The sequence below is a fragment of the Micrococcus sp. PSi08 genome (assembly GCF_054960655.1).
Window position 1 is genome coordinate 1 of record NZ_JBHNYP010000024.1, and the last position, 45048, is coordinate 45048.

The following is a 45048-nucleotide window of genomic DNA, read 5'->3' on the forward strand; positions in this document are numbered from 1 at the left end:
TCTTGTCCACGATCGCGTTGAGCGTCGCGGACGGACGCATCACCGAGGTGACCTTCTCCATATCCGGCGCGTAGTAGCCGCCCAGGTCCACCGGGGAACCCTGCACGCCGTTGAGCTCGGCCAGGATGGTCTCCTCCTGGGCCCCCAGCTCCTCGGCGATCGGCTTCGCCGCGGCCGCCAGCTCGGCGTCCTCGGTCTGCTTCGCCAGCTCGCGGGCCCAGTACAGCGCCAGGTAGAAGTGGCTGCCGCGGTTGTCCAGCTCGCCGACCTTGCGCTTCGGGGACTTGCCCTCGATCAGCAGGGTGCCGGTGGCGGCGTCCAGGGTGTCCGCCAGGACCTGCGCGCGGTGGTTCTCGTTCGCGACCGCCTCGTGCTCGAAGGACACGGCCAGCGCGAGGAACTCGCCGAGGGAGTCCCAGCGAAGGTGGTTCTCCTCCAGCAGCTGCTGCACGTGCTTCGGGGCGGAGCCGCCCGCGCCGGTCTCGAACAGGCCGCCGCCGTTGAGCAGCGGGACGATCGACAGCATCTTCGCGGACGTGCCCAGCTCGAGGATCGGGAACAGGTCCGTGTTGTAGTCACGCAGCACGTTGCCGGTCACGGAGATGGTGTCCTCGCCGCGGCGGATGCGCTCCACCGAGAGCTTGGTGGCCTCCACCGGGGAGAGGATGCGCAGATCCAGGCCCTCGGTGTCGTGCTCCTTGAGGTACTCCTCGACCTTCTTGATGAGCTCGCGGTCGTGGGCGCGGGTCTCGTCCAGCCAGAACACGGCCGGGGTCTGGGACGCGCGGGCGCGGGTCACGGCCAGCTTCACCCAGTCGCGCACCGGGACGTCCTTGGTCTGGCAGGCGCGCCAGATGTCGCCGGCCTCGACGTCGTGGGAGAGCAGGGTCTCCCCGGCGGAGTTCTTCACGGCCACGGTGCCCGCGGCGTCCATGATGAACGTCTTGTCGTGCGAGCCGTACTCCTCGGCCTTCTGCGCCATGAGGCCCACGTTCGGGACGGTGCCCATGGTGGAGGGGTCGTAGGCGCCGTTGGCCTTGCAGTCGTCGATCACGGCCTGGAAGACGCCGGCGTAGGAGGAGTCCGGGATGACGGCCAGGGTGTCCTGGGTCTGGTCGTGCTTGTTCCACATGCGGCCGGAGTTGCGGATCATGGCGGGCATGGAGGCGTCCACGATCACGTCGGAGGGCACGTGGAGGTTGGTGATGCCCTTGGCGGAGTTCACCATGGCCACGTCCGGGCCGTTCTCGTAGGCGGCGGCGATGGCGGCGCGCACACCCTCGGCGGTCTCGGCGTCGAGCTTGTCCAGGCCGCCCTCGATCGCGGCGAGGCCGTTGTTCGCGGACAGGCCGGCGGCGGCCAGCTGCTCGCCGTACTTCTCGAACAGCTCGGAGAAGTAGGCCTTCACGACGTGGCCGAAGATCACCGGGTCGGAGACCTTCATCATGGTGGCCTTCAGGTGCGCGGAGAAGAGGATGCCCTCCTCCTTGGCGCGCTTGACCTGCTCGGCGAGGAACGCGTCCAGGGCCTTGGCGGACATGAACGTGCCGTCCACGACCTCGCCCTTGAGGACCTTCAGGCCCTCCTTGAGCACGGTGGTCTTGCCGTCCTCGCCGGTGAACTCGATCGTCAGCACGTCGGCGGACGGCAGGGTCACGGACTGCTCATTGGCGCGGAAGTCGTCCGCGCCCATGGTGGCGACGGCGGTCTTGGAGTCCGGGGTCCACTCGCCCATCGAGTGGGGGAAGCGCTTGGCGTACGCCTTCACGGCCTTCGGGGCGCGGCGGTCCGAGTTGCCCTCGCGCAGCACCGGATTCACGGCGGAGCCCTTGACCGAGTCGTAGCGCGCCTTCGCGTCCTTCTCCGCGTCCGTCTTCGGCTCGTCCGGGTACTCCGGCAGCGCGTAGCCGTGCGCCTGCAGCTCCTTGATCGCGGCGCGCAGCTGCGGCACGGACGCGGAGATGTTCGGCAGCTTGATGACGTTGGCCTCGGGGGTCTTCACGAGCTCGCCGAGCTCGGCGAGGGCGTCCGCGGTGCGCTGCTCCTCGGGCAGGACGTCCTTGAACGCGGCGAGGATGCGGCCGGCCAGCGAGATGTCACGGGTCTCCAGCTCCACGCCGGCGGTGCCCGCGTAGGCGCGCACGATCGGCAGCAGCGACGCGGTGGCCAGCATGGGCGCCTCGTCCGTGAGCGTGTAGATGATCTTCGACATGCGGATGATCTCTCCTTCTGGCCGCACTCGAGACGCGGCCCTCGTCGGCAGGGAACGGGTGACTCGCCGCCAATCTACCCGGCGTCTCGGACGCGCCACACCGTGTGTGGCTCGGCGTCAGCGCCCCCGGCCGTCGCCGGCGCCCTCGCCGGGCCGGGCGGGGTCGCCCGGGTACCAGGGGGGCGCCGCCGTCGTCGGGGGCGCCCCCCTGACGACGGCGGCGCGGCCGGTCCGGCGGGCCCGCCCCGGAACGCCTCGCCGAGGCAGGCCGCGTGCCGCACCTGCTCGGCCTCCCGCCGGCGTCGCCGCTCCCCCTCGGTGAACGACTGCCCGGCGCCGAGGGCGGTGACCGCGGCGAAGGCGACCCCCAGGAACCCGAAGAACGTGCCCCACGCGGCCCCTGGAGGCACGGCGGTGTGGATCGTGGCCGGCTCAGATGCCGAGCACGGCCTGGGCGATGAAGAAGTAGACGACCAGGCCGAGGGCGTCCACGAGCGTCGAGATGAACGGGTTCGAGAACACGGCGGGGTCGGCGCCGATCGTGCGCGCCGCCAACGGCATGAGGCCGCCGACGGTGGCGGCGAAGGCGCACACGGTGAACAGCGTCGCCCCGATCACGAGACCGACGGGCCACGAGAACACGAGCCCGGCGAGCACGAGGCCCAGCAGGCCGATGCACCCGCCCAGGGCCATGCCGACGCGCAGCTCGCGGAACATCACGCGCGGCGCGTCGCGGGGCCGGACGTCGTCGAGGGCGAGCGCCCGGGTGACCGTGGTGGCCGCCTGGTTGCCCGTGTTGCCGCCGGTGCCGATGATCAGCGGGATGAACAGGGAGAGGACGACCATCTCCTCGAGCGTGTCCTCGAAGACGCCGAGCACCTGCACGGTGAGGGTGGCCCCGATCGCGAGCACGAGCAGCCACGTGATCCGCGAGCGCATCAGGCTCAGGACGGAGGTCGCCAGGTAGGGACGACCCAGCGGCTCCACGCCGCCGGCGCGGGCGGAGTCCTCGGTCGACCCCTCGTCGAGGACCTCGAGGGCGTCGGCCACCGTGAACACCCCGATCAGGCGACCCTCCGAGTCCGTCACCGGCACGGTCCACAGACGGCGGTCCGCGCAGAGCCGGGCCACCTCCTCGGCGTCCTCGGTGGCGACGGCGGACACCGGTTCCCGCATGATCTCCGAGACTCGCGCATCGAGCGGCTGTGTGACCAGCACGGAGACGTCGACGACGCCCGTCAGACGCGCCTGGGGACTGACCACCGGCACGGAGACGATGGCGGCCTGCTCCTGCCCCCCGTGCTCCCGGAGGTTCTCGAGCGCGGTGGACACGGTCCAGTCCTCGCGCAGGCGCACGGGCGCCATGCGCAGCCGCCGTCCCACCGAGTCCGCCGGGTAGCCCAGGAGCCGGCCGGCCTTGCCGCTCGCCTCCGCGTCGAGCCCGGCGAGCATCTTGCGGGCCACGTTGGCCGGCATCTCGTCGAGCAGCCGGGCCTGGCCCGAGACCCGCAGCTCGGCGAAGAGGTCCTGGACCTGACCGTCCTGGAGCTTGCGCACCAGGTCGGACTGCTGGCCCGTCTCCATGGCCGCGAAGACCTGGACCGCCGTCGTCTTGTCCAGGAGGCGGAACAGCATCGGGGCCATGCGCGGCTCGGAGCGGTCGAGGAGTTCGAGCGCGTCGCCCGGGGACAGCGCGCGCAGCAGCTCGACCGCGCTGTCGAGGTCGTCCCTGCGCAGGTGCTCGCGGATGCGGCCCTCGACGCTCTCGACCTCGCGGCGGATCATCGCCTCGTCACCTCCTGGGGGTCGCGGGGGCCCGGTCCGGGCCCCCGTCCGGCGGCGGCGCGCCGCGCTCAGCCGTGGAAGAAGTGGCGCGCCCCGGTCAGGTACAGGGTCACGCCGGCGGCCTCGGCCGCGGCCACGACCTCCTCGTCCCGGACGGAGCCGCCCGGCTGGACGACGGCCTTCACGCCGGCGTCGATGAGGATCTGCAGCCCGTCCGCGAACGGGAAGAACGCGTCCGAGGCGGCCACGGACCCGCGGGCCCGCTCGGGGGCCCCCTCCCCGGAGACGTTCTCGGCGCCGCCGGCGCTGCTCACGTCCTGCCCGCCGGTCTGCGCGGCGCCCAGGGTGTTGGCGCGCTCGACGGCCAGGCGGCAGGAGTCGAGGCGGTTGACCTGGCCCATGCCCACGCCGACCGTGGCGCCGTCGTGGGCCAGCAGCACGGCGTTGGACTTGGCCGCGCGCACGGCGCGCCACGCGAAGGCCAGGTCGGCCAGGACGGCCTCGTCGGCGGCCGGGCCGGCGGCGAGGGTCCAGGTGGCCGGGTCGTCGCCGTCCGCGTCCACCGCGTCCGCGATCTGCAGCAGCATGCCGCCGGAGACCTGCTTGGCCTCCACGGCGTCCCGCAGGAAGCCCTCGGGCAGGCTCAGCAGGCGCAGGTTCTTCTTGGCGGAGAGGATCTCCAGGGCCTCAGGCTCGAACGCCGGGGCCACGACGACCTCCGTGAACACGTCCTTCACCTGGGCGGCCATGGCGGCGGTGACGGGGCGGTTGGCCGCGATCACGCCGCCGAACGCGGAGACCGGATCGCACGCGTGGGCCTTGGCGTGCGCCTGCGCGATGTCCGTGCCCTCGTCCGTGACGGCCACGCCGCACGGGTTGGCGTGCTTGACGATCGCCACGGCCGGGACCGGGTGGTCGAAGGCGGCGCGCACCGCGGCGTCGGCGTCCACGTAGTTGTTGTAGCTCATCGGCTTGCCGTGCAGCAGCTCGGCCTGCGCGATGCCGGGGGCCGCCGAGGAGTCCAGGTACAGCGCCGCGGGCTGGTGCGGGTTCTCGCCGTAGCGCAGGATCTGCGCGCGCTCGAGGGAGAAGCCGGCGTAGGGCGGGAACACGGGGATCTCGTCGGCGTGCGTGTCCTCGCCGAAGTGGGCGGCGGTCCAGGCGGCCACGGCGTTGTCGTACGCCGCGGTGTGGGCGAAGGCCAGGGCGGCCAGGCGCCGGCGGGCACGCAGGTCGAAGCCGCCGGACTGGGCAGCCTGGACGACCTCGCCGTAGCGGGCCGGGTCCACGACGATCGCCACGGACGCGTGGTTCTTCGCCGCCGCGCGCACCATGGACGGCCCGCCGATGTCGATCTGCTCGACGACGGCGTCCTCCGCGGCGCCCGAGTTCACGGTGTCCACGAACGGGTAGAGGTTCACGACGACGAGGTCGAACGGCTCCACCTCGAGCTCGCGCAGCTGGGTCACGTGGTCCTCACGACGACGGTCGGCCAGAATGCCCGCGTGCACGCGCGGGTGCAGCGTCTTCACGCGGCCGTCCAGGCACTCCTGGAACCCGGTGACCTCGGCGACCTCGGTGACGGGCACACCGGCGGCGGCGATGCGCTGGGCGGTGGAGCCGGTCGAGACGATCTGCACGCCCGCGGCGTGGAGCCCGGTGGCGAGCTCCTCGAGGCCGGTCTTGTCGTACACGGAGATCAGGGCCCGCTTCAGGGGCACCGTGTCCAGGACGGTGGGGATGGGCTGGGCAGAGGTCACGAGGGGGCGCTCCTTCGAGGGGGTCCGGGTGCATCCCCAGCATAGGCCGGGCCGCATAATGGCCCAGGCGTCCACGTGACGGACCGCCCCACTCCACCCGACGAACGGGAGCCGACCATGTCCTCCGCCACCCCACCCCGCCCCAGCGCCGACGGCGCGCACCCCGGGCCCACGCCCGACGTCGTCTCCCCCGACGCCGCCCTGCCCACCGGCGAGGCGGTCGTCCAGGAGCTGCCGTGGCGCTGGTCCGTCCAGGGCCGCATCTTCCTGATCGGCGGCCTGGGCTTCATGTTCGACGCGTGGGACGTCACGCTCAACGGCGTGATGATCCCCTTGCTGCGCGAGGAGTGGGCCCTGGACAAGGCCGACGCCGCGTGGATCGGCACCGCCAACCTCATCGGCATGGCCGTGGGCGCGTTCCTGTGGGGCACCATCGCGGACCGCATCGGCCGCAAGGCGGCGTTCGCGTGGACGCTCGCGATCTTCTCCGTGTTCACGATCGCGGGCGCGCTGACGGACTCGCTGCTGTGGTTCGCGCTGTTCCGCTTCGTGGCCGGTGTGGGCCTGGGCGGCACGATCCCCGTGGACTACGCACTCGTGGGCGAGTTCACCCCGCGCCGGCTGCGCGGCCGCGTCCTGGCCGCGATGGACGGCTGGTGGCCCGTCGGCGCCGCGCTGTGCGGCCTCGTCTCCGCCTGGCTCGTGGGCACGTGGGGCGACTGGCGCCTGCCCCTGCTGGCCATGGTCCTGCCGGCCCTGCTCGTGTTCGTCGTGCGCCTGGGCATCCCCGAGTCCCCGCTGTTCCTGATGAGCCGGGGCCGCGAGGCACAGGCCCGCGCCGTCATCGACCGCATGGTGGCGGCCACCGGCGCGCCTCGCCGGCCCTACACGATGCCCCCGGCCGAGCCGGCCCGCTCCGGCGGCGTCGGCGCGCAGCTCGCCGCGGTCTGGCGGTTCTCCCCGCGCATCACCGCGGTCGCCTGGGCCCTGTTCGTGGCCATCATGCTCGTCTACTACATCGCGCTGCAGTGGCTGCCGACGTTCCTCATCGACGCCGGCTACGCGGAGGGCCGCGCCTTCATCATGACCTCCGGCATGGCCGCGGCCGGCCTGCTCGGCGTGGTCGTGGCCACCGCGCTGATCGAGGTCACCGGCCGCCGCTGGCTGCTGGCCGTCAGCGCCGTCGTCGCGAGCGCCCTGACCGTCTGGCTGGCGAGCGTGCTGGACGTGCCCGCTGCGGTGCTGCCGCTCGTGCTGGCGTTCGGCTTCGTGGTGCAGGTCGCGATCCCGGTGCTCTACACGTACGTCTCCGAGCTGTACCCGACGACGCTGCGCGCCTCCGGCTTCGGCTGGGCGTCGGCGGCCTCGCGGGTGGGCGCGGGCCTGGGTCCGCTGCTCTTCGTGGGCACGCTGGTCCCCGCCCTCGGGCTGCCGGGGGCGTTCGCCGTCACCGGCGGGCTCGTGGTCCTGGCCTGCGCGGCGATGCTGGCGCTGGCCCCGGAGACCCGCGGCCGCGCCCTCGAGGTCAGCGCCGACTGAGCTCGCCGAGCACGCGCAGCAGCAGGGCCCGCTCCTGGACCTTGATGCGCTCGTGCAGCTCGGCCTCGGTGTCCGTGTCCAGCACGGGCACCGCGGCCTGCGCGAGGATCGGGCCGGTGTCCACGCCCGCGTCCACCACGTGCACGGTGCAGCCGGTGACCTTCACCCCGTGCGCCAGCGCGTCCCGGACGCCGTGGGCCCCCGGGAAGGACGGCAGCAGGGCCGGGTGGGTGTTGAGGATGCGGCCGTCGAACCGCTCGAGCAGCGGGGCGCCCAGGATCCGCATGAATCCGGAGCACACCACCCAGTCCGGCGCGTAGGCGGCGACGGCGTCCGCGAGCGCCTCGTCCCACGCGCGCCGGTCCGCGTGGTCCTTCGGGGACACCACGAACGTCTCGATCCCGTGGGCGCGGGCACGCTCCAGGCCGCCGGCGTCGGCGACGTCGGCGCCCACCGCGGCGATCTCCATGTCCAGGGCGCCGGAGGCCACGGCGTCGAGGACGGCCTGCAGGTTGGTGCCGGAACCGGAGACGAGGGCAACGATGCGCATGCGCCCATCGTAGGGTGAGGGGGTGTCCGCCCCCGTTCCCTCCTCCCCGCCCCGCCCGCCGCAGGGCGCCCCGGACCCCGGCCGCGTCCGCACCGGTCGTGCCCTGCTGTGGCAGTCCGTGGCGCTGCTGGGGATGGTGCTCTCCTTCTCCCTCGTGCTGCCGTGGAAGCTGATCGCCCTCGCGCTGGGGCTGGTCGCCCTCGTGCTCGGCGTGCGCGTGTGGGTCACGAGCCGCGGCGCCGAGCGCTCGGGGCTGCCCCGCGCGGTGGCGTCCGCCGGCATGGCGATGGCGCTGATGGGCATGACGACGGCGGCGCTGCCGCTGCTCGCGTGGGACGCGACGGTCCAGCTCGAGCAGTGCGGCGCCTCCGCGCTCACCGTGCGGGCGCAGCAGGCGTGCGCGGACGAGTTCACCCGTCAGGTGGAGGAGCGCACGGGGGTGCCCCAGCTGCGGCCCTGAGCCGCGGGCGTCAGTCCCGCGCCCGGCGCGGGGACGGCCGGTCGCGCAGGCCCGAGGCGCGGTCGCCGGACCGCGGCACCGTCGTCGTCCCGTCCCGGTGCCCGGCCACGGCCAGGGCGGTGAGGTAGCCGGCCGCGCAGCCCAGCGCGACCCACCCGGCGACGGCGGCGCACACCGCCCAGACGTGGGGGCCGATGTCCGTCAGCGTGCCGAGCCCGAGCGTCCCGGAGGTGAGGGCCAGCGGCACGAGCAGCAGCAGCCCGGCGAGCAGTCCGGTGAGCACGGCCAGGGCCAGCGTGGACAGCGTCAGGGACACCGCGCGGCTGCCGTGGCGGGTGTGCAGCCAGTCGTCGAGGTGGTTCTCCCCCTCCCGCAGCAGCCACACGCCGGCCACGACGCCGGCGCTGATCGGCACGGCCAGCAGGAGCAGCTGCCACGGCGACCACGTCCCGGGCAGCGCACCCAGCGCCGGGAGGGCGGGCGCGGTGGCCGGCGTCGCGCCGAACACGGAGTAGAGGCTGTCCGCACCCACGGAGAACCCCGGGCCCGCCGTCCACGCGATCGACCACGCGGTGAACGTGGGCAGCCAGCCGATCTGCAGCAGCGCCAGCAGCAGGCCGCCCAGCGGACCGCCCCCGATCGCCTCGGCCACGGTGACGACGGCGGTCCACTCGACGGCCAGCCGCCCCGCCACGAGCAGCGCGTTCAGGCCCGTCAGGGCGAGCACGGCGAGGACCGCGGCGCGCACCACGGACCAGGCGTACGAACCGGCCCAGCGTTCGTACTGCGAGCGCCGCGAGATCCGCTCCGTGAGATCCAGGCCGATCAGGTGCGCCCAGGTGCCCGCCTCGCGCCGCGCCCCCGCGAGGGCGGCGACGCCGAAGAGCAGGGCGGGCAGCAGCGCCGCCGGGGCGGGGTGCGCCGTCAGCTCGTCCGTGCCGGGCAGGAACGCCACGGCCAGCCCCACCAGGGCGTAGGCCCCCACCGCGCCCACGAAGGCCTGCCACGCCTGGTCCCGGTAGGACGCGCGGGCCAGGCGCCGGCCGGCCCGCCACGACAGCGCGAGCGGGACCAGGGTCAGGCCCCACGGCACGAGCCACGCCGTGCCGGTGATGAGGTGATCCGGCGCGGTGGGCATGGCCGTGGCCACGGTGACGGGCACCGCGTGCAGGGCCAGCCACAGGACGCCGCCCACCTGGACGGCGCCCTCGATGGTCGGCCGCTCGAACCCGCCCGTGGCCCACACCGCGAGGGTGGGGACCATGACCGTCAGCAGGCTGATCATCGCCGTGACGAGCGCCTCGACCACCCCCTGCAGCCACAGCGGCAGGGGGACGGGGCGCAGCAGACGGGGCGCAGCGGGGCGGGAACTCACCCGTCCATGGTGCCACCCGACTCCGGGCGGCGCCTGGACGGGGGCGGGCCGCGCGGGCCGGTGCGACGACCGTCACGCGCCCCGAGAGTTCACCGCGGGGTCACCGGGCCGTCGTCGGCGGGTGTCCCGGCCGTGGTCCGGGGTCCTTAGCGTCGGCCACGTGCGTGTCGTCGTGGTCGCCGAATCGTTCCTGCCCCATATGAACGGGGTCACCAACTCCATCCTCCAGGTGCTGCGGCACCTGCGGGAACGGGGCGACGAGGCGATGGTGGTCGCCCCGGCCGCCTCGTGGTCCGCCGGGTGGACCCAACGCGCGGGCGCCGGTGAGGCCCCCCGCGAGGTCGAGGGCTTCCCCGTGCGCACCCTGCCCTCCGTGCCCCTGACCGGGTACACCTCCGTGCGGGTGGCCGCCGGCACGGTGGGCCGGCTGCGCGGCATGCTCGCCGACTTCGCCCCGGACGTGGTGCACATCGCCTCCCCCTTCGTGCTGGGCTGGCGCGCGGTGCAGGCGGCCGAGGAGCTCGGCATCCCCTCCGTGGCCGTCTACCAGACCGAGGTCCCCGGCTACGCGGCCCGGTACGGCGCCCCGTGGCTGGAGGACGTGCTGTGGAGCCACGTGGCGCGCCTGCACAACATGGCCACGCTGACGCTCGCGCCGTCGTCGTTCACCGTCCGGCAGCTGCACCGCCAGGGGGTGCGACGCGTGCACCTGTGGGGCCGCGGCGTCGACTCCCGCCGATTCCATCCCGCCAAGCGGGACGAGGCGCTGCGCGCCGAGCTCGCCCCGAACGGCGAGAAGCTCGTGGGCTTCGTGGGGCGGCTGGCGCACGAGAAGCAGGTCGGGGACCTGCGGGTGCTCTCGGACCTGCCGGGCACCCGCCTCGTGGTCATCGGCTCCGGGCCGCTGCGCGAACAGCTCGAGCGGGAGCTGCCCGGCGCGCACTTCGCCGGCTTCCAGGGGGGCGAGGACCTCGCGCGCCACGTGGCCAGCCTGGACCTGTTCGTGCACCCCGGCGAGTCCGACACCTTCGGCCAGACGCTGCAGGAGGCGATGGCCTCGGGCGTGCCCGTCGTCGCCGTCGGCCGCGGCGGCCCCCTCGACATCGTGGACGCCTCCCGCACCGGCTGGCTCTACCCGCCCGGCGAGCTGGACGAGCTGCGCCGCCACGTCGCGGACCTCGTGTACGACGACGTCAAGCGGGCCGCGTTCGCCGACGCGGCGTGGGCGTCGGTGCAGGGCCGGACCTGGCCGGTGCTGTGCGATCAGCTCGTGGGCTACTACGAGAAGGCGATCGCGGTGCAGGAGCGCCGCCGCGTGGAGCTGGCCCGCCGGCTGCTGACGGCGCCGGCGCTGCTGGCCGCGCGCGTGTTCGGCTGAGCCCCGGGCCGGACGCCGGGCGGGCGCCCGGCGGTCCGGGTCTCGCGTCCGGAGCCGTGGCTAGGGTGGCGGGCATGGACGCCACCCCGCACCCCCGACCCGCCGAGCCCGGCCCCCTGCCCGATCCCGCCGCGCCCCGCCGCCTCGCCGGCAAGGACGTGCACCCCGTCGGCCTCGGGTGCATGAACATCGTGCACGGCTACTCCGGATTCCTCGACGACGACGCCGCCGTCGACCTGCTCACCCGCGTGCTGGAGGACGGCACCGACCACCTGGACACCGCCACCCTCTACGGCGGCGGCCGCAGCGAGGAGCTCGTGGGGCGCGCGCTCGCCCGGGCGGGGTCGGACGTCCGCGAGCGCGTGCTGCTCGCCTCCAAGGGCGGGCTCGTGCGGGACGGGCAGCGGCGGATCGACGGCCGCCCGGAGACGCTGCGCGCGCACGTGGACGCCTCCCTGAGCCGGCTCGGCCAGGACCGGATCGACCTGTACTACCTGCACCGGCTGGACCCGGAGGTCCCCGTCGAGGAGTCCGTGGGGGCGCTCGCAGAGGCCGTCACGGAGGGCAAGATCGGGGCGATCGGCCTGTCCGAGGTCTCGGCCGTCACCCTGACCCGGGCCGTGGCCGTCCACCCGATCGCGGCCGTGCAGTCCGAGTACTCCCTCGCCACCCGCAACCCCGAGTGGGGCGTGCTCGAGGCGTGCCGCCGCCATGGGACCGCCTTCGTGGCCTTCTCCCCCGTCAGCCGCGGCCTCCTCACGGACGCGCCGCCGCGGCTGGACCGGCTGGACGCGGGAGATCTGCGGCACCGGCTGCCCCGCTTCGCCGAGGGCCACTACGAGGCCAACCTGACGCTGCGCGAGGCGCTCTCGGCCGAGGCCGTCCGGCTCGGGACGAGCACGGCGGGGCTCGCCGTCGCCTGGGTCCTGGCCCAGGGCGAGGACGTCCTGGCGATCCCGGGCACCACCTCGTGGGAGCACTGGCTCGAGGACCGGGGCGCGCACGCGGTGCGGCTGACCCCGGCCGACGTCGCCCGGCTGGACGGCCTCGTCAATGACGCGACCGTGGCGGGCCCGCGCTACAGCGAGAGCCAGCAGGCCAGCATCGACACCGAGGCGGCGCCGCCGCGCTGAGCCGAACGCGGGGCCCGGGGTGGCCCGCGTCTCATTTCGGCAACAGAGCGCGCTCCCTGTCAGGATGGGCGTCAGGCACCGCGGCCTCCTCCGACCGCGGCGCGCCACGGCGGGGGCACCGCGGGGCGTCTTTATCCCGACGTCCGAGGAGGACACCATGAATGAGTCTCTGGAGACCCTGCGCGACGAAGTGTTCGCGCGCAACCCCGGCGAGGCCGAGTTCCACCAGGCGGTGTCCGAGGTGTTCGAGGCGCTGGGGCCGGTGGTGCAGCGCCACCCCCAGTACGTCGAGGCCGGGGTCATGCACCGCCTCTGCGAGCCGGAGCGCCAGATCATCTTCCGCGTCCCGTGGATCGACGATGCCGGCGTCGTGCAGGTCAACCGCGGGTTCCGCGTGGAGTTCAACTCGGCGCTCGGCCCGTACAAGGGCGGGCTGCGTTTCCACCCCTCCGTGTACCTCGGGATCGTCAAGTTCCTGGGCTTCGAGCAGATCTTCAAGAACTCGCTCACCGGCATGCCGATCGGCGGCGGCAAGGGTGGCTCGGACTTCGACCCCGCCGGCAAGTCCGACCGCGAGATCATGCGGTTCTGCCAGTCCTTCATGACGGAGCTGCATCGCCACATCGGTGAGCACACGGACGTGCCGGCCGGTGACATCGGCGTGGGCGCCCGCGAGATCGGCTACATGTTCGGCCAGTACAAGCGACTGACCAACCGCTTCGAGGCCGGCGCCCTCACCGGCAAGGGCCTGACGTGGGGCGGCTCGCTGGTCCGCACCGAGGCCACCGGCTACGGCGCCGTGATGTTCGTCGACTCCATGCTCCGCACGCGCGGCGAATCCATGGACGGCCAGCAGGTGCTGATCTCCGGCTCCGGCAACGTGGCCATCTACGCCGCGGAGAAGGCCGCCGCGCTCGGGGCCACCGTGCTCACCGCGTCCGACTCCTCGGGCTACATCGTGGACCCGGACGGCCTCGACCTGGACCTGCTCAAGCAGATCAAGGAGGTCGAGCGTGCCCGTATCTCCGAGTACGCCGAGCGCCGCGGCGGGCGGTCCCGCTACGTGACCGGCGGCAGCGTCTGGGACGTCGAGGGCACCGTGGCCCTGCCGTGTGCCACCCAGAACGAGCTCGACGAGTCCGCCGCGCGGACCCTGCTGAAGAACGGGGTGAAGGCCGTGGCCGAGGGCGCGAACATGCCCTGCACCGAGGCGGCCGCCCACCTGTTCGTCGACTCCGGGACGCTGTTCGGCCCGGGCAAGGCCGCCAACGCGGGCGGCGTGGCGACGTCGGCGCTGGAGATGCAGCAGAACGCCTCGCGGGACTCGTGGAGCTTCGACTACACCCACGACCGGCTCGAGCAGATCATGCGTGACATCCACGACCGCTGCGTGGAGACCGCCGAGGAGTACGGCACGCCCGGCAACTACGTGGCGGGGGCCAACATCGCCGGGTTCATCAAGGTCGCCGACGCGATGATCGCCCAGGGCGTGGTCTGAGGCCTGGCCCTGCCCCTTCCGTGATCCTCCGCCGCCCTGCGACATCACCGCCGTTCTGACGCGCGGTGATGTCGCAGGGCGGCGGTCTCTCGAGGGCACCCGACTCCTGCACAACAGGCTCCCCGACGTCGGGTGCCCTCCACCGCCGACGCGGCCGACCCCTCACGCCCCGGACGGGCCCACGACACTGGGCCGCATGACCCCGCTCTCCGACCACTCGCGTGCGCTGCTCCCGGGACGCGGGCCCCTGCTCAGCGCGGCAGACCCCCACGACGGGGCGGCGCGGCGCCGTCTCGAACGCGCCTGGACCCGCGGGGTCCTCGTGCGGCTCAGCCCGCGCGTCTACATCAGCGTCAGCGACTGGGCCGCGCTGCGTCCGTGGGACAGGGCGGTCGTGTCCGCCGTCGCCCTCTCGATCGCCCGCCCCGCGACGGTGTTCACGGGCCTGACCGCGGCCCGGTTGCACGGTCTGGGGCCAGCCGTCGAGCCGCCCGCGCTCGAGCTGCGCGCCCCCTCGCCCGGGCATCACGGCTGCGGTCCGCTGACCCGCCGTCCCCTCGCCCCCTCCCTGGTGGCCCACGACCGCCGGCTTCCCGTCCCGCCACGCCGCCGACCCCGGTGGGGGCTGCCGGAGGCGGCCCACGCCGCGCCTCAGCCGGTCGAGGCCGTCCTGTCGGACGGGCAGAGCCTCGGGACCGTCCTGGCGGATCCGCTGCCCACGGTGCTGCTGGTCCTCGGCGCGGCCACCCCGTTCCGCGACGCCGTGGCCCCGCTGGACGCGCTCGTCCGAGCCTGGCCCGAGGAGGCCGCACGCTGGGCGAGGCAGGCGGAGAGCCGACTCGGATCAGCGGCCGCCCTCCGCCGATTCGAGCGGGCCTGGCACTTCGCGGACGCGCGGGCGGAATCCGCCGGCGAGTCCTACAGCCGGGCCATCATCCACGAGCTCGGCTTCGTCCCGCCCACGGCGCTGCAGCATCGCCACCGGGATGCGAACGGACGCGGGGTGGCCCGCACGGACTTCTGGTGGGAGCAGGTGCGGGTGTACGGGGAGTTCGACGGGCTGGGCAAGTACGACCTGTCGTTCTTCGACGGTGACGACACGGCCCGCCGCGCCAGCATCCGCCGGGAGAAGGAACGGGAGGTGGCCCTGCAGCTGGTCACCCGGGCGGGTGCGCATTGGACGTGGGGAGACCTCCTGCGGCCGGACCGGCTGGCGCGGATCCTCACCGCCGCGGGCGTCCCCCGCTCGGTCTGATCCACGGCCGTCCCACGGGCCCGGTCCCGACTCGGCGAGCCCGAGCGGTCGACCTCCGCTCTGCGACATCACAGCCGTGCTGCACGGCGGTGATGTCGCTGGGCGGCTGCCGGGCAGTCAGCAGCCCACATCAGCCCACCTCAGCCGGCCAGCGCCGCCCGCTGCTCGGGGCTGATGCGCACGGGGCGGCCCGTCTGCCCGTCGACGAACACCATGACGGACGTCGCGGTGGCGCAGAGGGTGTCGTCGACGCCGTCGTGCAGGGCGTAGCCCACGTGCACCGAGGCGGCCTTCACGGCGTCCACGCTCACCACCACGCGCAGCGGCACGGGGCGGTAGGGCATCTGGGCCCGGTACTTCACAGTGTGCTCGGAGATGAACGTCCGCACACCGGGGGCCACCCCCTCGAGGAGGTCGATCGGCGGGGCCTGCCCGCCACCGGCGCCGGTGTTCGCGGGCACGCCGAAGGCCGCCACGCGGGCCTCCTCCAGCAGCTGCACCACGGCGATGTTGTTCACGTGGCCGTAGGCGTCCATGTCCGCCCAGCGCAGCGGGATGCGGACCTCGACGGAGCGCGAGGCGGTCATCGGGCGGCCTCCTCGTCCGCGGGCCGGCCGTCGCGCTGCCCCGGGGCGTCGAGGGTCGCCGGCGCCTCGTCATCACCGAGGATGTCCTCGCGCCAGGCCTCGGGCTGCACGTCCACGAACTCGACGGGCAGGATGCCCAGGTCCTCGAGCTGATTGGACAGCGTGGCCCCGTCCGGGCCGTAGCACCACGGGATGCCCGGGGTGGAATGGCGGGTGTCCTCCGCCCGGCCGCCCGCGAGCAGCGCCTGCGAGGGGGTCAGCTGCCGGATGACGATCGCCTTGACCCGGTCGGGGTGGCGCTGCGCGAACTCGGCGTAGATCTCGGGGTCGTGCTGGCCGTCGTCGCCCACCAGGATCCACTGGATGTCCGGGAACTGCTCGGCGAGGCGCTCGAGCTGGACCCTCTTGTGCTCCTGACCGGAGCGGAACCAGCGGTCCCTCGTGGGCCCCCAGCTGGTCAGCAGCAGAGCGCCGAGCGGGTAGAGGTTGCGGCCCAGGAAGCGGGTGAGGGTCTGCGCCACGTTCCACGCGCCCGTGGACAGGTACAGCACGGGGGCCTTCGGCTCGAGCTCGGCGATCCGGCGCAGCAGCACGGCGATCCCCGGAGTGGGCGTGCGGGCGTGCTCGTCGATCACGAACGAGTTCCAGGCCGCCAGCAGGGGGCGGGGCAGCGAGGTGACCACCACGGTGTCGTCGATGTCCGAGACCAGGCCGATCCGCGCGCCCGGCTCGCAGATGTACAGGTCCATGACGGCGTGCTCCTCTTGGCCGCCGACGTGGAGGGTGGCGGTCTGCCAGCCGGGCTCCAGCTCGACGTCCAGCACGACGTCGACGACGCCCATCCGGTCCGTGCGCACCGTGGTGCGCAGGTCCCCCACCTGCACCTCCACCTCGGCGTAGGCCATGGGCGGGGCCACGAAGTTGCGCCAGCCGCGCACGCCGTCCGCCACCACCTTCGACAGCCGACGGCCGTTCATGAACTCCTCGTCGGAGGCGATCACCACACGGGAGAGGATCCGCACCCAGCTGGTGCTGCCGTAGCCCGTGAACGCCATGACCGTCGGCACGTTGCCGGCACGCAGCGCGCGGGCGCGGTGCCAACGGTTCCACCCCTCCTGCAGGTGCGTGGCGACGTTCTCCACGGGAGTGGGGTCACCGGAAGGGGCCAGGCGGCCGCGCCGGGGCGCGGGCGTGGGGGCGTCGGAGGCTGCGGGCATGCGCCCAGTATTCCGCACCGTGCGCTCTCAGCGGATCTCGGGGACCAGCGCGGTCAGGCGGTCCAGCATGCGGCCGACCTTGCCGTTCTCGATCGCGGCGGCCACGTGCCCGTCCGCGAACCGCTCGCCGCGCACCAGGTAGGTGAACAGCGTGCCGAGGTCGGCCAGGGACGCCTCGGCGATGCCGGCCTCGCTCACCCGGTCCACGTTCCGCAGGTAGTCGACGTCGATGCCCGCCAGCTCCTGCGCGGCCACGAGGCCGGGGAACACGCGGTCGTCGTAGTCCGGGTAGACGCCGCCGAGGGTGCCGGGCGCGGGGGCGCCGTAGGAGGCGATCGGCCGGGCCTCGGTGCCGTAGCCGGCGGCGAGCAGCTCGCGCAGCGCACGCACGGCGGCCACGCGCTGGGGCGTGGGGGTCTGCGGGCCGGTGAGGGTGGCGTCGTCGTCGGGGGTCGGGAGGGGGTGCTCGGTCATGGCGGCTCCTCTGCTCGGGGGGGTCGGCCCCATTGTCTCGCGTGCGGTCCGGCGTGTCCGGACCCCCGCCTAGGCTCGGGGCATGAGCCCAGCCCTGCCCCGCCCCGCCGAGCTCCGCGCGATCGCCCTCGACGCCGCCCGCGCGGTCGTCGGCGACCTCGCCGCCGCCTTCCGCTCCCCCACCGCCATCGGGCCCGAGGCCAAGACCACGCACCACGACCTCGTCACCGTGCACGACCGACACACCGAGGCCCGGCTCGTCGCCGCGCTCACGACGGCGGTCCCCGGCTCCGGCGTGCTCGGCGAGGAGCTCGGGGCGCAGGCCGGCACCGGTGAGGCCGCCCGGCTGACCTGGATCGTCGACCCCATCGACGGCACCTCCAACTTCACACACGGCTTCGCGATGTTCTCGGTGTCCCTGGCCGCCGAGGTCGACGGCGAGGTGGTGGCCGGCGTCGTGCTGGACCCCGTGGGCCGGCTGGCGTTCTCCGCCGACGCGGACGGCGCCTACCTCACCCGCGGCGACGGGCCGGAGCGCCCGCTGGCCGAGGTCGGCCGGCCGGCGCCGGCCGGCGGCGAGCGCGCCCAGAACCTCGTGACCTCCTATCCGGCGGGCGAGGCGCTCGCGCGCGAGGGCGAGGACGCGCTGCGCCGCTTCGGGCGGCTCGTGACCGCCCACGCGACCGTGCGCCGCACCGTCTCCGGCGCCCTCGAGCTCGCCCACACGGCGGCGGGCTGGGCCGACGCCGCGCTGTACGTGGACACCAAGCCCTGGGACGTCGCGGCGGGGCAGCTGATCCTGCGCCGCGCCGGGGGCAGGTGGCTCACGCCGGACCCGGCCGCGCCGTCGTCGGGCCGGCTCGTCGACGACGGCCCGCGCGCCCACACGTGCCCGTTCGCGCTCGCCGTCGCCCCGGGCCGCGAGGCGCCGACGACGGCGGCGGTGCTGGGTGACATCGTCGCCTCGCGGGCGACCGACCATGTATAGAGTGGATGTGAGCCCGATCTCAGCGCCGCGCCCGACGGCGCCCGTCCCGGCATGCCAGGAGGCCCCGATGACCCAGCAGCACCATGACACCGACGACGCCCCGTCGATGCAGCGCCCCGATCCGGTCGCGGAGCCCGGGGACCACCTGATGTTCGAGCACCCGGACGGCGAGGCCGTCCTGGTGCTGGACGAGGACCAGGTCTGGCGACTGCTGGGCCGCGTGGGCCACGCGCGCCTCGGGCTGGCCGTGGACGGGCGGCCGGACATCGTGCCGGTGAACGTGCGGGCCCACGACGGCGCCATCTACTTCCGCACCGCGCCCGGCTCGAAGCTCGCCGAGCTCACGGTGAACCCGCGCGTCGTGGTGCAGGCCGACGGGATCCTGGCCGACCAGGCCTGGTCCGTGCTCGTGCACGGCACCGCGCGCCGCCTGGACACGGAGGCGGAGATCGCGGAGGCCGAGTCCCTCGGCATCGAACCGTGGGTGCCGACGCTCAAGGACTTCTACGTCCGCGTGGACGTCCAGCGCGTGTCCGGCCGCCACTTCGTGTTCGGCCCGCACCCCGAGCGCAACGAGTCCCAGACCGACTGACCCGGTGACCGGGCCGGGAAGGCTCAGGGACGCGCCGGGGGCTGGCCGCCCTCGCCGCCCGCCGGGGGCTGGCCACCGCCGGGCCCGCCCATCCCGCCCTGCTCCTGCTCGGTGGTGGTGTCGATCGGGACGTCGATGGTGATGGCGAAGCCCTTCTCCACGGAGCCCGTGATCTGCGGCAGCTGCGTCTCGTAGCCGTCCGAGAAGACGTTGTCCGTCTCGAGGCTGACGTCGGCGAAGTTCTCCGTGGACCCGTCGTAGGCCGAGGTGGCGTAGACCTGCGCGGACTGCTCCTCGGGCATGGCGATCTGGGAGGTGAGGACGTTGTTCGTCGCGTCCGTGATGGACGCCTTGTCCGGGAACACCTCGAAGTGCAGGTGGGGCCACCGGCCGTCGTAGCAGCCGGGCCACACCGTGGTGAAGGTGACCGTGCCGTCGTCGCCCACCACCTGGACGCCGCGCAGGGAGGTCTCCTCCGTGATGCCGTCCGAGTACATCGAGTAGCGGCCCTGCGCGTCGGCGTGCCAGAGGTACACGGCGGCGCCGGTCATCGCGGCGTCGCCGTTGGCCATGTCGATCACGTTCATCGTCACCGTGAGCGGGACGCCCTCGGCGGCGGTGCCCGTGTCGATGCTCGTGGTCAGGTCGGAACGTTCGATGCCGGACGCGTCGAGCACGTCCGGGCCGTTGGAGCCGTCGCCCGGGTACGGGCCTGCGGTCTCGGTGACCATCTCGGTCAGGGTGGCGGACGGCGAGGCGCTCGCCGCCGACGAGGAGGCCGCGGGTGACGAGGAGCCGGCGCTCGCCGACGTCGAGCCGGAGGAGGACGAGGCGCCCTCCTGGACACCGCACGCGGCGAGGACGAGGGCTCCCGCCCCCGCGCCGAAGATGCCCAGCGCGTTGCGGCGGGAGACGAGCGTGCCGACGTCGAAGGCGCCGCCCTGGTCCTCGACGTCCTCGGCGGGGCGGTGGAAGGCCCGGCCCTCGAAGGTGGGCGTGACGGCGGGGGCCCCGCCTCCCTCGGTGACCTGGGGGAAGGGACGGCGGGAGCGGGTCGGGAGCCAGGGGCCCTGGAGTTCCTCTCGTGGGGCGCCCGCCGGGTGGCGGGCCGCGTCGAGAGGCCAGCATGGCAACGGATGCCGGACGTTTTCGTGAGATCGGCGGGATGGTTCCAGGACATCTCCTGGGCGGTTTCTGACACGGGCGGGACCGCCGGCGCCTCGGTCGACGTCTCAACTACCTGCCGGTCCAGCTCCGTTGCTGAAACATGCACCTGGAAAGGTGGCGCACACTCTCAGGGTCGAGTCAGCGATTCCGGCGCCGGGCCGCGTCAGACCTCCGGAGCCTCCCCCAGGTGGCTCGGCGCCCACATCGCCAGGCGGGTCTGCACCACGACGACGTTCGGCCCGTCCGCCTGGAACGCGCGCTCGAGCGCGCCGCGCACGTCCTCCACTCCCACCGTCTCGGCGGGCACGCCGAAGGAGGCGGCGAGGGCCTGGAAGTCCGGCCGGTCGAGCTCGGTGGCCGTGGCCTTGCCGAACGCGCCCTCCATGTACTCCCGCAGGATGCCGTACCCGCCGTCGTCGATGATCAGCCACGTCACCGCCGCACCGTGCTGCCGGGCGGCCGCGAGCTCGGCGAGGGAGTACATCGCCGAGCCATCGCCGGCGACGGCGAGCACGCGCCCGTCGATCCCGGTGCGTCCCTGGTGGGCCAGGCCCACCGCGCCGCCGAACGCGGCCGGGAACCCGTAGCCGAGCCCTCCGGCACCCTGCGCCGAGTGGAACTCGCCGTCCTGCGCGTCCCAGCAGTTCCACGCCCAGTAGGCGGCGATGGTCATGTCCCAGTACGTCTGCATGGTCGACGGAACGGCGGCGCGGATGTCCGCCAGGAGCCGGCGCTCCACGCCGAGGTCCTGGGCATCGAGGCGGGCGGTGATGCGCGCGTTGACGTCGGCGACCACCTCGGCCGGGGTGCGGCCGTGCCAGACGGCGGCGTCCTGCGCCACCGAGCCCGACTCGCGCAGCGCCGCGGCGAGCGCCTCGAGCGCCTGGCCTGCGTCGGCGCGCACACCCAGCGTGGGGTGGTTGGTCTCCAGCACGCGCGGCTCCGCGTCCACCTGGATGAGGCGGCCGCGCGGCTCGAGCGTGAAGTAGTTCGAGGTGACCTCGCCGAGCGAGGAGCCGACCACGAGCAGCACCTCCGCGTCCTCGAGCAGGTCTGTGACGAGGCGGTCCTCCACCCAGCCGCCGAGGCTGAGCGGGTGCTCCCACGGGAAGGCGGTGTTGCCGCCCGGCGAGCAGACCACGGGTGCCTGGAGCAGCTCCGCGACCTCCCGCAGGCTCTCCATCGCGGCCCGGCCGGAGCGGCGCACACCGCCGCCGGCCACGATCGCCACCCGCCCGGCCCCGCGCAGCCAGCGTGCGGACTCGGCCACGAGCTCGGCGCGCGGCGGGTGGTCGTAGGGCACGGCCAGGGCGTCCTCGACCGGGGGCACCATGACCTCGCCGAGCAGCACGTCCTGCGGGATCTCGACCCACACCGGCCCCTGCGGCACGGTGACGGCCTCGGCCCACGCGTCCTGGATCGCGGACGGGATGCCCGAGGCATGGTGCACCGTGAACTGGGCCTTGGTGACGTTGCGGGCCGAGGCCTTCTGGTCGTCCAGCTGGTGCAGCATGCCCTTGCGCCGGGCACCGAGCCCGGACAGCGGGATCTGCGAGGCGATCACGAGCATCGGCACACCCGTGGCGTAGGCCTCCTGCAGGCCGGCCAGCGAGGTGAGCGCGCCGGGGCCGGTGGAGAGGAACAGCACCCCGACCTCGCCGGTGGCCCGGGCGTACCCGTCGGCGGCGAAGGCGGCGTTGTTCTCCACGCGGTTCGAGACGAACTCCAGCGGGGAGCGGGACAGGGCGTCGAAGAGGCCGAGGGCGTGCTGGCCCGGGATGCCGAAGACCGTCCGTGCGCCCAGGGCGTGAAGCGTCTCCACGGCCAGGTCGCCGCCGTTGCGCCGCGGGGCCGCCGTCGTCGTCTGCTCGTCGGTCATCGGCCCGGCTCCTCACCGGCGGCCGCGCGGGTGGCGCGGCGGTCGGCCATCAGGGAGATGAGGTCGTAGGCCACATGGGAGGCGGCGACGCCGGTCAGCTCGGCGTGGTCGTAGGCCGGGGCCACCTCCACCAGGTCTGCGCCCACGATGTCGAGCCCGCGCAGCCCACGCAGGATCTCGAGCAGCTCGCGGCTCGTGATGCCGCCGGCCTCGGGGGTGCCGGTGCCCGGCGCGTGCGCGGGGTCGAGGACGTCGATGTCCACCGAGATGTAGAGCGGCCGACCCCCGATGCGCTGGCGCAGCTGGTCCACGATCTCGTCCACGCCCCGACGGAACACGTCCGAGGAGGTGACGATGCCGAAGCCCATGCGGTGGTCGTCGTCGAGGTCCTTCTTGCCGTAGAGCGGACCGCGCGTGCCCACATGCGAGATGGCCTCGGTGTCCAGGATCCCCTCCTCCACGGCGCGGCGGAACGGCGTGCCGTGGGTGTACTCGGCGCCGAAGTAGGTGTCCCACGTGTCCAGGTGGGCGTCGAAGTGCAGCAGGGCCACGGGCTCACCCGCCCGGGCGGAGGCGGCGCGCAGCAGCGGCAGTGCGATGGTGTGGTCGCCGCCGATGGTCATGAGCGAGGAGCCGTCCTCGGTGAGGTCCATCGCGTCCTGCTGGATCGTCTCGATGGCCTCGCCGATGGCGAACGGGTTCACCGCCATGTCCCCGGCGTCCACCACCTGGGCCTGCGCGAAGGGCGAGGTGTCCGTGGCGGGGTTGTACGGGCGCAGCAGCCGCGAGGACTGCCGGACGTGGCCGGACCCGAAGCGTGCACCGGGGCGGTAGGAGACGCCGGCGTCGAACGGGACACCGACCACCTTGATCTCCGGGGCGACGCCGGCCGCGGCCGCCTCGTCCAGGCGCGGCAGCAGCGCGTAGGTGGGGGCGCCGCCGTAGCGGGGCACGAGGGCGGAGTTCACGGGGCCGAGGCGGCCGTTGTCCTCGACGCGGGGGATCTCGAGCATTTGGATGTCCTCTCTGGGCGGTTCGGTTCGGTTCGGTCTGGTCGGTCTGGTCTGTCCGGTGCGGGCGTGCCGCACGGGGTCACGCGTGGCCCACGAGGGTCCACAGCACGACGGCGGGGCGGTCGTCCGGATTGGCCCACGAGTGAGGCTCGCGGCCGGGGAAGGTGACGGTGTCCCCCTCCTCCAACAGGTGCACGGCCTCGGTGGTCCGCAGCTCGAGGCGGCCGGTGACCACGTGCACCGCCTCCACGCGGCAGTCCACGGTGTACAGCTCCGCCTCCCCGCGGCCGCGCGGTGCGATGTCCGCGCGCAGGATCTGCAGGTCGCGACTGCCGCGCGGGGTGATCAGGCGCTCGCGGATGCCCTCGCCGCCGAGGCTGACCGCGGGGGCGTCGGCGAGGCGCACGACCGTCACCTCGGGCGCGTCCAGGACGTCGCCCGGGCTCGCGCCGAGCACCTGGCACAGGGTCACGAGCGTGCTCACGGACGGGCTCGTCAGGTCCCGCTCGAGGCGGGAGAGGAATCCCTTGCTGACGCCGGCCGCCTCGGCGAGCTGGGCCACGGTGAGCCGCCGCGCCTCGCGCAGCGCGCGCAGCCGGCGGCCGATCAGCGACTGGCCCGGCGCGGTCTCGAGCGGGAGGGCCTTCATCGCGTTCCTCCCGACGTCGGCCAGGCGACATCGCCGATGTCCCCCTGGACGACATGTTGTCTGATAAGCAACATGTGTTTACCGTAGACCCGGTTCGTGTGATCGGCAACACGCCGATCACTCCTGTCCCGCCGCGGCGCCCCCGCATCCGGCGCCCCGGATCCCCTCGCCCCAAGGACCGCCCGTGACCCTCAACCTGACCATCGTCGCCGTTTACCTGGTCGGCATGCTCGCCTTCGGCTGGTGGGGCAAGGCCCGCGCCGCCAGCTCGGAGGACTACCTCGTGGCGGGCCGCCGTCTCGGGCCGGTGCTGTTCACCGGCACCATGGCCGCCGTCGTGCTCGGCGGCGCCGCCACCGTGGGCGGCGTCGGCCTGGGGTACGAGTTCGGGCTCTCCGGCGCGTGGCTCGTGGCCGCCATCGGCGTCGGCGTGCTCATCCTGTCGGTGGCGTTCGCCCCGATCCTGGCCCGCCTGAAGATCTACACCGTCTCGCAGATGCTGCGCCTGCGGTACGGCCGCGGCGGGGCCTCGCACGCCTCCTCCTTCGTGATGCTCGCCTACACGCTCATGCTCGCCGCCACCTCCACGGGCGCCTACGCGTCGATCTTCGTGGTGCTCTTCGGCTGGGACCGCTGGCTGTCCGTCCTGGTGGGCGGCGGCATCGTGCTGGCCTACTCAGTGCTCGGCGGCATGTGGTCCATCACCCTGGCCGACATGGCCCAGTTCCTCATCATGACCATCGGCCTGTTCGCCCTCATGCTCCCCCTCTCCCTGGCCAAGGCCGGCGGCTGGAGCGCCATGCAGGAGCGCCTGGGCGCCGAGTTCTTCAGCTGGGACGGGATCGGCGTGCAGTCGATCGTCACCTACTTCGTGATCTACACCCTCGGCCTGCTGATCGGCCAGGACGTCTGGCAGCGCGTGTTCACGGCCCGCTCCCCCCGCGTGGCGCAGATCGGCGGCGCCACCGCGGGCCTGTACTGCATCGTGTACGGCGTCGCGGGCGCCGTGATCGGCATGGCCGCCCGCACGGTCACCGCGGACATCGCCACCCAGGACGACGTGTTCGCGTGGGTCGCCCAGAACCTGCTGCCCGTCGGCGTCGGCGGCGTGGCCCTGGCGGCCGCCGTTGCGGCCATGATGTCCACCGCCTCGGGCGCGATCATCGCGGCCGCGACCGTGATGCGCACCGACATCCTCCCGATCCTCCGCGGCGAGGCGACCGCCGCCGAGGACGGCGCCGTCGCCGAGGACGCGGCCACGGAGACCGCGGCGGAGCTCGCCTCGAACCGCGGCTGGGTGCTGCTGCTCGGCGCCGTCGTGCTGGGGCTGGCGATCGTCGTCCCGGACGTGGTGGCGGCCCTGACCATCGCGTACGACATCCTCGTGGGCGGCCTGTTCGTCGCGATCGTCGGCGGCCTCGTGTGGAAGCGCGGCACCGGCACGGCGGCCCTGTGGTCCATGGTGGTCGGGACGGTGGGCACCCTCGGCACCATGGGCTGGCTCGAGCTGAACGCGGCCGAGCCCTTCGAGGGCGTCTTCGCGAACGAGCCGATCTACGTCGGCCTGGCCGCCTCCGCCGTCGTGTACGTGCTCCTCAGCCTGATGACCCGGCCCACCGACCCCGCGGTCCTCGAGGCCTGGCGGGTGCGCTCCCGCCACGGCGTCGACCCCGCGGTCCGAGCGCAGGTCTGACCGATGCGCCCGGGGCCTGCGGTCCTCCGATGCCCGCACGATGGTCAGGCCAGACGATGCGGCGGCGGGCGATCCTTCCTCAGGCTCCTCCCGGCCCCTAGTGTTTCCGTATAGCTCGGGACCGGGACTCCCCCTCGGGTTCGTCCCGTCTCCCGCCCTGCCAGGGCCTCGATAGAGACAGAAAGGCAGCAGTTCCCATGACCACCAAGAACCGCGCCGTGGCCTTCCACGGCATCAAGGACGTGCGCGTCGACGAACTGGACTTCCCCAAGCTGGAGATGCCCAACGGCTCCGCCGCCCCGCACGGCGTCATCCTCAAGATCGTCGCCACCAACATCTGCGGCAGCGACCTGCACATCTACCGCGGCTCCTTCCCCGTGCCCGAGGGCATGGTGCTGGGTCACGAGATGACCGGCCAGGTGCTGGAGGTCGGCAGCGACGTCCAGTTCCTGCAGGAGGGCGACCTCGTCTCGGTGCCGTTCAACGTGGCCTGCGGCCGATGCCGCAACTGCCGCGCCGGCCGCACCGAGGTCTGTGAGACCGCCAACCCGGAGCAGGCGTGTGCCGCCTACGGCTTCAATCTGGGCGACTTCCAGGGCGGACAGGCCGAGTACCTGTTCGTGCCGTACGCCGACTTCCAGCTGCTGCGCTTCCCGGACCAGGAGCAGGCGATGGAGAAGATCCTGGATCTGGCCGTGCTCTCGGACATCCTGCCCACGGCGTTCCACGGTCTCATGTCGGCCGGCGCCAAGCCCGGCTCCACCGTCTACATCGCCGGCGCCGGCCCTGTGGGCCGGTGCGCCGCGGCCGCCGCTCGGCTGCTGGGCGCCTCGTGCATCATCGTGGGCGACCAGGACGCCTCGCGGCTGGAGCTGGTGCGCAAGCACGGCTGCGAGACCATCGACCTCTCCGTCACGGAGAACCTGCAGGACGCCGTGAACGACATCCTCGGCGAGCCGATGGTGGACTGCGCGGTGGACTACGTCGGCTCCGAGGCCCACGGCCTGGGCTCCGAGTCCGATGAGATGCAGCCGATCGCCGCCGTGAACCAGGTCCTGGACATCACCCGTCCGGGCGGTGCCACGGGCATCATCGGCATCTACGGGCCGGACCCGATCGCGGAGACGAAGGCCGAGCAGGAGGGCACCTTCCCGGTGGACTTCGGCAAGGCCTGGATCAAGTCGCCCCACATCATCGGCGGGCAGGCGCCCATCATGCGCTACAACCGCCAGCTGATGATGTCGATCCTGTGGGACCGGATGCCGTACCTGACGGAGATGGTCAACCCGCGCGTGATCAGCCTGGATGAGGCACCCCAGGCCTACGCGGAGTTCGACCAGGGCTCCGTGGACAAGTTCGTCATCGACCCCCACGGCATGATCGCCCGCTGAGCGGTCCGCCTCTGCAGGCACGACGGCGCCCCTCACCTGCCCGCGCAGGTGAGGGCGCCGTCGTGCCTGCGGATCATGCCGCGTGCAGCAGCGTGGCGGTGATCCCGAGGGCCGCCAGGCCTACCACCAGCGCGACCATGCAGGCCACCGACGCCAGGGCCGGCCGGGCCTGCTCCCGCGCGATCCCGTCCGCCTGCGCCACGTAACGCCGGCGCTGCGTGGCCAGCACCGCCGCCCCGCCGACGGCCGCCACCACCGCAGGCCCGAACGCCCACGCGCCGACGGCCGGCCACCACCTCAGGAACGTGAGGCTGAGGACGCCCAGCGCCAGAACCGTGCGGCCCCAGCTCATCACGGTGCGCTCGGGCTGCAGCCCCGGGTCGTGATGCAGACGCATCGCCTCAGCCCCGCGGCAGGACGACGGCGAGCATCAGCACCACGACGGCCAGCACGACGCCCCCCGCCAGGACCGGGACGATCAGCGGCAGCGGCAGCGGACGGCCGCGGCGCATCGCCCGCTCTACCCGGAGCCAGCGCACACCCGCGCCCAGGGCGAGCAGCGCCGCCAGGACGAGCAGCACCGTGCTCAGCACCACCCGGACCGGCGGCGCGAAGAGGGCGCCGGTGAACGCCTCCACCGCGACCCCGCCGGCCAGCAGCGCCAGCGCCGTCCGGACCCAGGCCAGGAACGTGCGCTCATTGGCGAGCGTGAACCGGGGGTCCGGCTCCACCCCGCCCGCCAGGAGGCGGTGCTGCCAGGCCGGCCGGCCGCCGTCGTGGGCGGCGGCCTCGGGGCCGTCGGGGGTCTCTGCTGCGTCCATGCGGCCATGGTAGCGACGGCGTAGACTGGCGGGTCGGGCGCGCGCCCGGCCGCCGTGGTCCGCGGCGGCGGCGCCCGTCCCCGCCCGACCATCCGATGGAGCCCCATGAGCCCCGCCCACACCGCCACTCCTGCAGCACGCCCCGAGCCGACCCGCGAGCAGGTCCGACGCTGGCGCCGCTACCTCGCCGACGAGATCGCCGAGGGCCAGATCTACCGCGACATCGCCGCCCGCAAGGACGGTGTGGAGCGCGACATCCTGCTCGGCCTCGCCGAGGCCGAGCGCCGCCATGAGCAGCACTGGCGGATTCTCCTGGGCAAGCACGCCGAGAACCCCCCACGCCCCTCCTTCCGTCGCGTCCTGCTGCGCTGGCTCGCACGGATCTTCGGCTCCGTGTTCGTGCTGGCCCTGGCCCAGCGCGCCGAGTCGGACACTCCCTACGCGGAGGACCAGGACGCCCCCGAGGGCATGGTGGCGGACGAGGCCATCCACGAGGAGGTCGTGCGCGGCCTCGCCGCCCGGGGTCGCGAGCAGCTGGCAGGCAACTTCCGTGCCGCCGTCTTCGGCATGAACGACGGGCTGGTCTCCAACCTGGCGCTCGTGATGGGCATCGGCGCGACGGGCGTGGCGCCGTCCGTCGTGCTGTTCACGGGCGTGGCCGGCCTGCTGGCGGGCGCGCTGTCCATGGCGGCCGGCGAGTACGTCTCGGTGCGGTCCCAGCGGGAGCTGCTCGAGGCATCCTCCCCCACCCAGATCACCCTCGAGGCGGCCCAGCACCTGGACCTGGACCACAACGAGCTCAAGCTCGTCTACCTGGCCCGCGGCATGACGCCCGAGGACGCCGAGCACCGCGCGCTCGAGCGCCTCGGCTATCTCACGTGCGACTGCAACCCGCGGTTCTCCGCCCGTCCCGACGGCTCCCAGGGACCCGTGGACCACTCGAACTCCTTCGCGGAGATCGGCTCGGCGTGGAGCGCCTCCCTGTCCAGCTTCGCGTTCTTCGCCTCCGGCGCGCTCATCCCGATCCTGCCGTACATCTTCGGCATGTCCGGGCCGTGGGCCCTGGGCCTGGCTGCGGCGATGGTGGGCGCGGCCCTGCTCTTCACCGGCGGTGTGGTCGGGCTGCTGTCCGGCTCCTCGCCCCTGGCGCGGGGCCTGCGTCAGCTCGCGATCGGCTACGGCGCCGCCGCCGTGACGTACGTGCTCGGCCTGCTGTTCGGGGCGAACGTGGGCTGAGCGACGTCCGCCGCCTGCTCTGCCCCGCACGGCACACGGCCCCTGCCCCTCACGACGAGGGACAGGGGCCGTGGTGCATCCGCCTGCCGGTGCGGAGCGCCGGCATCGGCGCCCCGCACCGCGGGATCAGGCCTGGGCCTGCAGGATCTCCCGCATGAGCTGGGCGGTCTCGGACGGGGTCTTGCCGACCTTCACGCCCGCAGCCTCGAGGGCCTCCTTCTTGGCCTGCGCGGTGCCGGCGGAGCCGGAGACGATGGCGCCGGCGTGGCCCATGGTCTTGCCCTCCGGGGCGGTGAAGCCGGCCACGTAGCCGACGACCGGCTTGGTGACGTTGGCCTTGATGAACTCGGCCGCACGCTCCTCGGCGTCGCCACCGATCTCACCGATCATCACGATGGCCTGGGTGTCCGGGTCGGCCTCGAACGCCTCGAGGGCGTCGATGTGGGTGGTGCCGATGATCGGGTCGCCGCCGATGCCGATGGCGGTGGAGAAGCCGAAGTCACGCAGCTCGTACATCATCTGGTAGGTCAGCGTGCCGGACTTGGACACGAGGCCGATGGGGCCGGAGCCGGTGATGGTGGCCGGGGTGATGCCCGCCAGGGCCTCGCCCGGGGTGATGACGCCGGGGCAGTTCGGGCCGATGATGCGGGTCTTCGGCTTGCCGTCCTCGCCGGTCTTGGACTGGGACAGGGCGAAGAACTTGGCGGTGTCCTGCACCGGGATGCCCTCGGTGATGACCACGAGCAGCGGGATCTCGGCCTCGATGGCCTCGATGGCGGCGTCCTTGGCGAAGGCCGGCGGCACGAAGGCCACGGACACGTCCGCACCGGTCTTCTCCATGGCCTCCTTGACGGTGCCGAAGACGGGCAGCTCGACGGCGTTGCCGTCCTTGTCCTCGTGGGACACGGTGGTGCCGGCCTTGCGGGCGTTCACGCCGCCCACGATGTTCGTGCCGGCCTTGAGCATGAGGCGGGTGTGCTTGGTGCCCTCACCGCCGGTGATGCCCTGGACGATGACCTTGGAGTCCTTGTTCAGGTAGATCGACATAGCTGTTTCCTCAGTCTTTCCGAACGGTCAGTTCGCGGAGTGGGCGAGCTCGGCGGCCTTGTCGGCGCCCTCGTCCATGGTGGCGGCCAGGGTGACGAGCGGGTGGTTCGCCTCCTGCAGGATGCGGCGGCCCTCCTCCACGGCATTGCCGTCCAGGCGCACGACCAGCGGCTTGGTGGCGGTGTCACCCAGGATCTCGAGGGCCTTGACGATGCCGTTCGCGACCTGGTCGCACGCGGTGATGCCGCCGAAGACGTTCACGAACACGGACTTGACCTGCTCGTCGCCCAGGATGACGTCGAGGCCGTTGGCCATGACCTCGGCGTTGGCGCCGCCGCCGATGTCCAGGAAGTTGGCCGGCTTCACGCCGCCGTGCTGCTCGCCGGCGTACGCGACGACGTCGAGGGTGGACATCACGAGGCCGGCGCCGTTGCCGATCACGCCGACCTGGCCGTCCAGCTTCACGTAGTTGAGGCCGTTGGCCTTGGCCTTGGCCTCCAGCGGGTCCTCGGTGCGCTCGTCGACGAGGGCGGCGTGGCCCTCGTGGCGGAACGCCGCGTTGTCGTCGAGGGAGACCTTGCCGTCCAGGGCGAGGATCGTGCCGTCGCCGGTCTTCACCAGCGGGTTCACCTCGACGAGGGTGGCGTCCTCCTTCTCGAAGACCTCCCAGAGCTTCTGGATGACCTCGGCGACGTCGGCGCGCAGCTCCTCGGGGAAGCCCGCCTCGGTGACGATCTTCTGGGCGGTCTCGGCGTCGATGCCGGTCAGCGGGGAGACGGGCACCTTGGCGAGGGCCTCGGGGCGCTCCTCGGCGAGCTGCTCGATCTCCATGCCGCCCTCGACCGAGCACATGGCCAGGTAGGTGCGGTTGGCGCGGTCCAGCAGCACGGAGAAGTAGTACTCCTCGGCGATGTCGGCGCCCTGGGCGATCATGACCTGGTGCACGGTGTGGCCCTTGATGTCCATCCCCAGGATGGCCTTGGCGTGCTCGTAGGCCTCGTCGGCCGTCTTGGCGACCTTCACGCCGCCGGCCTTGCCGCGGCCGCCGACCTTCACCTGCGCCTTGACGACGGTGACGCCGCCGATCTTCTCCGCGGCCGCCTTGGCCTCGTCCGGGGTCTGCGCAACGATGCCGGCCAGCACGGGGACGCCGTGCGCCTCGAACAGATCGCGCGCCTGGTACTCATACAGGTCCACGGTGGTGTGTCCTTCTTGGTCGAAGACAGGGTCTGCCGGCCTCGCCCGCGGGCGCGGCCGACGTCGACGCCCCCTCCGTGGCCGGGCCGGGCGCGGGGGCACGGCGGGGCGGCGGACGGCGGCGTTCCACGGCTCACTGTAGTCCACGCCCCGGGGCGACCGGGGGGTCGGCGGGCCGGTCCCGTCAGCCCTCGACCTTCGTCAGCGGCGCGTAGCGCAGCAGCAGCCGCTTCTGTGCCCCGGTGGCGTCGAAGGTGACGGTCGCGACGGTCTTGTCCCCCGCGCCCGCGACGGCGTCCACGCGCCCCTCGCCGAAGGTCGCGTGGGAGACGCGGTCGCCCGGGTTGAGCGCCGCGATCTCCTTCTGCGGCTGCACCCGGCTCGGGGCCTTCCCGCGCACCACACCGGAGGGCACCGTGAGGTCCGCCGGCTCGTCCCCGCGGGTGAGGCGCTGGGGTCGCGCGCCGTCGTCGTCCCGGGACCGCCAGGCCGGCCGCCCGCCACCGAACCGCCCCGCGTAGCGCGAGGTGCCGGCGCCGGTCAGGCTCAACGACCCGGCCGAGCGGGTGGTGCCCTCCCGCTCCCAGTCGATGAGCGCCTCCGGGATCTCCCCGAGGAACTGGCTGGGCGGGTTGAACTGGTGCTGGCCCCACAGCGAGCGTGCCTCGGCGCGCGTCAGGAACAGGCGACGGCGGGCGCGCGTCAGGCCCACGTACGCCAGGCGACGCTCCTCCGCGAGCTCCTTCTCGTCCGTCATCGAGCGGGCATGCGGGAACACCCCGTGCTCCATGCCCGTCAGGAACACCACGGGGAACTCGAGGCCCTTGGCGGTGTGCAGCGTCATGAGCGTGACCTGGCCCTGCTGCTCCGCGAGCGCCTCGCCCTCCACGTCCGGGGCCGTAGGCAGCTGGTCAGCGTCCGCCACGAGCGCCACCTGCTCGAGGAAGTCGGACAGGGTGCCGTCCGGATGCGTCGTCTCGAAGGAGCGGACGACGGCGACGAGCTCGCCGAGGTTGTCCGCGCGGGACTCGTCCTGCAGGTCCTCGGACTCGCGGAGGGCGGCCAGCATCCCGGACTGCTCGAGGACGGCCTCCAGGACGGTGGCCGGGCCGGCGGACTCGGCGACCTGGCCGAGGTCGTCCATCATCTGCACGAAGCCGCGGACGGCCTTGAGCGAGCGGGCGGCCATGCCGGGAGCGTTCTCGGCGTCGCGCAGGGCCGCGGAGAACGTAGAGCGGTTCCGCTCGGCCCACGCGGCGACGGCGCCCTCGGCCCGGTCCCCGATGCCCCGCTTGGGCTCGTTGAGGATGCGGCGCACGTTGACGTCGTCGTCGGGGTTGACGATCACCCGCAGGTAGGCGAGCGCGTCCTTGATCTCCTTGCGGTCGTAGAAGCGCGTGCCGCCGATGACGCGGTACGGGATGCCGCGCGTCACCAGCCGCTCCTCGAGCGCACGGGACTGCGCGTTGGTCCGGTAGAACACGGCGACGTCGGCCGGGCGGATCCCGTCCTCGTCCTGCAGCCGGTCGATGGTGGTGGCGATCCACTCCGCCTCGGCGGACTCGTTCTCCGCGGCGTAGCCGACGATCGCCGGGCCCTCCCCCTCGGCCGTCCACAGGCGCTTGGGACGGCGGTCCGGGTTGCGCTCGATCACCGCGTTGGCGGCGTCCAGGATGGTCTGTGTGGAGCGGTAGTTCTGCTCGAGCTTGATGGTGGCGGCGTCCGTGAAGTCCTGCTCGAACTCGACGATGTTGCGGATGTCCGCGCCGCGGAACGCGTAGATGGACTGGTCCGAGTCGCCGACGACGGTCAGCTCGCCGCCGGGGGTCTCCACGCCCTCGGGGTCACCCGCCGGGCCGGAGAGGAGCCGGATCAGGCGGTACTGGGCGTGGTTGGTGTCCTGGTACTCGTCCACGAGGACGTGGCGGAACCGGCGGCGGTAGTTGTCCAGCACGCGCGGGAACGCCTCGAACATGTGGACCGTCATGCCGATCAGGTCGTCGAAGTCCAGGGCGTTGGCCTGGCGCAGGCGGGCCGTGTAGTCCCGGTAGACGGCGGCGACGGCGCGGCCCCACGGGTCCCCCTCGGCCACGGTGGCGGCGTAGTCGTCCGCCTCCACGAGCTCGTTCTTCAGGGAGCTGATGCGGTTCAGCAGGGCCTTGGGCGCGAAGCGCTTCGGGTCCAGCTCGTGCTGCTTGGCGACGGTGGTGACCAGGCGCAGGCTGTCCGCCGAGTCGTAGATGGTAAACGTGGACTTCAGCCCGATGTTGGCGGCCTCGTTGCGCAGCAGCCGCACGGCGGAGGAGTGGAACGTGGAGATCCACATCCGCTGGGCGGTGGGACCGATCAGCCCGGCCACGCGCTCGCGCATCTCCGCGGCGGCCTTGTTCGTGAAGGTGATGGCGAGGATCTCATGCGGCCGCGCCCGTCCGGTGGCGAGCAGCCACGCGATGCGGTGGGTCAGCACCCGGGTCTTGCCCGAGCCGGCGCCCGCCACGATCAACAGGGGCGCCCCCGTGTGGGTCACCGCGGCGGCCTGCTGCGGGTTGAGCCCCGCCACGAGCGACTCGGGAGTGTGCGCCGGAGCGGCCGGGCGGGCGTCCTCGCCCCAGGCCTCGGGGTCCGCGGCCGCGCGCGTGACGGCCGGGGGCACGAGCCCGGGCAGGGCGGTCTCCGGGTCCGCGGGGCGGCGGGTCCGGTCGAGGTTCAGGGGCGTGCGTCCGAGCGCGGAGAAGAGGTCAGCCATGGCGGACCCAGTCTAGGCGGGGCTCCGGACGCGACAGGGGGCGCCGTCGTCGCCATCCCCCACCGCGCCGCCCCGCCCCACCCCACCCGCACTTTCGAACGTGATGGGGGGCCTATCTCGCGTTCGAAAGTCCCCATGACCCCGATTTCACGTTCGAAAGTGGGCGGGAATCGACCGGCCCGCTATGGTCTTCTGGGCGTTCCGCGCGATGTGGCGGCGGAGCCCCCTTCCCCGCCCTGCCACGCCACCCCGGAGCCGCCATGTCCACGACGCCGACCCCGCCCGTGTCCCACGGGTCCGCCCCCAGCCGGATGACCTGGATGGACGCCATGCGCGGATTCGCCGTGCTGCTGGTGATGTTCACCCACACCTACACGATGCCGCAGGGGCTCGACGCGACCTTCAGCTCCGTGGCGTTCGCGAACGTGGTGCAGGTGTTCCAGTCGTGGCGGATGCCGATGCTCGTGTTCCTGTCCGGCGTCCTGCTGCCCCGCTCGGTGTCCAAGCCGCTGGGCACGTACTACCGCGGCAAGGCGGAGCGGATCCTGTGGCCGTTCCTCGTCTGGATGGTCGTCCTGGCGCTGGCCACGGGCAAGCCCGGATCCCTGCTGTCCGTCGAGTTCTGGCGCGGCGGCGCGTGGCACCTGTGGTTCCTGTGGGTGCTCATGCTCTGCTACCTCATCGGCCCGGTGATCCGTCGCGTCCCGGCGCTGGTGGTCGCGGCCGTCCTCTTCGTGCTGCTCCTCGAGTTCGTCAGCGGCCCCCGCGACTGGGTGCGTCCCCTGTACTGGGGCGTGTACTTCTTCCTCGGTGCCGCGTCCGCGCGACTGCTCCCCCGGATCCGCACGGCGCCCGCCGCCCTGGGTGTGATCGCGGTGATCCTCATGGTGCTCACCGTGACGGCCACGCGCACCGGCGCGCTCGTGGTGGCGGAGCGCCAGCCCTGGTCCGTGTTCGCCGCGCTGCCGGGGATCCTCGTGGTGCTGTGGCTCGGCCCGCGCCTGCCCCGTCTGCCGTTCCTCGAGTTCTGCGGCCGCCGCTCGATGGTCCTCTACGTCGCCCACATGCCGGTGCTGATCCTGGCGGTGGCGGCCTTCCGCGACCTCGCCGCGGTCCGCCCGGTCGACTTCTACGTGGCCATCGCGTCGTTCACGTTCCTCGTCCCGCTCGCCCTCGCGCTCGGCTACCGACGGGTTCGCTGGCTCTTCGAATTCCCGACGGCGGGACGCGTCCGGGCGCGTCCTCGCACCCGGGCCACGGTCCCGGGAGCGGCGGACGCCGTGCCGGCACAGACCGCCGAGCCCGCCTCGACGACGGCGCCCCTGCCGGTCGTCGAGCCGGCGTCCCCGCCGCAGCCCGCCGCGGGGCCGACCCCGGCCGCCGAGCCGGCGGCCGGCGCACCCGCCCGGGTCCGGGCCCCCCGCCCGCGGCCTCGCCACGCGGACTGAGCAGCCCCGGCCCCGACCCCGCCACCCCGGCATCCCCGCCACCCCCGCACTTTCGAACGTGACGGAGGGCCTGTCTCGCGTTCGAAAGTCCCCATGACCCCGATCTCACGTTCGAAAGTGGGCTGGACGAAGCGGAGCCTGACCGGGGCCGGGCCGGCTCGGCCGGTCTGGGAGGATGGACCGCGGAGGTGCCCCGTGTCCCAGAAGTCCCGCAAGTCCCGTCCGCGCCCGTCGCGGCCCGCCGCGCGCCCGGTCGCCGAGTCCCCGCGCTCCCGTCCCGCGCTGCGGGACGTCCACGTCCGTGAGGACCTCGCCACGGCCGCTGAGCGCGAGGGCAGCCCGGCGATCCCGGTGAGCGCGCTGATCGTGACCACCCTGCTCGTGGGCGCGTACCTCCATCTGCTGGTGCTGCAGCAGATGACCCAGCTCAGCGGCGGCCTGGCGATGCCGGACTCCCTGCTGTTCTACGGGCAGGACCACATCCGCGCGCTCTCCGCGGTCATGGACGAGGACGCCCGCGGCCAGCTGAACTGGGTGCACAAGACGGCCGGCGTGATCTTCCCGATCGCCGTGGCGCTGACGGTCACCGCGGTCGGCGCGTGGCGCCTGCGTCCCGCCGGGGCCAAGTGGGTCGTCTTCGGGCTGGGGGTCCTGTTCGCGGTCGTGGACATCTGCGAGAACATCGCGATCGAGCAGGCCATCGCCGCCGGCGGCCCGGGCGCCGGCCTGGCCGCCGCCCTGACGCTGACCCGCTGGGTCCTGCTCGCGCTGCTCGCGCTGGCGGTGGCCGTGATGCTGTGGGCCGGGCGGCGCCGTCGTCGTGGTCCCGCCGCGCGGGAGGCCTGAGGGGCTCGGCTAGACTCGATCACCGGACCGACGCGCGGTCCACGCCCCAGTAGCTCAGTTGGATAGAGCGACCCTCTCCTAAAGGGTAGGCCGTCGGTTCGATTCCGGCCTGGGGCACCCGGGCGGCCGATCCGGCCGCCGCCTCACTCCGCGTCGGCGAATTGCGTGGTGTAGAGCTCCACGTACCGTCCGTCCGCCGCGAGCAGCGCGGTGTGCGTGCCGCGCTCCACGATCCGCCCGGCCTCGACCACGAGGATCTCGTCCGCACTGCGGACGGTGGAGAGCCGGTGGGCGATCACGATCGCGGTCCGCCCGGCCAGGGCCTCCCCCAGCGCCTCCTGGATGGCGCGCTCGTTGGTGGAGTCCAGCGCCGCCGTCGCCTCGTCCAGCACCACGACGCGCGGGGCCGCCAGCAGCAGCCGCGCGATCGTCATGCGCTGCCGCTCACCGCCGGAGAGGCGGTAGCCGCGCTCGCCGACCACGGTGTCCAGCCCGTCCGGCAGCGCCTCGACGACGGAGCGCAGGCGCGCCCGCTCGATGGCGTCCCACAGCTGTTCGTCCGTCGCATCGGGGCGGGCCAGCGTCAGGTTGGCGCGCACGGTCTCGTGGAAGAGGTGGCCGTCCTGGGTCACCATGCCCACAGCCCGCTGCAGGTCCGCGAACGCGAGGTCCCGCACGTCCACGCCGCCGATCTCGACGGCGCCGGAGGTGACGTCGTGCAGGCGGGTGACGAGCGAGGCGATGGTGGACTTGCCCGCACCCGAGGAGCCCACGAGGGCCACGGTGGCCCCGGCGGGCACGGCCACGTCGATCCCGTGCAGCACCTCCTCGCCGCCGCGCGTATCCAGCACGGCGACCTCCTCGAGGGAGGCCAGGGACACCTGCTCCGCGGTGGGGTAGGCGAAGCGCACGTCCCGCAGCCGCACGGACAGGGGCCCCTCCGGCAGGGTTGCGGGCCGCGCGGGCTCCGTGATGAGGGGCTCCAGGTCCAGGACCTCGAACACGCGCTCGAAGCTCACGAGCGCGCTCATGATCTCCACGCGGGCGTTCGCCAGCGCGGTCAGGGGCGCATACAGGCGGGTCAGCAGCAGGGCGAGGGTGACGACGTCGCCGGCGTCGAGGGTGCCCGCGATCGCCTGGAGCCCGCCCACGCCGTACACGGCCGCGAGCGCGAGCGCGGAGACCAGGGTGAGCAGCGTGGTGAAGACGGCCTGGCGCACGGAGATGTCCACGCCGGTGGCGCGCACGCGGTCCGCACGGCGGGCGAACTCGGCGGACTCGGCGGCGGGGCGGCCGAAGAGCTTGATGAGCGTGGCGCCGGGAGCGGAGAACCGCTCGGTCATCTGGTCGCCCATGGCCGCGTTGTGCCCGGCCCGTTCGCGGGACAGGCCCGCCAGCTTCGAGCCGACCGCCCGGGCCGGCAGCAGGAACAGCGGCAGCATCACGAGGGACAGGACGGTGACCTGCCAGCTGGTGGCCACCATCACGCCCAGGGTCAGCGCGACGGACACCACGTTCGCGACGACGCCGGAGAGCGTCCGCGAGATCGCCGACTGCGCCCCGATCACGTCGTTGTTCAGGCGCGAGACGAGCGCGCCGGTGCGGGTGCGCTGGAAGAACGCCACCGGCATGCGCTGCACGTGGTCGAACACGGCGGTGCGCAGGTCGTAGATGACCTGTTCCCCCAGCCCGGCGGAGAGCCACTTGGTGAACACGGACAGCGCCGCGTCGAGCACCGCCACGAGGGCGATCAGCAGGGCCAGCCGCACCACGAGCCCGCGGTCCGCGCCACCGGTGATCGCGTTGACGACGTCGCCGGCCAGCACCGGCGAGGCCACGCCGAGCACCGCGCCCACGATGGACGCCGCGACGAACACGATCAGGCGGGTGCGGTACCGGCCCGCGAACGCGATGGTCCGGCGCACCGTGCCGCGGGCGAGGCTCTGCTGGGCGTCGGACTGCCCGTGGGTCATCCGCATCATGGACATCCGTGCCGCCGACTCCATGCTCATGGGCCCCTCCGCTCTCTCGACCGTTCGAGAGTCTAGGAACCGCCGGGCACGAGCGGGCGCGATTCCGCTTCCGGCGTCAGGCCGCCAGGCGCAGGTAGTCCCGCCACGCCTCGGCGGGCCGCTCCAGCTCGCGGATCCGCCACTGGGCCCCGCGCGGGCGCACCGGCTCCACCCGCAGCCGCCAGCCCAGGGCCTCGAGCGAGCGGTCCGCCTTCGCCCCGTTGCAGCGCAGGCAGCAGGCCACGAGGTTCTCCCACGAGTTCTCGCCGCCCCGCGAGCGCGGCCGCACGTGGTCCACGGTGGTGGCGTGGGCGCCGCAGTAGGCGCAGCGGTGTCCGTCCCGGCGCAGCACGCCCTTGCGGGAGACCGGGGCCGCATCCGTGTGGGGCACCCGGATGTACTGGTGCAGCAGGATCACGAGGGGCCGGCCCCACGCGCGGGTGGGGCTGCGCATCGGGTCACCGGCGTCCTCGAGCACGCTCGCCTTGCCGGTGGCCACGAGCAGCAGCGCCCGGCGGTCGGAGACGACCGAGAGGGGTTCGTAGCCGGCGTTGAGGACGAGTGTGCGCATCGGGGGCCTCGGAAGCGTGGGGACACAGGGGCGTCGTGTCTCCACGCTAGACGCGGGTGCATCGGCGCGCCACGTGTCGCCTGCGGCGGCGGAAGAGGTTCACCGGCCCGTCACCGGGCCATCACGCCCCCGTCACGCACGACGGCGGCGCACCGCGTCTCAGCCGTCGAGACGCTCGACCCACACGTGCGCGGCCGTGGCCTCGGCGAGCTCGAGGGCCCCGCCGTCCGCGGCCGCGCCGTCCTCCGCCTCGCCCTCGACTCGGATGTACCCGGCGTCGCGGGCGGCCTGGGCACGCACCACGCGGCCCGGGGTGACGCCGGCGCCGGCCAGCTGAGCCAGCAGCTCGGGGTCGGTCTGCACGCCCTCGGCCAGCCCGCGGACGCGGAACCGGCCGGCGGTGGCGGCCTCCTCGGAGAGCCGGGTGCCCGCCAGGCCCATCTCGCGGCTCCAGTCCTCGGCGGAGGCCTGCTCGGGCCGGGGCGGGATCGGGGTGCCATAGGGGGTCTCGGTGGGGTTCTCCAGCAACGTGAGCAGGCGGCGCTCCACCTGGTCGCTCATCACGTGCTCCCAGCGGCAGGCCTCCTCGTGGACGAGCTCCCACTCGAGGCCGATCACGTCCGCGAGCAGGCGCTCGGCCAAGCGGTGCTTGCGCAGCACGGACACGGCCCGCTCGCGGCCCGCCACGGTCAGCTCCAGCCGACGGTCCGTGCCCACGTGCACCAGCCCGTCCCGCTCCATGCGGGCCACGGTCTGGGAGACGGTGGGTCCGGAGTGCTCCAGTCGCTCGACGATGCGGGCGCGCAGCGGGGGGATGCCCTCCTCCTCGAGCTCGAGGATCGTGCGCAGGTACATCTCGGTGGTGTCGATCAGATCCGTCATGGCGCGTCCTCTTCCCTCGGGCTCTTCGTCCCGGACATCCTAGCGAGGCGTGAGTCACGTGGACGGCCGGTGGTCCCGGGCGCGGGAGAATGGGCACGACCCGCGACCCCGAAGCGTCAGGAGCACGCATGACCTCCCCCGCCGAGATCACCATCCCCCAGGACCTGCTGCCGGCCGACGGCCGCTTCGGCGCCGGCCCGTCCAAGGTGCGCCCCGAGCAGCTGAGGGCGCTCCAGGACGCGGCAGGGCTGCTCGGCACCTCGCACCGCCAGAAGCCGGTCAAGGACCTCGTGGCGCGCGTCCGGTCCGGCGTCGCCGAGCTGTTCTCGGCGCCGGAGGGCTACGAGGTGATCCTCGGCGTCGGCGGCTCCACCGCGTTCTGGGACGCGGCCGCCTTCAGCCTGGTCCGCGAGCGCGCCCAGCATCTGAGCTTCGGCGAGTTCGGCTCGAAGTTCGCCAAGGCCACCGACCAGGCGCCGTTCCTGGCGCCGTCGGACATCCGCACCTCCGAGCCGGGCACCCGCCCCGAGCCGGAGGCCGTGGCCGGGGTCGACGTGTACGCGTGGCCGCACAACGAGACCTCCACCGGCGTGATGGCGCCCGTCGTCCGCCCCGCGGGCATCGACGAGGACGCGCTGGTCGTCGTCGACGCCACCTCGGCCGCGGGCGGCCTGCCGGTGGACGTGTCCGAGGCGGACGTGTACTACTTCGCGCCGCAGAAGAACTTCGCGTCCGACGGCGGCCTGTGGCTCGCGCTGTTCTCCCCGCGGGCCCTGGCGCGGGTCGCGGAGATCAAGGAGTCCGGCCGCTGGATCCCGGCGTTCCTCGACCTGGCCACGGCCGTGGAGAACTCCCTCAAGGACCAGACCTACAACACGCCGGCGCTGGCCACGCTCGTCATGCTGGACGCGCAGCTGCGCTGGATGAACGGTCAGGGCGGGCTGGACGCGATGACCGCCCGCACCGCCGACTCCTCCTCGCGCGTGTACGCGTGGGCCGAGGCGTCGTCCTTCGCCACGCCCTTTGTGGCCCGGTCCGAGGACCGCTCCGCCGTGGTCTGCACCGTCGACTTCTCCGACGACGTCGACGCGGCGGCGGTCGCCCAGGCCCTGCGCGCGAACGGCGTGGTGGACGTGGAGCCCTATCGCAAGCTCGGCCGGAACCAGCTGCGGATCGCGACCTTCGCCGCGATCGAGCCCGAGGACGTCGCGGCACTGCTGCGCTGCATCGACCACGTGGTCGAGCGCCTGGCCTGAGCCGGGTCAGCCGAGGGCCGCGGCCCCGAGCGTCCCGTCCCCCTCGGCCTCGGGCGCCGGGGCGCCGGGCACGCGGCCCTCGGCCACGGCCTTCAGCCGCTCGCGCTCCTCCTCGTTCACGCGCTCGGCGTACGGCACCCACGGGGGTGCCACGAGCGAGCCCTCCCCCGCCATGAGACCGGTCTCGCACACGGTGACCTGCTTGGCACGCGGGGCTCGGGCGATCGTCACGTACCAGAGCCAGCCCGCGTAGCCGGGCAGGTGGCATGCGAAGCGGTGGGTCAGGAGGCGGTCGTCGTCCACGAGCACGTCCACGTGCTCCCCCACCTCGTCCGGGGCGGCCAGCCCGGCCAGCCCGGCGCGGGCGGCGTCCACGGCGGCAGCGAGCAGCTCGTCGCGGCGCGGGGCCCGGCGACGCGCGGGCGGCACGGCCGTCCTCTCCTCGGCGGGCTCGGCGTCGGGGCTCCGGTGGTCGACGCGCGGGGCGTCCTCGTGGGTGGTCATGGCTCAGGCCTCCAGGTCGTCGGCGACACGGCGCAGCACCTGCGCCATCTTCTGCGCCTGGGCGCGCTGGGGGTAGCGGCCGCGGCGCAGGCCGTTGGAGGCCTGGTCCAGCCACGTGATGAGGTCCTCCATGAGGACGGCCATCTCGGTGGCGCCCGGCCGGTGGTTGCGGACCACCGAGGGCGCGGCGTCGAGCACGCGCAGCGAGAGCGCCTGCTTGCCGCGGCGGCCCTCGGCCACGCCGAACTCCACGCGGGTGCCTCCGCGCAGCTCGGTCACCCCGGCCGGCAGGGCCGAGGCGGGCACGTGGACCTCCTCGCCCTCGTCCGTCTGGGCGAACCCGAAGCCCTTGGTCGAGTCGTAGAACTTGATGCGTCCGGTGGGCATGTGCGTCACCTGCTCCTCGTCATGTGGGTCCTCCGCGTCGGGCCGGCGCCGCAGGGGCGGCCGTGCTCTCGTCTCGGGTCGGCGGGGTCCGGCACCGGCGTGGCGGTGCGCCGCGGCATCGGTGGGACCAGCCTGGCCGTGCGCCCGGAGGGGACGGCGGAGGACGTGGTCGTCAATGACCTCCCAGGATAGCCCGACTAGAGTGGCGGGCATGCCTCGGACCTCCACCCTCCCCGCCCCCGCGCCCACCGACCACCGGGGCGGTCGTGGCGTCGTCCTGGTGCTGGGCGTGGCCGTGACGGCGGTGTCCGCCCTGGCCCTGGTGGCCCTGCTGGCCGCGTACTTCCTGGCGTGGCCGGCGTCCCCGGCGCTGTTCGCCCTCGCGCTGTTCGGCCTGCCCGTCGGCTTCGGCCTGATGCTGCTGCACGTGGTGCTGGGCGCCGTCCGACGCTCGCGCCCCTGAGTCGCCGGGCCGACGACGCCCCGCGGCATCCAGCACCCTTTCAGGGTGTTCCCAGGTCAGAGCGGTTGACTGGGCCCCATGCAGCCTCAGAACCCCGAAGCACGCCTCCTGGTGGTGGACGACGAGCCCAACATCCGCGAGCTGCTCTCCACATCCCTGCGCTACGCCGGCTTCGAGGTCACGGCCGCGGCCAACGGCCGGGAGGCCCTGGACGCCGCCGAGGAGTTCCAGCCGGACCTGGCCGTGCTGGACGTGATGCTCCCGGACATGGACGGCTTCACCGTGACCCGCCGCCTGCGCTCCGCCGGCCGTCACTTCCCCGTCGTGTTCCTCACCGCGCGGGACGGCACCGAGGACAAGATCACCGGCCTGACGGTCGGCGGCGACGACTACGTGACCAAGCCGTTCTCCCTCGACGAGGTGGTCGCCCGCATCCGCGCCGTGCTGCGCCGCACTGCCTCCCTCGACGACGACGACGCGGCGGTGCTGCGCGTGGACGATCTCGAGCTCGACGACGACGCGCACGAGGTCCGCCGCGGCGGCGAGGTCGTGGAGCTCTCCCCCACCGAGTTCAAGCTGCTGCGCTACCTCATGATGAACCCGAACCGGGTGCTCTCGAAGGCCCAGATCCTGGACCACGTGTGGGAGTACGACTTCAACGGGGACGCCTCGATCGTCGAGTCCTACATCTCCTACCTGCGCCGCAAGATCGACGTCGGCGGCCACGAGAAGATGATCCACACCAAGCGCGGCGTCGGCTACATGCTCCGCACCGCGGACAAGCGCTGACGTGCGTGCGCGGCTCGACGCCGCGGCGGCCCACGTCCGCCATCCGCGCGCCTGGCTGAGGGGCACGTGGCAGGGGCAGTCCCTGCGCACCAAGCTGGTCGTGATGATCGCGGCGCTCATGCTGGCCCTGGTCGCCGTCACCGCCGTGGCGACCGCGGTGCTGTTCCGCCAGGAGGCGGTGCGCCAGCTGGACGAGGACATGGCCGCCAACCGGGACACCGTCTCGATGTACCTGGCCAACGTCGCCCAGACCGGCGAGTACTACATGCCGCAGCTGCCCATCCTGCGCTTCTACGGCGTCGTGTGGGACAACGAGGGCGCGCGGGTCGTCCAGACCCCGGTGATGCCGGGTGCGGACGAGCCGGCCCTGCCGGACATCACCCCGGCCGAGGCCCTGGAGCGCGGCTCCGCCTCCTTCGAGGTGCCCGGCACACAGCCGGACTCGAGCGGCTGGCGCGTGCAGCTGTACGGGCTCAGCAGCGGCGACGGCACCATGGCCGTGGCCCTTCCCCTGCAGAGCGTGACCTCCTCCGTCGAGCGCGTCACCTCGATCGTCGTGACCATCGGCCTGCTCGCGACGGCGGGCACCGTGATCGTGGCCAACCTGGCGGTCCAGCGCGCGTTCCGCACCCTGAACCGCGTGGAGCGCACCGCCGCCAAGATCGCCGCCGGCGACCTGAGCCAGCGCGTGGAGAGCGCGGCGCCCGACACCGAGGTGGGCCGGCTCTCCCGCTCTCTCAACGCCATGCTCGCGCACATCGAGTCCGCGTTCCGGGACAAGGAGATCTCCGAGGACAAGATGCGCCGCTTCGTGCAGGACGCCTCCCACGAGCTGCGCACGCCCCTGGTCACCATCCGCGGGTTCTCCGAGCTGTACCGGCACGGCGGGCTGCGCGAGGAGGAGGACGTCGCCGCCGCCATGCAGCGCATCGAGTCCGAGGCCACCCGCATGACCCGCCTCGTGGAGGACCTGCTCACCCTGGCCCGTCTCGACGAGCAGCGCCCCCTCGAGCACGCCCCGGTGGACCTGCTCATCCTCGCGATGGACTCCCTGATGGACGCGTCCGTGAACGCCCCGGACCGCAAGGTCACCCTCGTGGGCCCCGACGACGACCGGGCGGCCCCGGCGCCCATCCTCGGCGACGAGAACCGGATGCGCCAGGTGGTCGTGAACCTCATGACCAACGCCCTGCGCTACACCCCCGCCGGCACCCCCATCGAGATCGCGGTCGGCACCGTCGACCACCTCGGCGGCCAGGCGGGGGCGGACGGTGCGGGCCGCAGCTCCGTGATCGAGATCCGTGACCACGGGGCGGGCGTGTCCGAGGAGGACCGTGCCCGCATCTTCGAGCGGTTCTACCGCGCGGACACCTCCCGGCACCGCGAGACGGGCGGCACGGGGCTCGGCCTGGCCATCGTCGCGGCGATCGTGGCCCAGCACGGCGGCTCCGTCCGGCTGCTGGAGACCGAGGGCGGCGGCGCCACCTTCTCCGTCCACCTGCCGTGGGCACCGTTCGAGGACGAGGCGGACGAGGACGTCGAGGACGAGCGCCTGCCCGCACGGGACACCGACGACGACGCGGCCGGTCCGCCCACCGGCCCCCTCGCCCTGGCCGCGCCGTCGGGCGCCGGCGCCAGCGCCGCGGACGCCGCCCGGAGCAGCCGCCTGCTGCGTGCGGCGGAGCGGTTCCGTCGCGCCTCGGCCGAGCGCCGCCGTCGGGCGTCTGCTCCTGCACAGGCGCCTCAGGCCGACCCCCCGTCCCCAGGCGAGGACGACCCGGCGGCGGAGCGGGACGCCCGTCCCTAGCGTGGTGCCCGGCGGCACCCGCCGCCCATCAGCACTCGTCAGAGGGGACAGTCACATGAGCATCGTGCAGATCGACGTCGAGGACCTGCGGGCCAAGAGCGGGGCGGTGGAGGGCTCCATCGGACGCCTCCAGGCGGAGGTGAGCACCATGGAGGCCAACCTGCGCCAGCTGCAGGACACCTGGCGCGGCCAGGCGGCCGCGAACTTCCAGGGCGTGCTCACCGAGTGGCGCGCCACCCAGCAGCGCGTGGAGGAGTCCCTGGCGGGCATCCGCCGCGCGATGGACGCCGCCGCCACCCAGTACCAGGACGCGGAGACCGCCAACGCCGCGATGTTCCGGTTCTGAGCGCCCGGAACGGACCGGGGGGGGGGGGGGGGGGGGGGGGGGGGGGGGGGGGGGGGGGGGGGGGGGGGGGGGGGGGGGGGTGGTGGCGGGGGGGG

General features: G+C 73.5%; 40 protein-coding genes and 1 tRNA gene. 19 read left to right on the plus strand and 22 right to left on the minus strand.

Going from position 1 to position 45048, the window contains the following annotated elements; translation table 11 throughout:
- From ACFI33_RS09110 to purH, 3 genes are all read right to left on the minus strand, one after another.
- Positions 1-2212 (minus strand): NADP-dependent isocitrate dehydrogenase (locus ACFI33_RS09110; RefSeq protein WP_462623960.1); only part of this gene is annotated, 2212 nt, incomplete at its 3' end.
- Between the two features lie 432 nt (positions 2213-2644).
- The gene (mgtE, locus tag ACFI33_RS09115) at positions 2645-3997 is read right to left on the minus strand and encodes a magnesium transporter (RefSeq protein ID WP_127435263.1); all 1353 of its coding nucleotides are present in this window, start codon (positions 3995-3997) and stop codon (positions 2645-2647) included.
- A gap of 68 nt (positions 3998-4065) precedes the next feature.
- Positions 4066-5757 (minus strand): bifunctional phosphoribosylaminoimidazolecarboxamide formyltransferase/IMP cyclohydrolase, encoded by a 1692-nt coding sequence (purH, locus tag ACFI33_RS09120; protein ID WP_036338171.1) that lies wholly within the window; start codon positions 5755-5757, stop codon positions 4066-4068.
- Between the two features lie 117 nt (positions 5758-5874).
- Here purH and ACFI33_RS09125 point away from each other — a divergent pair, with 117 nt between their 5' ends.
- Positions 5875-7296 (plus strand): MFS transporter, encoded by a 1422-nt coding sequence (locus tag ACFI33_RS09125; RefSeq protein WP_036338169.1) that lies wholly within the window; start codon positions 5875-5877, stop codon positions 7294-7296.
- Here the strand turns inward: ACFI33_RS09125 and purN are convergent.
- A complete protein-coding gene (gene purN / locus ACFI33_RS09130) occupies positions 7283-7846 on the minus strand; it encodes a phosphoribosylglycinamide formyltransferase (protein WP_078025794.1) in 564 nt (187 codons plus the stop codon). The two genes, ACFI33_RS09125 and purN, sit on opposite strands and share 14 nt — an antisense overlap.
- A 22-nt stretch (positions 7847-7868) precedes the next feature.
- Between purN and ACFI33_RS09135 the strand changes: the two genes are divergently transcribed.
- On the plus strand, positions 7869-8306 hold the full coding sequence (locus ACFI33_RS09135) for a hypothetical protein (protein WP_070709856.1): 438 nt from the start codon (positions 7869-7871) through the stop codon (positions 8304-8306).
- 10 nt (positions 8307-8316) lie between these two features.
- Here the strand turns inward: ACFI33_RS09135 and ACFI33_RS09140 are convergent, their stop codons facing one another.
- Positions 8317-9681, minus strand: coding sequence for a cell division protein PerM (locus ACFI33_RS09140; protein WP_233569982.1), 1365 nt, complete (start codon positions 9679-9681; stop codon positions 8317-8319).
- Between the two features lie 160 nt (positions 9682-9841).
- Here ACFI33_RS09140 and ACFI33_RS09145 point away from each other — a divergent pair, with 160 nt between their 5' ends.
- From ACFI33_RS09145 to ACFI33_RS09160, 4 genes are all read left to right on the plus strand, one after another.
- Positions 9842-11059, plus strand: a complete 1218-nt coding sequence (locus ACFI33_RS09145) for a glycosyltransferase family 4 protein (protein WP_462623961.1) — start codon at positions 9842-9844, stop codon at positions 11057-11059.
- A gap of 74 nt (positions 11060-11133) precedes the next feature.
- Complete coding sequence (locus tag ACFI33_RS09150) at positions 11134-12192, plus strand: aldo/keto reductase (protein WP_462623962.1); 1059 nt, start codon at positions 11134-11136, stop codon at positions 12190-12192.
- A gap of 157 nt (positions 12193-12349) precedes the next feature.
- Positions 12350-13690 carry an NADP-specific glutamate dehydrogenase gene (gdhA, locus tag ACFI33_RS09155; protein WP_020621604.1) on the plus strand — a complete coding sequence of 447 codons (1341 nt, stop codon included), beginning with the start codon at positions 12350-12352 and terminating at the stop codon, positions 13688-13690.
- Positions 13691-13886: 196 nt separating this feature from the next.
- Complete coding sequence (locus ACFI33_RS09160) at positions 13887-14945, plus strand: hypothetical protein (RefSeq protein ID WP_155933667.1); 1059 nt, start codon at positions 13887-13889, stop codon at positions 14943-14945.
- Between the two features lie 140 nt (positions 14946-15085).
- Here the strand turns inward: ACFI33_RS09160 and ACFI33_RS09165 are convergent, their stop codons facing one another.
- The 3 genes from ACFI33_RS09165 to ACFI33_RS09175 are packed head-to-tail and all read right to left on the minus strand — an operon-like array spanning position 15086 to position 17223.
- Positions 15086-15532, minus strand: coding sequence for an acyl-CoA thioesterase (locus ACFI33_RS09165; RefSeq protein WP_002853740.1), 447 nt, complete (start codon positions 15530-15532; stop codon positions 15086-15088).
- Positions 15529-16749 carry an App1 family protein gene (locus tag ACFI33_RS09170; RefSeq protein WP_061866956.1) on the minus strand — a complete coding sequence of 407 codons (1221 nt, stop codon included), beginning with the start codon at positions 16747-16749 and terminating at the stop codon, positions 15529-15531. Before ACFI33_RS09170 ends, ACFI33_RS09165 begins: the two co-directional genes overlap by 4 nt.
- A gap of 27 nt (positions 16750-16776) precedes the next feature.
- Complete coding sequence (locus tag ACFI33_RS09175; RefSeq protein WP_020621601.1) at positions 16777-17223, minus strand: DUF6508 domain-containing protein; 447 nt, start codon at positions 17221-17223, stop codon at positions 16777-16779.
- Between the two features lie 82 nt (positions 17224-17305).
- On the opposite strand from ACFI33_RS09175, the gene ACFI33_RS09180 reads away from it, so the two are divergent.
- Both ACFI33_RS09180 and ACFI33_RS09185 read left to right on the plus strand, forming a co-directional pair.
- Positions 17306-18211, plus strand: coding sequence for an inositol monophosphatase family protein (locus ACFI33_RS09180; protein ID WP_020621600.1), 906 nt, complete (start codon positions 17306-17308; stop codon positions 18209-18211).
- Positions 18212-18278: 67 nt separating this feature from the next.
- Positions 18279-18803 (plus strand): pyridoxamine 5'-phosphate oxidase family protein, encoded by a 525-nt coding sequence (locus tag ACFI33_RS09185; protein ID WP_020621599.1) that lies wholly within the window; start codon positions 18279-18281, stop codon positions 18801-18803.
- 23 nt (positions 18804-18826) lie between these two features.
- On the opposite strand, the gene ACFI33_RS09190 is transcribed toward ACFI33_RS09185, so the two are convergent.
- From ACFI33_RS09190 to ACFI33_RS09205, 4 genes are all read right to left on the minus strand, one after another.
- Positions 18827-19936 carry a dioxygenase family protein gene (locus ACFI33_RS09190; protein ID WP_462623963.1) on the minus strand — a complete coding sequence of 370 codons (1110 nt, stop codon included), beginning with the start codon at positions 19934-19936 and terminating at the stop codon, positions 18827-18829.
- Positions 19937-20133: 197 nt separating this feature from the next.
- Complete coding sequence (locus ACFI33_RS09195; protein ID WP_434783959.1) at positions 20134-21849, minus strand: thiamine pyrophosphate-binding protein; 1716 nt, start codon at positions 21847-21849, stop codon at positions 20134-20136.
- Complete coding sequence (gene speB / locus ACFI33_RS09200) at positions 21846-22862, minus strand: agmatinase (RefSeq protein WP_127435237.1); 1017 nt, start codon at positions 22860-22862, stop codon at positions 21846-21848. The genes ACFI33_RS09195 and speB overlap by 4 nt, the downstream gene beginning before the upstream one ends.
- 79 nt (positions 22863-22941) lie before the next feature.
- On the minus strand, positions 22942-23511 hold the full coding sequence (locus tag ACFI33_RS09205) for an XRE family transcriptional regulator (protein WP_127435236.1): 570 nt from the start codon (positions 23509-23511) through the stop codon (positions 22942-22944).
- Positions 23512-23695: 184 nt separating this feature from the next.
- Here ACFI33_RS09205 and ACFI33_RS09210 point away from each other — a divergent pair, with 184 nt between their 5' ends.
- Together ACFI33_RS09210 and ACFI33_RS09215 are read left to right on the plus strand one after the other, a co-directional pair.
- Entirely contained in the window at positions 23696-25204 is a 1509-nt protein-coding gene (locus ACFI33_RS09210; RefSeq protein ID WP_127435235.1) for a sodium:solute symporter family protein, read from the plus strand.
- Positions 25205-25401: 197 nt separating this feature from the next.
- Entirely contained in the window at positions 25402-26595 is a 1194-nt protein-coding gene (locus ACFI33_RS09215; protein WP_462623965.1) for an alcohol dehydrogenase catalytic domain-containing protein, read from the plus strand.
- 73 nt (positions 26596-26668) lie between these two features.
- Here ACFI33_RS09215 and ACFI33_RS09220 read toward each other — a convergent pair whose 3' ends face one another.
- Together ACFI33_RS09220 and ACFI33_RS09225 are read right to left on the minus strand one after the other, a co-directional pair.
- Entirely contained in the window at positions 26669-26992 is a 324-nt protein-coding gene (locus ACFI33_RS09220) for a DUF202 domain-containing protein (RefSeq protein ID WP_036317009.1), read from the minus strand.
- A gap of 4 nt (positions 26993-26996) precedes the next feature.
- A complete protein-coding gene (locus tag ACFI33_RS09225) occupies positions 26997-27416 on the minus strand; it encodes a YidH family protein (protein ID WP_036317007.1) in 420 nt (139 codons plus the stop codon).
- A 105-nt stretch (positions 27417-27521) separates the two neighbouring features.
- On the opposite strand from ACFI33_RS09225, the gene ACFI33_RS09230 reads away from it, so the two are divergent.
- A complete protein-coding gene (locus ACFI33_RS09230) occupies positions 27522-28652 on the plus strand; it encodes a VIT1/CCC1 transporter family protein (RefSeq protein WP_127435455.1) in 1131 nt (376 codons plus the stop codon).
- Positions 28653-28778: 126 nt separating this feature from the next.
- Here ACFI33_RS09230 and sucD read toward each other — a convergent pair whose 3' ends face one another.
- The 3 genes from sucD to pcrA all read right to left on the minus strand — a co-directional run bounded on the left by sucD (position 28779) and on the right by pcrA (position 33642).
- Positions 28779-29699 (minus strand): succinate--CoA ligase subunit alpha, encoded by a 921-nt coding sequence (gene sucD / locus ACFI33_RS09235; RefSeq protein WP_012750749.1) that lies wholly within the window; start codon positions 29697-29699, stop codon positions 28779-28781.
- Positions 29700-29726: 27 nt separating this feature from the next.
- The gene (gene sucC, locus ACFI33_RS09240) at positions 29727-30896 is read right to left on the minus strand and encodes an ADP-forming succinate--CoA ligase subunit beta (RefSeq protein ID WP_101965708.1); all 1170 of its coding nucleotides are present in this window, start codon (positions 30894-30896) and stop codon (positions 29727-29729) included.
- Between the two features lie 184 nt (positions 30897-31080).
- Positions 31081-33642: a DNA helicase PcrA gene (pcrA, locus tag ACFI33_RS09245; protein ID WP_127445810.1), complete on the minus strand. Its 2562-nt coding sequence runs from the start codon at positions 33640-33642 to the stop codon at positions 31081-31083.
- Positions 33643-33902: 260 nt separating this feature from the next.
- Here pcrA and ACFI33_RS09250 point away from each other — a divergent pair, with 260 nt between their 5' ends.
- The 3 genes from ACFI33_RS09250 to ACFI33_RS09260 all read left to right on the plus strand — a co-directional run bounded on the left by ACFI33_RS09250 (position 33903) and on the right by ACFI33_RS09260 (position 36053).
- Entirely contained in the window at positions 33903-35090 is a 1188-nt protein-coding gene (locus ACFI33_RS09250; protein ID WP_080695847.1) for an acyltransferase family protein, read from the plus strand.
- 195 nt (positions 35091-35285) lie between these two features.
- A complete protein-coding gene (locus ACFI33_RS09255; protein ID WP_127445809.1) occupies positions 35286-35936 on the plus strand; it encodes a hypothetical protein in 651 nt (216 codons plus the stop codon).
- A gap of 43 nt (positions 35937-35979) precedes the next feature.
- Positions 35980-36053: transfer RNA gene (locus ACFI33_RS09260), tRNA-Arg, on the plus strand.
- A gap of 26 nt (positions 36054-36079) precedes the next feature.
- Here ACFI33_RS09260 and ACFI33_RS09265 read toward each other — a convergent pair.
- The 3 genes from ACFI33_RS09265 to ACFI33_RS09275 all read right to left on the minus strand — a co-directional run bounded on the left by ACFI33_RS09265 (position 36080) and on the right by ACFI33_RS09275 (position 39401).
- The gene (locus ACFI33_RS09265; RefSeq protein ID WP_174233301.1) at positions 36080-37948 is read right to left on the minus strand and encodes an ABC transporter ATP-binding protein; all 1869 of its coding nucleotides are present in this window, start codon (positions 37946-37948) and stop codon (positions 36080-36082) included.
- Between the two features lie 76 nt (positions 37949-38024).
- Positions 38025-38519 (minus strand): HNH endonuclease, encoded by a 495-nt coding sequence (locus ACFI33_RS09270; RefSeq protein ID WP_020628346.1) that lies wholly within the window; start codon positions 38517-38519, stop codon positions 38025-38027.
- 159 nt (positions 38520-38678) lie between these two features.
- Positions 38679-39401, minus strand: coding sequence for a metal-dependent transcriptional regulator (locus ACFI33_RS09275; protein ID WP_036337415.1), 723 nt, complete (start codon positions 39399-39401; stop codon positions 38679-38681).
- Between the two features lie 128 nt (positions 39402-39529).
- Between ACFI33_RS09275 and serC the strand changes: the two genes are divergently transcribed.
- On the plus strand, positions 39530-40657 hold the full coding sequence (gene serC / locus ACFI33_RS09280; RefSeq protein WP_127445987.1) for a phosphoserine transaminase: 1128 nt from the start codon (positions 39530-39532) through the stop codon (positions 40655-40657).
- 6 nt (positions 40658-40663) lie between these two features.
- Here the strand turns inward: serC and ACFI33_RS09285 are convergent, their stop codons facing one another.
- Both ACFI33_RS09285 and ACFI33_RS09290 read right to left on the minus strand, forming a co-directional pair.
- A complete protein-coding gene (locus tag ACFI33_RS09285) occupies positions 40664-41161 on the minus strand; it encodes a DUF3027 domain-containing protein (RefSeq protein ID WP_036317992.1) in 498 nt (165 codons plus the stop codon).
- A gap of 3 nt (positions 41162-41164) precedes the next feature.
- Positions 41165-41548, minus strand: a complete 384-nt coding sequence (locus tag ACFI33_RS09290) for a cold-shock protein (RefSeq protein WP_010079414.1) — start codon at positions 41546-41548, stop codon at positions 41165-41167.
- A gap of 211 nt (positions 41549-41759) precedes the next feature.
- Between ACFI33_RS09290 and ACFI33_RS09295 the strand changes: the two genes are divergently transcribed.
- The 4 genes from ACFI33_RS09295 (at position 41760) to ACFI33_RS09310 (ending at position 44953) form a co-directional block, all read left to right on the plus strand.
- Complete coding sequence (locus ACFI33_RS09295) at positions 41760-42011, plus strand: hypothetical protein (RefSeq protein ID WP_036337423.1); 252 nt, start codon at positions 41760-41762, stop codon at positions 42009-42011.
- A 78-nt stretch (positions 42012-42089) separates the two neighbouring features.
- The gene (locus ACFI33_RS09300) at positions 42090-42800 is read left to right on the plus strand and encodes a response regulator transcription factor (RefSeq protein ID WP_010079417.1); all 711 of its coding nucleotides are present in this window, start codon (positions 42090-42092) and stop codon (positions 42798-42800) included.
- Position 42801: 1 nt separating this feature from the next.
- On the plus strand, positions 42802-44607 hold the full coding sequence (locus ACFI33_RS09305; RefSeq protein WP_010079418.1) for a sensor histidine kinase: 1806 nt from the start codon (positions 42802-42804) through the stop codon (positions 44605-44607).
- 55 nt (positions 44608-44662) lie between these two features.
- Positions 44663-44953 (plus strand): WXG100 family type VII secretion target, encoded by a 291-nt coding sequence (locus ACFI33_RS09310; RefSeq protein ID WP_010079419.1) that lies wholly within the window; start codon positions 44663-44665, stop codon positions 44951-44953.
- The last annotated feature ends 95 nt before the right edge of the window (positions 44954-45048 follow it).

Excerpts from the sequence above, each read along its gene's own strand:
- ACFI33_RS09165 (WP_002853740.1), bottom strand. The coding sequence starts at position 15,532 with ATGACCGCCTCGCGCTCCGTCGAGGTCCGCATCCCGCTGCGCTGGGCG.
- ACFI33_RS09270 (WP_020628346.1), bottom strand. The coding sequence starts at position 38,519 with ATGCGCACACTCGTCCTCAACGCCGGCTACGAACCCCTCTCGGTCGTC.
- ACFI33_RS09230 (WP_127435455.1), top strand. The coding sequence starts at position 27,522 with ATGAGCCCCGCCCACACCGCCACTCCTGCAGCACGCCCCGAGCCGACC.
- ACFI33_RS09295 (WP_036337423.1), top strand. The coding sequence starts at position 41,760 with ATGCCTCGGACCTCCACCCTCCCCGCCCCCGCGCCCACCGACCACCGG.
- ACFI33_RS09225 (WP_036317007.1), bottom strand. The coding sequence starts at position 27,416 with ATGGACGCAGCAGAGACCCCCGACGGCCCCGAGGCCGCCGCCCACGAC.
- ACFI33_RS09300 (WP_010079417.1), top strand. The coding sequence starts at position 42,090 with ATGCAGCCTCAGAACCCCGAAGCACGCCTCCTGGTGGTGGACGACGAG.
- purN (WP_078025794.1), bottom strand. The coding sequence starts at position 7,846 with ATGCGCATCGTTGCCCTCGTCTCCGGTTCCGGCACCAACCTGCAGGCC.
- ACFI33_RS09310 (WP_010079419.1), top strand. The coding sequence starts at position 44,663 with ATGAGCATCGTGCAGATCGACGTCGAGGACCTGCGGGCCAAGAGCGGG.
- ACFI33_RS09160 (WP_155933667.1), top strand. The coding sequence starts at position 13,887 with ATGACCCCGCTCTCCGACCACTCGCGTGCGCTGCTCCCGGGACGCGGG.
- ACFI33_RS09170 (WP_061866956.1), bottom strand. The coding sequence starts at position 16,749 with ATGCCCGCAGCCTCCGACGCCCCCACGCCCGCGCCCCGGCGCGGCCGC.
- ACFI33_RS09285 (WP_036317992.1), bottom strand. The coding sequence starts at position 41,161 with ATGACCACCCACGAGGACGCCCCGCGCGTCGACCACCGGAGCCCCGAC.
- mgtE (WP_127435263.1), bottom strand. The coding sequence starts at position 3,997 with ATGATCCGCCGCGAGGTCGAGAGCGTCGAGGGCCGCATCCGCGAGCAC.
- ACFI33_RS09205 (WP_127435236.1), bottom strand. The coding sequence starts at position 23,511 with ATGAAGGCCCTCCCGCTCGAGACCGCGCCGGGCCAGTCGCTGATCGGC.
- ACFI33_RS09250 (WP_080695847.1), top strand. The coding sequence starts at position 33,903 with ATGTCCACGACGCCGACCCCGCCCGTGTCCCACGGGTCCGCCCCCAGC.
- ACFI33_RS09195 (WP_434783959.1), bottom strand. The coding sequence starts at position 21,849 with ATGACCGACGAGCAGACGACGACGGCGGCCCCGCGGCGCAACGGCGGC.
- ACFI33_RS09185 (WP_020621599.1), top strand. The coding sequence starts at position 18,279 with ATGACCCAGCAGCACCATGACACCGACGACGCCCCGTCGATGCAGCGC.
- sucD (WP_012750749.1), bottom strand. The coding sequence starts at position 29,699 with ATGTCGATCTACCTGAACAAGGACTCCAAGGTCATCGTCCAGGGCATC.
- ACFI33_RS09290 (WP_010079414.1), bottom strand. The coding sequence starts at position 41,548 with ATGCCCACCGGACGCATCAAGTTCTACGACTCGACCAAGGGCTTCGGG.
- serC (WP_127445987.1), top strand. The coding sequence starts at position 39,530 with ATGACCTCCCCCGCCGAGATCACCATCCCCCAGGACCTGCTGCCGGCC.
- ACFI33_RS09175 (WP_020621601.1), bottom strand. The coding sequence starts at position 17,223 with ATGACCGAGCACCCCCTCCCGACCCCCGACGACGACGCCACCCTCACC.
- ACFI33_RS09220 (WP_036317009.1), bottom strand. The coding sequence starts at position 26,992 with ATGCGTCTGCATCACGACCCGGGGCTGCAGCCCGAGCGCACCGTGATG.
- ACFI33_RS09150 (WP_462623962.1), top strand. The coding sequence starts at position 11,134 with ATGGACGCCACCCCGCACCCCCGACCCGCCGAGCCCGGCCCCCTGCCC.
- ACFI33_RS09125 (WP_036338169.1), top strand. The coding sequence starts at position 5,875 with ATGTCCTCCGCCACCCCACCCCGCCCCAGCGCCGACGGCGCGCACCCC.
- gdhA (WP_020621604.1), top strand. The coding sequence starts at position 12,350 with ATGAATGAGTCTCTGGAGACCCTGCGCGACGAAGTGTTCGCGCGCAAC.
- ACFI33_RS09265 (WP_174233301.1), bottom strand. The coding sequence starts at position 37,948 with ATGAGCATGGAGTCGGCGGCACGGATGTCCATGATGCGGATGACCCAC.
- speB (WP_127435237.1), bottom strand. The coding sequence starts at position 22,862 with ATGCTCGAGATCCCCCGCGTCGAGGACAACGGCCGCCTCGGCCCCGTG.
- ACFI33_RS09180 (WP_020621600.1), top strand. The coding sequence starts at position 17,306 with ATGAGCCCAGCCCTGCCCCGCCCCGCCGAGCTCCGCGCGATCGCCCTC.
- pcrA (WP_127445810.1), bottom strand. The coding sequence starts at position 33,642 with ATGGCTGACCTCTTCTCCGCGCTCGGACGCACGCCCCTGAACCTCGAC.
- ACFI33_RS09215 (WP_462623965.1), top strand. The coding sequence starts at position 25,402 with ATGACCACCAAGAACCGCGCCGTGGCCTTCCACGGCATCAAGGACGTG.
- ACFI33_RS09275 (WP_036337415.1), bottom strand. The coding sequence starts at position 39,401 with ATGACGGATCTGATCGACACCACCGAGATGTACCTGCGCACGATCCTC.